This is a genomic window from Butyrivibrio proteoclasticus B316, from assembly GCF_000145035.1.
Classification (GTDB): Bacteria; Bacillota; Clostridia; order Lachnospirales; family Lachnospiraceae; genus Butyrivibrio; species Butyrivibrio proteoclasticus.
The window spans coordinates 2520414-2578084 of record NC_014387.1 but is presented as its reverse complement, the minus strand read 5'-3'; the positions used below and the strand labels follow the sequence as shown (position 1 = coordinate 2578084).

The window sequence follows — 57671 nt, the reverse complement described above, 5'->3', positions numbered from 1 at the left end:
AAATGGAGCAGGAGAGCTTGTAAATGGAGCAGGACAGCTTGCAGAAGGAACAGGAACACTCAAGAACGGAACAAGTCAGTTAAGCACAGGTGCTGGAAGTCTCTATGAAGGTATTGTTGCATATACAGATGGCGTTTCTAAGGTTAATTCAGGAGCAGGAGAGCTTTCTAAGGGCGCAGCTTCTGCAAAAGCCGGATCAGAAGCTCTTTCTACAGGAATAAAGAGTGCTATGGCAGGCGCAGATCAGCTTGCAGCTGGTACTGAGAAGCTTAGCGGCGGCGCAAATATGCTGCAGCAGAAGATTACAGCTATGTCAGAAGCATCAAAAGGAGCATTAGAAAGCTTACAGAATAATAGAGATGCTTATGCAGCAGCATATGCCTATCTTACTACTCCAGGCGTAGGATGTGATGCTACAACTCTTGCTATTTTAAGTAAGTGTTCAAAGGGTAATATAACAGCTGATAATGTAGAAGCTGTTAAGGCAGCAGGGCTTGCATATCTTGGAGGTCAGCAGTCAGGAGAAGTTCATCAGGAAGATAACGGTGCAGAACTTGATCAGGATATTGAGGGCGGCGATATTCCAGCTCCAAATACTGATGAAACAGTTCCTGCAGATAAAGAAAAGACAGATACTGTAGAAACACTTGATGAAAACAAAAAAGAAGAAGTACCTGTAAATACAATTGCTTCAATTCAGGATGATGAAACACCTAAGGCAGATGCTCCAGACAATGCAGATGACACAAACAATGGTGATAACAATAATAACAATGATAACGGTGGTAATCCTGCAACAGGCTATTCTGAGGAACAGGTTAAAGCTATGGTTGACGCTGCAGTAAATGAGGCTCTTGCAAAGGCAGCAGAGGAATATGCAAAACAGGCTGAAATTGCAAAAGAAGCTGCAGAAAAGGAATATGCAGAAAGAGCTGCAGCTGCAAAAGAGGACGCTGAAAAATTGTATGCAGAGAAAGCTGCCGCAGCTACTCAGACTGCAACATATATTACAATTTATATGTCCGCATTCTCAGCTACAAGTGCTGCCGTAGAGACAATGGATCAGGTTCTTGCAAATCTTTCAACAATGGGTATATCAGAGACAGATATGGAGTTGATCAAACAGCTTATTGACGGAGTCAGTGCTGTAGACGCAGGATCCAAGCAGTTACAGGCCGGACTTGGACAGCTTGACGAAGGAGCAACCAGGCTTGATACAGGACTTGGAACTCTTAAGGCAGGTACTGCACAGCTTGCAACTGGCATAGGTACACTGGCTGCAAGCAATGAGAAGTTAAGAAGTGGTGCTAGTCAGCTTAAGAGCGGAGCAGGCCAGCTTGATGATGGCGCAGGCAAGCTCAAAGATGGAGCTAATAAGCTTACTGATGGAACCAAGCAGCTCAAGAGCGGAGCAGATGAACTTAATAGCGGCGCAGGTGAACTTGACAATGGTGCAGGTGAACTTGATAACGGAGCTGGTGAACTCGACAATGGTGCATCAGAACTTATGGATGGTGCCAAGAAGTTAAATGATGGTGCAGGCGAACTTAATGATGGCGCCAAGAAGCTTGATGATGGTGTACAGGAGCTCCTTGATGGAATCTGCAAGTTTGATGAAGAAGGAATCAAGAAGCTCTACGAAGCATTCGATGGAGATCTCACAGAATTTGCTGACAAGATGACTGCAATCCAGGAAGCCGGCAGCAACTACACATCATTCGGCGGTGCCAGCACAGAAGAGAAGAGCAGCGTTAAATTCATCATCAAAACAGAAGGCGTCAAGGCTCAGGACATCTGAGCCTGAGCTAAGCCGATACTTGCTCATAAAGGTTTTTTCGCCACTCAAATCCGGGATTTCATGGCCTTTTAAAAGCACCATAAGAATTCTTCGTTTCAAAACTCGCACTTATGAAGCGCTCTGATGCAGCCAGCTTTCCATTGCGAGTCTGAGATGGCAAATGCGATTTTCTAATGTTTCCATAGCATTTTTTCACGATGCATGCGAAGCTCTGTTTGAAGCAGGACGGCTAGTTGTATTCATGATGAAAATGCCTTATAGCGCGTAGCGCTTACAAAAAGAGAGAACTCAACTTCTTCAAGTTAACTTGTAAGATTGAGTTCTCTCTTTTTGCTTACGCTCGCTGTGCGAGCTAAGGCATTTTCATTAAGCTAATTTACTGTCCGTCCTGCAAGTTTAGCTGAACATGCATCAATAAAAGAAAAAATGCGGAAACATCTAAGAAAATCTGCATTTGTCAGTGACGAGCAAAGGGAAGTGGTGCGAGGAAAGGGCTTCCTAAGTGCTCAGACAAGTTGAAACGAAGCAGAATTCTTATATAGCTTTTAAAGGGCTCATGAAATCTCCGGATTCTCACAAGGACGAAAAAATCCTTTATTGAGCGTCGTGAATGCTTGCTCAGGGATTGTGATGTGCTGAAATGCCCATTGGGTGCGGGCTTTGGGGTTCACAGTTATTTCACAAATTTTTGTGATTTTTCACATTGCTATTAGATGATTAATCAGTTACGATATTAAACGCTAACGTTGTTTGGAGTGAAATTCCTAAATCTATGATTTGGGAGTGTATGAAGTAATTGATGAATTTCTTACATCAGGTCTGAGGGGGACTATATGATGGAGGTAATGTGATATGGGCGAATGGAAACAGGCCTTTGATCGAATCATGGATCAATTATATAATCATCCAGAGGAAATGAGAGCAAGACTTCTTGCTAAATATGAAGTTCCTAATGTTAAGACTGAGGCTCGTCCTCAGACAGCAATTGAAATGCTGCGTAATATGAGATAAATATAACTATAATACAAGGGGCTGTCGCTCTAGATGATAAAATCATCTGGGCGAGGCCCCATTTTTATGCCTTAAATAGTGGATTTGAGAAGTCGGTATCTTTCCTGCTGTCAAAAATAGAGTACTTTAATAAGCCGATGTGCTAATCGGTGCATTGTTGCCTTTTCTGCTTTGAAGTTTCAAAAATTATGAAACCTTTTTTAATTCAAACAGATGCGTTCCTGTTCGCTCAGCAGCAATTTTATGATGCAGCTTATTTATGTCATAGCCGATTGCCAAAAGTATGCTCTGTGTAAGAACATTTTCTTTTCCACGGTACAGATATCTTCTGAAGTTCATGTCTTCTTTCACATTTGCGAAGGATCCTTCTGCCTGGATGCTTCGGTTCATCCTCAGCTGTGTTCCGTAATCACTGGTTATCCGTTCAAGACATTCTGCTCGTTTTTCTTCCATTTTTCTTGAGACAGAAAGCTTTTTATTTCTATCTTCTAATGCGGTCTTACAGTTATTCCCTTTAATGCAATCTTTCTTGTAGGGGCAGTTATTGCAACTACTGCATTCATATATCGTAACTTCACGCTGATATCCGGTTGCTGATTTTTGTGTTCTTTTGGATACTGCAGGGAGCTGTTGACCATTTCTGCATGTGTAGCAGTCTGACTCAGGATCATAGTCCATGTTTTCACGCCTGCTTATGTCATTCCTGAACTTCCTTGTTTTTGAAAGTTCGTAGTTTTGAGGCTTGATGTACGCGGCCTGCTCGTTGGACTCGATGAATATGTAGTTTTCTTCGCTTTCGTATCCTGCATCAGCAACGATGTTTTTATACTTGAATGTAAGATGTGACTCCATGTCTTTCAGAAATGGTATCAATGTAATGGTATCTGTTGGAGCCGGAAAGACATCCAGCCATGTGACATACTCTGAATCCACGCCATGCTGCAGATTGTATGCTGGCTTAAGCTGGCCATTGAGCATGGCATCTTCCTTCATTCTCATGAATGTTGCGTCGGTATCAGTCTTTGAATAACTATTTCTGGTGCCGCATACATAAAGCTTATGGTTGTATTCTTTGAGTTTTTCTATGTATTCTTCAAGAGCTTCCAACGAACGTTGCAACTGAGTTTTCCTTTTGCCAATTCCATGAACGAATTCAATACCTTCATCCTCCTTGAGCTTGTACAGTTTCTTTCTAAGACGCTTAAGGGTATGTAATGATATCTGATCGTTATAGACTACTTTTATTCCATAAAGTTCTTCACATCTGGCGCAGAAAACACATATCTTTTCAGTGAGCTTTATCATGTTTTTGGACACAGCTTTTTTCCATACAAAGGTATACTTGTTGGCTACTGACTCTATCTTTGTTCCATCGATAAAGATGTTTTCGCCTGATATTTCTCCCAGTTCGAGCAGTATGGTCCCTACCTGTGCCATGATCTGCTTAGCGCATTGTGAAAGATGCATTGATATAAATCTTGCTATTGTGGAATGGTCTGGAGCAGGTGCTCCATCCAGAAGGTACATGAAATTGATGTCTCTTTTGCAGGCGGACTCAATATCACGACTTGAATAGATTCTGTTCATTGCTGCATAGATAACAATCTTAAGCATCTGACGCGGTGAAGCCTGGCCTTTTCTGATTCTGTCATAAGTTTTATACAGATCAGAAAGATTCATTTCCTCCACAAATGCACTTAACAGGCGCACCGGATCATCGGATGGGATAGAAATTTCTATGTCGAGCGGAAGTTTGATTTGATGATACAAGGAAGAAACTGTATAATCTCCTTGTAAGATTTTGTTTAGTCGCATAAACATATTTTACAGTAAAAACCAGGCTTTTCGAAGTCTGGTTTTTGCTTTATGTGAAGATATTTACTAGCAGCCCAGCCCCTCAGACATCTGCATGGAAATGTGCAGTTCTCGGACGAGGATGATGATTTTCAAAACGAAGAAAGCATCAAATGCCGATTTCTCTGAGCAACGTCGAAATGAGGCATTTGATGCTTAATGAGTTTTAGAAAATCACACCGCAGACGAAAACAATCATTTCTGTGCGGATGCCTGAGGGGCTGGGCGTTAAAAAGGCTGTCACACTAAATTAGTGCGACAGCCCCTTTTTCAATGCCTTAATTATTCTTTAGATGCTTCTTTAAGTGCAGCTACGATTTCAGCCTCAGTAGTAAGGCTCATGATCTTATCTGCAAGTTCGTCTGCCTCTTTTTTACTCCATTTGGATATTATGCATCTGGCTGTTAATACCAGTACAGGGTTTACTGAGAACTCTGTAAGCCCAAAGGAGATGAGAAGAGGTATCATAAGAGGATCTGCAGCAGCTTCTCCGCACATGCCTACAGGGATACCGGCATTTCTGCCACATTCAATGATGTGCTTGATGGAGCGCAGTACTGATGGCTGGAATGTAGAATATAGATAAGCTACATCAGCATTTCCTCTGTCAACACTCATGGTGTACTGAGTAAGGTCGTTGGTACCGATAGAGAAGAAGTCTGCTTCCTTGGCAAGAATATCTGCTATAAGAGAAGCGGCAGGAGTCTCGATCATACATCCAACTTCTATATCTTTATCGTAATCAATACCGTTTGTATCAAAATCTTTTTTGATGTCAGAGATCATCTCTTTAACTGCGCGAAGCTCTTCCACACAGGTTACAAGAGGAAGCATGATCTTGATCTTACCAAAGGCACTTGCCCTTACTATAGCGCGAAGCTGTAGCATATAGGCCTCTTTATTACCCAGGCAATATCTTACGGCTCTGTAGCCCAAAAATGGGTTTTCTTCCTTCTTCATTCCAAGATATGGGATATCTTTGTCGCCACCGATATCAAGAGTTCTGATGATAACAGGCTTGCCATCCATTGTTACAGCAGCTTCCTTGTAAGCGTTAAACTGTTCTTCCTCTGTTGGAAGATGTCCGCTATCCATGAACAGGAATTCTGAACGGAAAAGACCTATGCCTTCGCCATCACATTCAAGAGCTTTTTTGGCATCCTTGGGAGTTCCGATATTGCAGAAGAGCTCAACGCTTTCACCGTCTGCTGTAAGTGTTTCTTTTCCAAGGAAACCTTTGAGTTCTGACTGCTTGCGGATGAAATCTTCGCGTTTGATCAGATACTTGGATAAAATGTCACCTTCAGGATTTATGTAGACAATGCCTTCAGTTCCGTCAACAATTGCCGTGTCTTTATCTTTGACAAGGGTTGTTACATCAGGAACAGAGAGTACAGCAGGAATTTCAAGTGCTCTTGCAAGTATTGCGGAGTGGGAAGTCTTACCTCCGACCTCTGTAATGATTCCTGCGACGTTCTTGTTGTTGATCTGAGATGTCATTGAAGGTGTGAGATCCTTGGCTACCAGAATAGTGCCGGGCTCAACCTTACTGATATCAATATCCTTTATTCCGAGGAGAATCTTTAACAGGCTGACTTTGATATCGCTGATATCTGAAGCACGCTGCTTCATCATTTCATCATCCATCTGTGAGAACATGCCGATGAACATATCACATACGGCTTCTACAGCGGCTTCTGCACACTGGCCGGCATCAATCATTTTGGTCATTTCACCGGACATTGAGGGATCTGATATCATAACAAGATGGCCTTCAAGGATTTCAGCTTCCTTGGGGCCAATTCTTTTTCTGATATCTTCAGCCTGCTTCATGGTCTCTTCTTTGAATTCATCAACTGCCTTGTTAAAACGTTCTTTTTCAGCAGCAGTATCTTCAATTTTCTTTTTTTCAAAACTAAGATCGTGTTCTGCTATAACGCAAATGCTTCCGATGCCAATACCGCGAGATGCGGCAATTCCTTTGTACATTCTCTTCCTCCAATATATAAAAGTTAACGAGGTGTTCTGTTAACAATCTGTGTAAGTATTAGTGAGAATATAAGTCAGATATAGATAAGACATATCAAATCGATTTGTTTTAAGGAAACATCAGAGATTTGAGATGTCTATCTATATCTGACTAACAGTTAATTAGTCACCAAGTCCGCTCTCTACAAGCTCAACAGCCTTCTTGAGTGCATCTGCTTCATCAGGACCGTCACATACGATTTCAATCTCTGCACCGCACTTAATGCATGCGCTCATGAGCATCATAACGCTCTTGGCATCGTATGTTGTGCCGTTGAATACTACCTTAACATCGCTTGCGAAAGGGGTTACTGTCTGGCAGAAGAGACTAGCCGGACGCATGTGCATACCCTGTTCGTTAGTTACTGTGATTTTCTGTGATACCATTATTGTTATTTCCTTTCTTAAATAAAAAACTTATATATTATCAATTCAAAGTAAAGAACTTCGAAAAGTAACCGAATTAATAACCAAGTGCACAGCCGCTGATAAAGCGGCTGTGCTATGATTAAATATCTTTATATGACTATATATCAGTCCTCAACCTTCTTTTTGAGAAGTCCGAGCATGAGGCAACCTACAACTGATCCAACGAGAAGTGCTACAAGATACATTCCTACGTTACCAACTACAGGGAATACGAAGATTCCGCCGTGAGGAGCCATAAGTGTGCACTTAAATACCATTGAAAGAGCGCCGGCAACACCTGAACCAACCATGAGAGATGGGATTACTCTAAGAGGATCAGCAGCTGCAAATGGGATTGCACCCTCAGTGATGAAGCAAAGACCCATGATAAAGTTAACAGGACCGGACTTTCTCTCAGCTGGAGTGAACTTGTTCTTGAATACAAGAGTTGCAAGTGCGATAGCGATAGGAGGTACCATTCCGCCTACCATAACTGCAGCCATGATCATGTAACCTGTCTCATTCTGGCTTGCAAGAGCAGCAGTACCGAATACGTATGCAGCCTTGTTAAGAGGACCACCCATATCTGTAGCCATCATAGCTCCAAGAAGAATACCAAGAACAACGATTGATCCAGTTCCCATTCCTTCAAGGATTCCTGTGATCCAGGCATTAAGAGCACCAACAACAGGGTTGATAGCACACATTACAAGACCGATCACCAGTATTCCGCAGAGAGGATAGATGAGAACCGGCTTGATTCCTTCAAGAGCCTGTGGAAGCTTGTCACAGATCTTTTCCAGGAAAAGAACTATGTAACCTGCTGCAAAACCTGCTACAAGAGCTCCAAGGAAAGCTGAAGGGATGTTTCCGCCGGGAGCTGCGAAAGTAGCACCTGTGCTGGCAAGGGCGCCGCCTACGAAACCAACTGCAAGACCTGGACGGTCAGCAATACTCTGTGCTATGAATCCGGCAAGGATTGGAAGCATAAATCCGAATGCTACGCCGCCGATTGTCTTAAACCATGCAGCAACAGGTGTGTTAGAACCAAAGTTGCTAGGATCGATTGAGTAATCATCAAGAAGGAAAGCAATAGCGATCAGGATACCACCACCAATAACGAATGGAAGCATATGTGAAACGCCATTCATGAGGTGCTTGTAAAACTGTCTTCCGATAGATTCATTAGAAGTATCAGCAGTCTTTGTAACTGCACCTGTGTGCTTGTAAACGGTTGTTTCTCCGTCTACAGCTTTCTTAATAAGGTTCTCAGGGTTGTGAATAGCTTCTTTTGTGGAAGTGATGATAACTTCTTTTCCGTCGAATCTGCCCATCTCGATGTTCTTGTCACATGCGATGATAATAGCGTCTGCATCAGCAATTTCTGCTGCTGTGAGAACGTCCTTGGCACCGGCTGAACCATCTTTTTCTACCTTGATTGCAAGACCCATTTCTTTGGCCTTGAGTTCAAGAGCTTCAGCAGCCATGAATGTATGAGCGATACCTGTAGGACATGCTGTAACGCCGAGAAGCTTTTTGGGAGCAGCACTTGGAGCTGCAGCAGCCTTCTTGGCAGCTTCTTCCTTGTCCTTCTCAGCCTCTTTGGCATCGATGATAGAAAGAAACTCATCAGGAGTCTTAGCATCAAGAAGCTTAGCAGCAAATGACTGATCCATTAAAAGTGTCATAAGCTTGGATAATACTTCAAGATGAGTATCTGCTGCTGTATCAGGAGCAGCAATCATGAATAAGAGTTTACTTGGATTGCCGTCAAGAGATTTGTAGTCGATGCCTGCAGGAATTGTAATAGCTGACAGGCCAGGATTTGCTACTGCAAATGACTTTGCATGTGGAACTGCTATACCCATTCCGATAGCTGTAGAACCTTTTTCTTCTCTTGCAAGGATTGCCTTCTTGAAGGCAGATACATTGTTCAGGTTACCAACCTTTTCATGCAGCTCGATAAGAGCATCGATAGCAGCATTCTGGTCAGCAGCTGAGACATTAAGGCTAATACTGTCTTTTTTTAGTAAATCTGTGATTTTCATAGTCCCTCCTTTGCGGGATTTCCCCATAGTACTTATACCTTTTGATTTTTATATAAAGAGTTTTCTGGAAATAAACTCATCTATATCTGAATATGATCTGGAATTCTTATGAATTCTACAGTTGGATGATCAAAGCTTGGAATAGAGTTCTCTGATCGCTTCACCTGTTGCAAGGTCATCTGAGAAAGCGGTAGCACTTCCTGCGGCTGTTCCCATCTTGAGAGCTTCAGCATAGTCGTGCTTTTGCATATAGCCTGCAACGAAACCTGCAACCATGGAGTCACCGGCACCAACTGAGTTTCTGACCTGTCCCTTTGGAACTCCGACTCTGTGCTTCTCACCGGTTTCTGTTATGAGCATTGCACCGTCGCCAGCCATAGAGATCAGAACGTTTCTGGCGCCCATTTCCTGAAGCTTCTTGGCATGAGCTTCGATTTCTTCATCAGTCTTAAGTACTGTTCCGAACATCTCACCAAGCTCATGATTGTTAGGCTTGATCAGGAATGGATGATATTTGAGCACGTTTTTGAGAAGGTCCTTGGTTGCGTCTACAACGGTATTGATTTGTCTGTCTGAGAGTTTCTCGAGAATCTTCTCATAAATGTCGCTTGGAAGTGAGTTTGGAATACTTCCTGCAAGGATGATCGTGTCGCCGTCCTGTAAAGCTTCCAGCTGTTTAAAGAGCTTGTCGATAGCATCCTGTGGAATCTTAGGCCCCTGAGCATTTATCTCAGTCTCAGCTGCGCCCTTGATCTTGACATTTATCCTGGAGATTCCTTCGGGCAGTTCGATAAAATCAGCCTTGATTCCTTTTTGGTTAACGCTTTCGGCAATGGCTTTTCCTGTAAATCCGGCTACAAAGCCGAGAGCAGTGTTCTCAATTCCCAGATTCTGAAGGATTGTGGAAACGTTAATTCCTTTTCCTCCAAAGTAGCATTCCTCTGAATCTGAGCGATTAGTCATTCCCGGGAGAAGTTCTGCTCCCATTCGAACAACGTAATCAATAGCAGGATTAAAGGTAATTGTGTAGATCATTTTTTCTCCTCATTGACATTCTTGATAATGGTTTTACTGCTGTAATTCTTGGAAACATCACTGTCAGTAATGATGCAGCAGTTAGGTATCTCGGCAAAGGTTACTGAACTCACCTTGCCAAATTTAGTGTGGTCAGCAAGTATGTAAGATACATAAGCGTGCTTGACTGCTTCCTGCTTGACCAGCGCTTCATCCACATCAGGAGTAGTGTAGCCTGCGTGGAGTGAAATCCCGTTTGTGCCCATGAAAGCTTTGGTGAAGTGATACTTGCTGATCCCTTCAATACAGTCGGGACCGATGATGGCTTCCGTTGTAGGTTTACATCTGCCACCGATGATCATTGTGTTAAGTCCCTTCTCTAAAAGCTTCTTGGCGTGAACGATTCCGTTTGTGATGTACTTGGCCTTGGTATTGGTGATGTACTTGATCATCTCAAGGGTAGTGGTACCGGAATCTATATATACGAAATCATCATCATGGATAAGAGATGCAGCGTACTTACTGATTGCTTCCTTTTCCTCTATGTTAAGTGAAGACTTGGCAGATACGCTTGGCTCGAAGGTATTCACATCCGTATCTGAAATAGATGTGGCGCCTCCAAATACCTTGATGATCCTCTTTTCGTCGTGCAGACTGGTAAGATCTCTTCTGATCGTGGCTGCCGAAGCTCCGAATTCTTCCATAAGTTCAGCAACTGTTACTGCGTTTTTTTCATTTATATATGAAACTATTAAGTCCTGACGTTCTTTTGTGAGCATCTTAATTCCCCCGTTGTCATAGAAAAAGATATATCTCTTTTACCAATCTAAGAGCATGATAACATTATATGAGCTCATAATCAATCAAAAATAATCACAAACAATCAGGAACCGAATTGTGAAAAATCACAAAACTTCACTAAATAATCAAAAGTAATCAGTAAGTAATCATAAAAGAATTAACGAAAGTATAAAAAAACAATAAAGCTTTATCTGTAAAGCGTAAACATTCTTTACAAGCAGGCGACTAAAATATTAAAATATGATTAGAGTTTTTCTACTATATAGCCTTAGGAGGTGCTGATTTGGAAGAATTAAATTTAACCCAGGAACAGATAGATATCATAGGTGAAATCGCTAATATCAGTATGGGTAATTCCGCAACCACTCTGAGTATGATGGTCAATAGGAAGGTTGATATCACGACTCCTAACGTTAAGATGATCAAGAGAAGTGAGGCGCTGGATGATTACGAGAAAACCTGTATTTTCGTTCAGATCCATTATGTAAAAGGCCTTCAGGGCAACAATGTGCTTGTCCTCAAAGAACATGATGTGAAAGTCATGACTGATCTTATGATGGGCGGAGACGGCACCAATACTTCAGGTGAGATTACGGAACTTCATTTATCGGCTGCTTCGGAAGCCATGAATCAGATGATGGGAACAAGTGCGACATCTCTTTCATCTATGCTTGGAGTGCCTACAGATATCAGCACACCTATAGTTAATCAGATTGATGTAGAGAGTATAAAAGTCTTTGAAAAAATGTTTGATACCACTTATGATAAGTTTGTTAAAATAGCTTTTAGGATGACGATAGGTGACCTAATCGATTCCGTCATGGTACAATTATATCCGGTGCAGTTCGCAGTGGATATGTGCCAAAAATTTATGGATAAAGGACAGTAATACTTAAAATGAATAAGGCAGAAACACTAGAAATCAAGAAACAGTTTACACCAGACAAATGCACTATCGATCACATTTGCGGATGCTATGTTGATCATGAAAAGAACAAGAGACTTACCTTTAGAAAGGCCTTCGGACAGATTCCGGAGGAGGAGATGTACAAATATCTGGATATTTTCCAGCATACACTTGCAGGTACCTTCGGCAAGAACCTTATTAGTCTTGAGTTCCCTCTGGACCAGGAACAGCCGGGAGGGACTCAAGATTTTCTTTTGACTCTCAGAAATTCAAGACTCGAAGATGACGAGCTCTTAGAAGAGTTTTACGACAAGATCATTGCAAATTATGTAAATGGCGAGAATTATTACATTATTGTAGTCCATGCAGTATATGATATTCCGGGCATCACAAGAGATGGAATAGAGATGGAGGATGCTTCAGAGAAAATATATGATTACATGCTCTGCAGTATCTGTCCTGTTAAACTTTCCAAGGCAGGCCTTGGATACAATGAGTCCAAGAATGTAATTGAGGACAGATTCCGTGACTGGATTGTAGAAGGCCCTACAAAGGGATTTCTTTTCCCCGCATTTATAGAAAGAGATATGGATATTCACAACATGCTCTATTTCACCAAGAAGCCTGATGATCTTCAGCCTGAGTTTGTTGAAGCTATGTTTGGTGGAAGAGCTCCTATTTCTGCTCCGGAACAGAAGGATCTTTTTGATGCGGTTGTTCAGAATACCATTGGCGATGATGCTGACTACGATATCATGAGAAATATCCATGATAATCTTAACGACATGATCGAGAACCATGAAGGTGATCCTGAACCACTTGAGCTTACCAAGAAGGATGTCAAGCAGCTTCTTATGGATAGTGGAGTAGCTCAGGAGAGACTTGATTATTTTGATGAGAACTATGAGAAGTGCGGTGGCGAAGAGACAGATTCTTTCCTGGCCAGCAACATTGCTAATACCAAGAAATTTGACATTGAAACACCTGATGTTGTGATCAAGGTTAATCCGGACAGGACTGATCTTGTTGAATCAAGGATCGTAGACGGAAGGCAGTGCCTCGTAATTGCGGTTGATGACCATATTGAGGTTAATGGCATAAATGTTCGTACCTTCATGAACAAATAATAGGAGAGAGTATGTTCCAGCTTGCAATTGTTGAGGACGAAGATTCTTACGCAGCTCAGCTAATAGAGTACATCGAACAGTATCAGGCTGAAAGTGGCAACTATTTTAAAGTAACCAGGTTTACTGATGGCGATGAGATCACAAATGGGTATAAGGGACAGTTTGATATTATTCTGATGGATATTGAGATGAAGCTTATGGACGGAATGACAGCTGCTGAAGAGATCAGAAAGCTTGACAGTGACGTGATCATTATGTTCATAACCAATATGACCAATTATGCCATCAGGGGGTATCAGGTGGATGCTCTTGACTATGTTCTTAAGCCTGTGAGCTATTTTGCTTTTTCACAGAAGCTTGGGCGGGCTATCAGCAGGATCAAAAAAACTCCCTCCAAGATCATTTCTGTGGATATGCCATCCGGAGTCAAGAAACTTGAGATTGATAATATCTTCTATATAGAAAGTGAAGGACATAACCTTAATTTCTATACTACAAGCGGAGAGTTTACTATACGGGCCAAGATGGGAGATTTTGAGGAACAGCTGTCACCCTATAACTTTTTCAGAAGTAACAAGGGCTATCTTGTAAACCTCAAGTATGTCGATGGTGTCGAGAATGGCTCCTGTATAATTGCAGGCAAGAATCTTCTTATCAGCAGAGCCAGGAAGAATGATTTCATGACTGCACTAACAGATTATATGGCTTCATTGCCATAAATGGGATGATTATGGAGAACATTTATCAGGATATTCCCAGAATATATACCGCACTTGCAGAGTGGCTTGCCTGTCTGACTTATTGTATGGTTATGAAGCGCAAGGTCAAAAATGAGGACTTTGTTCTTGTTACTATCTTAAGTCTCATAGTTCAGAGTATGTTTCTGGTTCTGACTAAGGGACTTCCGGTATTTTTCTGGATTCCATGTATGCTGATCGCTGTTGGACTGATGTATGCATATATGGCTTTTACCTGCGATGACAGCAGGAATGTTATTGGATATTATTGCGCCAGAGCTTTTCTTCTTGCCGAACTTGCAGCGTCTCTTGAATGGCAGCTGGCGTGCTTTTTTAAGAGAAAAACAGATTCCTTATGGGTTCAGCTTTTGATACTTGTGGGAGTTTATCTTCTTGTTTTTACATGGGCTCATTATATGGAAGTGGGCATTACAAGAGGTGTTTTTCAGCTGGAGATCAATAATCGTGAGCTGTGGGCAGCGGTTCTGATTGCTATTTTGGTATTTGCATTTAGTAATCTTAGCTTTGTATTTAGCAATACTCCCTTTTCAGGAGGACTTGCTGCTGATATCTTCTATATCAGAACACTGGTAGATATTGCGGGCATCATGATCCTGTATGTGTATCAGAGCAGGATCTGTGAGCTTCTTGCGGAAAAAGAGCTGCGAAATATCCATTCTATGCTCAAGGCTCAGTATGATAAATACAGAAACTATCAGTCTACCTTCGAAGTTATCAATATGAAGTATCATGATCTCAAGCATCAGATTGCAGGACTTCGGGCAGAGATGAGCGATGATGAGCGAAAAAAGTGGATTGATTCACTTGAACAGGAACTTGAATCCTATAGTCCTGAGCTTGAGACAGGCAACAGTGTTCTTGACACGCTCATTGCAGGTAAGATGATGAACTGCAGAGCCAATAATATCAAGATCACATGCGTTGCAGACGGGGATATCCTCGATTTCATGCATGTTGCGGATATCTGTACTATTTTTGGAAATGCTCTTGATAACGCTATAGAGAGTGTTACACTGATTGATGATCCTGAGAAGAGACTGATCCACTTATCTCTTTCACAGAAAAAGAACTTTGTTTTGATCCAGATCAATAACTACTGCGAGAATACCATAACCCTGAAAAACGGATATCCTGTTACAACCAAGGCTGATAAGGGTAACCACGGTTTTGGACTTAAGAGTATCAGGTATACTATCGAAAAGTATCATGGGACACTTAATTTTGATTTAAATGATAATTGGTTTGAGCTTAAAATGTTGATTCCAAAGGGGAATAATGCATGAATATGCTGGCCATTGCGATAGCTGATTTCGTGGGCTTTATAATGATAATTTCAATGCTTATCAGTAGCCACGTTCTCAGATCTACCAAAAGAGATGAATTTAAAGTATTTACACTGATTGCCACTATTTCGGCAATAGCGTGTATTGTGGACTTTTTGACGTTTTATTGTGATGGCATACCTGGGGCATTTACGAGGATGGTATCTCTTATTGGCAATACCTTCTGCTTTGCGGTAAATCCTATTTTTGCTGTGGGCTGGTGCATGTTTACAGAGTTTAAGCTGTATCAGTCAAGAGCCAGGATCAGGAAAAGATATAAGTATGTGGTAATCCCCGGCGACATCATGGTTTTGCTGACAATAGTCAACATGTTTTATCCTATCATTTTCTATATTGATGAAAATAATGTGTATCACAGGCTGCCCTTTAGCTATATGTTCTATGTAGTTGAAGCGGGTTATATGATCTACAGTTTGATCCAGATAAATCTTTATGAGAAAAGATACGGAAAAGTCAGGTTTTTCCCTGTATACCTGATGATGGGGCCTATCATAATGGGATGCTTACTACAGGTGTTCTTCTATGGAGTATCACTGTTGTGGGTATCTTTTGCATTAGGTATCACATCTTTGTATATGGCGATGCAGAATGAGTTTTCCTATCTTGATACGTTGACAGGCTTGTATAACAGAGCATATCTGGATTATCTGTTTGAGAGTTACGCCAAGGATCATAACAGCAGGCTTGGCGGAATAATGATCGATGTTGATTATTTTAAAAAAATAAATGATACATACGGTCATTCTGTTGGTGATGAGGCGCTTATAGATGTGGCCAGGGTCATCAGATTCAGTAAACCTGATAAGGCGCTTGCGGTAAGGTTTGCAGGTGATGAGTTCATTCTTTTGATGAAGGACTCTTCGGATGAATCTATGCAGAAGATTATCAGTAACATCAGGAACGAAGTAGATCTTTTTAATGACACAGAAGGAAGACAGTATAAGCTTTCTCTGTCTATTGGATATGCCTTATTTGATCCGGACAAGGATGATACTGATAGTTTCTTCAGACATATGGATGACAATATGTATGAAGAGAAGGTCAGAAAGCACTCCCAGAGGGATTAAGAAGGAATGACTTGAATATATATTTTTGCATTGTGTGCAATTCATGACAAAAAGCGTACCGTTTATGACAAAAACGGCACGCTTTATTTTTGCGTGTTAATCTCCTATTGTAAAGCGCTGCTACGAATAATTAATATGGCAGCCCAACAAAGGTAATGATCCTGACCAGATCATTTCCTATTACAAAAAGGGAGGTTAAATTATGTTATCTATCAACATGGACGACGTCATGAACGTCATCAATTCGATCAAGTCTTATTTGATTGCTATTGGTATCATAGTTGCGGTTGCTATCGTTATCATGATCGCAGTTATGAAACTCAAAAAGTCAACCAAGAAGCTTGTAAGAGGCACTGCACTTGTTGCAATGCTCACTGGTATTGTTGTTTGTGTGAATATGATCCTGACAGGACCTATGAGCACAATGATGGATCTTATCAGCGGAAGTGGAACAATTTCTCAGAAAACTTCTGACGAGACAACTGTTCTTGCTCAGGATATTGCAAGAGAAGGTATTGTTCTTCTTGAAAATGAAGGAAATACACTTCCTGTTGCTTCAGGCACTAAGCTTAATGTCTTTGGATGGGCTTCAACAAACCCAATTCTTGGTGGGGCAGGATCAGGTGCTCTTAACGATGCTTATGACACTATTGATCTTCTTACTTCACTTAAGAGTGCAGGAATTGAGACTAATGAAGAACTTACTAAGTTCTATACAGACTACAAGGCTGACAGACCTGTAGTTGGAATGTGGAATCAGGATTGGACACTTCCTGAACCAAATGTATCTCTTTACACTGATTCACTTATGTCTAATGCAAAGAGCTACTCAGATACAGCTATGATCGTTATCAGCCGTTCAGGCGGTGAGGGTGCTGACCTCCCAGCTAACATGACAGCTGTTGTAGATGGTTCATTCAAGGATGGAACTACATATACAGCAGGTACTTATGACGACGCTCTCAACGAGGGTAACGACTGGGATGCAGGTGATCACTATCTTCAGCTTACAAACAGAGAGGAAGAGATGATCGACCTTGTATGCGCTAACTTCGACAAAGTTATCCTTGTATATAACGGAGCTAATGCTTTTGAGCTTGGCTTTATCAAGGATCATCCTCAGATCAAGTCAGTTCTCTGGGCAGCAGGTATGGGACACGTTGGTATGAAGGCTCTTGGTGAGATCGTTGCCGGCGAAGTTAACCCATCAGGTAGAACTATTGATACTTATGTTTACAACATGAAGGAAACACCATGGTGGAACAACTTTGGTGACTTCAACTACACAAACATGGAAGATTTTGCCTATGTTTCAACAGGATTTACAGGGGTTGAGACCAAGGCAGAAGTAAGCTTTATCAACTATGTTGAAGGCATCTATGTTGGCTACAAGTTCTATGAGACAGCAGCAGTTGAAGGTCTCATTGATTATGACAGCGTTGTTCAGTATCCATTTGGATATGGACTTTCATACACATCCTTTGAACAGACAATGGGTGATATTACAGAGTCAAACGGAACAATTTCCTTTGATGTTACTGTAACAAATACAGGTTCAGTTGCAGGTAAGGACGTTGTAGAGGTTTACTACAATCCTCCTTATGAGAATGGCGGAATTGAGAAGGCTTCTGCAAACCTTGTAGAATTTGCCAAGACTTCCATGCTTGAGCCTGGAGCTTCTGAGACAATCACTATCTCTTTTGCAGCAGAAGATATGGCTTCTTATGATTACCAGAATGCTAAGGCATATGTTCTTGATGCAGGTGATTATGAGATCTCTATCAACAAGGATTCTCACAATGTGATCGATTCCAAAACATACTCAGTTGGAACAACTGTTACTTATGACGGAACAAACAAGAGAGAGAGCGACAAGGTTACAGCTACAAACGCATTTGATTTTGCAAATGGTGGTCTTGAATATCTTTCAAGAGCAGATGGCTTTGCTAATTATGCCAAGGCTACAGCAGCTCCTACAGATTACAATATGCCTGCAGATGCTAAGGCTACATTCTATAACATCAGCAACTACCTCACACCAGAGGCTACAGCAGCTGACGAGGATCCAAACGCAGCAGCAGTTACAACAGGCGCTACAACAAGCCTTACACTTAAGGACCTTCGTGGCGTAGCTAAGGATGATGCTAAGTGGGATGAGCTTCTTAACAGCATGTCACTTGATGATATGAACGCTCTTATTTCTCTTGGCGGATATCAGACAAACTCAGTTGATTCTATCGGCAAGGTTCGTACTAATGACTGTGACGGCCCTGCAAGTATCAACAATAACTTTACAGGTGTTGGATCTCTTGGATTCCCTGTAGGTGTAACAATTGCAGCAACATTTAATAAAGATCTTGCTTATTCATTCGGTGATTACATCGGCAAGATGGCAAATGAGATGGATGTATCCGGATGGTATGCACCAGCTATGAACATTCACAGAACAGCCTTTGCAGGACGTAACTTTGAGTACTACTCAGAGGATGGTGTTCTCTCAGGTAAGATTGCTTCTGAGGCTACTAAGGGCTCATGGGCAAACGGAGTATATGCTTACGTTAAGCACTTTGCATTCAACGACCAGGAAGGCAACAGATGCGACATGCTCTGCACATGGACTAATGAACAGGCAGCTCGTGAAATCTACTTAAAGCCTTTCGAAATCTCAGTTAAGAATGTTGAGATGACATCAGTTATGTCTTCCTTCAACTACATTGGTAACCGTTGGGCAGGTGGCTGCAGCGAACTTCTTAAGACAGTCCTCAGAGATGAGTGGGGCTTTAATGGCTTCGTTCTTACTGACTACTTCGGAGTATATGGCTACATGTCATCAGACCAGGCTATCAGAAATGGTACAGACTGCATGCTTGTTAACTATCCTACACAGACTAACAACGTACAGTTCAGAGATACAAACGGAGCTCAGCAGGCTATGCGTGAAGCTACCAAGAACATTCTCTACACTGTAGTTAACAGCCGTGCTTATGCACCTGAGAACCTCAAGACAGGTATGGCTTCATGGAAGGTTCTTATGATCGTTCTTGACGTAGTATTTGGAGCACTTATGCTTTGCCTTATGTTTATCTTCTGCAAGAACTTTAAGAAGAACAGAGAAAAAGAGGCAGCAGCAGAGGCTACTCAGCAGTAATACATAAATAAACAGATTTATAAATATGGAGTCTTGGGGAGCAAAAGAGGTCTTTTGCTTCCCCGGGATTCCAAATTTTGTGAATATAGGTTTCTTATAATTCACATATTAAAGATATAGGAATTGCGAGGGAGAAAATGAAATATCAAGATATCATTGAAAAGATGACAATCGAGGAAAAGGCAGCTTTCTTAAGCGGTAAGGGTGAATGGCAGACCAGGGATTTTGAGAGACTTGGAATTCCTTCAATATTCTGCTCTGATGGCCCTCACGGTATCAGAAAACAGGCCGGTGCAGGAGATCATCTTGGACTTAACGAATCAGTTCCTGCAACATGCTTCCCTACTGCAGCAACAATCGCTAACAGCTGGAATGAAGAACTGGGCGAAGAACTTGGTAAGACTTTGGGCGAAGAGGCAATGGCAGAAGGTGTCAACGTTTTACTTGGACCTGGCCTTAATATCAAAAGAAGCCCTCTTTGCGGAAGAAACTTTGAGTATTTTTCAGAAGATCCATATCTTGCAGGTAAAATGGCAGCATCCTATGTTAAGGGCATTCAGTCCCAGGGTGTATATGCATGCCCCAAGCACTTTGCGGTGAACTCTCAGGAGCTTCGTCGTATGGCTATGAATTCAGTTCTTGATGAACGTACCTTAAGAGAGATATATCTGACTGGTTTTGAAATTGCTGTAAAAGAAGGTAAAGCCAAGACTATCATGTCTGCATATAACGAGGTTAATGGCACATATGCCAATGAGAATAAGCATCTTTTGACTGATATCCTGAGAAAAGACTGGGGATTTGATGGCATTGTGATCACAGACTGGGGTGCATCCAATGATCATGCTCTTGGCGTGGCAGCAGGATCTAACCTTGAGATGCCTAATCCTGGACTTGATTCAGCTAGAGAACTGATCGCAGCTGTAGAGAGTGGCAAGATCAGCATCGAGGATGTTGATGCCAGAGTAGACGAGCTCTTGGATGCAGTAATGACTCTTTATGTCAATTCACAGAATAAAGCTAATGACTTTGACAAGCCTGCACATCATGCGGTTGCCAGAAAGGCTGCTACAGAGAGCACAGTACTTCTCAAGAATGAAGGAAGTATTCTTCCTCTTAAACCTGGTGCCAAGGTTGCAGTTATAGGAGATTTTGCCTTTGTACCAAGATATCAGGGCGCAGGATCATCACTTGTTAATCCGACCAAGGTCGAGACAATTTCAGAAGTTATCGGTAGTTATGACGTTCAGGTAATTGGCTCCAGCAGAGGATATTCACGAACAGGTGAGGAGGATGCTGCAACCAGAAAAGAGGCCCTTGATATAGCTTCAAGAGCAGATATAGTTCTTTTCTTCTTTGGACTTAATGAAGATAGCGAGTCTGAAGGTATGGACAGAACACACATGAGAATTCCTCAGAATCAGATCAATCTTTTGCAGGAACTTGGACAGGTTAATAAGAACCTTGTGGGCATTATCAGTGCCGGTTCTGCTATTGAGATGCCATGGCACCATTATTTCAAGGCTATTTTACACTGCTACCTCAATGGACAGGCAGGAGCAGGTGCGGTTATGGATATTCTTACAGGCAGAGTTAATCCTTCAGGAAAGCTTTCGGAGACAATCCCCAGGCGCCATGAAGACACACCTGCATATCGCTATTATCCAAGTTCACAGAGAACCTCTGAGTACAGAGAGAGTCTCTATGTAGGATACAGATATTACGATACAGCAGATATTCCTGTGCTTTATCCATTTGGATTTGGACTTTCTTATACCAAGTTTGAGTATGACAATCTTACTGTAAATGAAGACGGTGTTTCTTTTGACATTAAGAATGTAGGAGAGGTTGCAGGTAAAGAGGTAGCACAGCTCTACGTTTCACTTCCCGGAGCCAAGGTATTCAGACCAAAGAAGGAGCTTAAGGGCTTTGCCAAGGTTTCACTGGAGCCCGGAGAGAGTAAGAGAGTTGAGATTGCCTTTGATGACAAGACTTTCCGTTACTGGAATGTCAAGACTGATAAGTGGGAAGTTGAAGGCGGCGAGTATCAGATAAGAATCGGCGCAAGCAGCGCTGATATCAGACTTGAAGGTAAGATTTTGAAGAGTGCTACAACGGATGTTCTTCCATATAGCGAGGCAGAGCTTCCATCATACTATAGTGGCAAGATCCAGACTGTAGAAGATGCTGAGTTTGAAAAGCTCCTTGGACGATCTATTCCTGATGGAAGATGGAGCGGACAGCTTACAAGTAATGATGCCATCTGCCAGCTCTATTATGCTAAGAGCGGACTTGCAAGATTTGTTTATAAACGTCTCACAGCTATGAAGAAAAAGGCTGACGAGAGCGGTAAGCCTGATCTTAACATTCTGTTCATCTACAACATGCCGTTTAGAGCAATGGCGAAGATGACAGGTGGAGCAGTCAGCATGGATATGGTTGATGGAATAGTTGATCTTGTAAACGGCCATTTCTTTGGTGGCCTTGGTAAGATCATCAGCGGATATTTCCGCAACAGTAAGCTTAACAAGCAGTATGAAAGTCGCATCAAGAAATAATAGGACGCCATAATACATAGAATATACAACGTCGCTCGTAGTTCTGGACATTACGATGAGCCAATACAATGGTATTGTCTCATCTCCATAGAACTAAAATCGCTCCTATTTGTATATTCAATGTATTATGGCTGACTATGACTAACTAGATGTGATTTATATATTTGATTTTGATTGGAGGAAATGAAATAAAATGAAATTTTGGAATGATTTTGCAGAAAAACATCCCGCTGTGGCTAAATGGGTTCGTGAAGGAGGATTGTTTGTAATTGTCAGCAATCTTATCACAGTGTTTAAGTATTTGTTACTCACATTTTTGCCTGCAGCCTTTGCTTTTCTTGGAGACAGATCATTTGGATGGCCCGGAGTTCCTCTTACAATTGCAGGAGAGACCTTTGACTGGAACATTTTAGGATATGATCAGGCACATGGTGGCCTTGCTTATTTTACAGCTTACATGATCGCAATGGTAATTGGTGAGTGTATCAACTTCCCAATCCAGAAGCTCTTTGTATTCCGCAATCATGATAAGCCAGGCAAGCAGATTGCATGGTATGTTGTAGCATTTATCATCATCACATGTATCGTTAACTCAATCAACTGTATCTGGGTTGCTGTTGCGGGTAAGTTTGTACCTGCTTTTGTTTATAACATTGGTACAACAGTTCTAAACGGCGGTGTCAGCATGGTTGTATTCTTCTTTGTTAACAAGATCATTTTTCCTGAGACAGTCAAGGAAAAATGAGATTCTTTTTAGAGAAGGCATAATAGAAATATGTATTGGGGTTAGGGCTCTGTCGCTATGCGATGGAGCCCTGTTACATTCTGCGGGGGCAGTTGCATAGACGGTTTGAAATTAGTATAATTATCGCGTTTGTGATTGAAATGGACGCGTATTAAGAAAAGATATGAGTAAGAAGGTAAGTTGGGGAATATGAGTATGTGGAACTGGCTCGGAATAGAGCCGACAAGCAATATAAGTGAAATTAAGAAGGCCTATTCAGAGGCTGCCAAGAAGTATCATCCGGCTGAGCATCCGGAGGAGTTCAGACAGCTTCGTGACAGTTATAAGAAGGCCATGGAATATGCCAAAAGGTGTAACGAGGGTACAACTACCAGCCCATACATAGAAGAGCACCTGGCAAGACAAGCCGAATATCATGATCAAAAAGAAGAATTTGAGCAAAGAGAGATAAAAAGAAATCAAGAGCCTGGTAGATCATCTGATACAAACGATAAGCTGAGATTCGACAATATTTCAAATGCTCAAAATCCCCTTAAGAAGGCTGAAAAAGAAAGCCTGAGTTTTGATCAGATTCCAAATGCAACAAATCCTCTTAAAATGGATGAACAGAAAGAACAGGAGGAATTTGACTTTGAGCAGATAGGAAAAACTGTAGAGGAACCGGAAAAGCCGGGACTTGATTTTAGCAAAATTGATGGCATAGACAGATTGTCAGCAAGACAAAGCAGAATGCTTTATTTTGCGGGAGAGATGCTCCTTGCGGCTTCGACAAAACCTGAAAAATATGGTTGCAGGGAGATAGCAGAGGCTATTTTCTATAACTGGGATAAAGAGCCTTATGCAGGTGAAATAACGCCTTCCTTTATTGAACTGTTCATTGACATGCTGGGATCTGTAAGCGGATTTGACAAGCAGGCCATAGAGGTAATAGAGAATACATTATTTGGTAATAAAAGTGGAAGTGAATATGATGAGCTTCGTGCCAGATTCAAGGCTTCCCTGATAGAAAACCCTAATGTTAAGCGTTACAAAGACAAAGCGGAGCGGGATGATATAACAAACTTTTTGATAAAGTACACCGAAACTGCAACTCATTCGATCAGCTTTCAATATGTTATTCCTGAAGGAAAGATCAAGCCCTTATTAAAGGGAACAGTATATCCTGTCAGAAACATTTTATTGTTTGTGGGAATGCGGCATGAGTATTATTTCATTGAAGATCTGACAATGAGGGTTAATGAAAAGACAGATGAGCTCACTATTACAGATGCAGTTAACAAGGTAATCCTTAAAGCGCCTGCTACGCATAAAGATTATCAGTTCCTGTACAGCCATCTTGTTGAATACGGATGCAAGGTTATTAGCGAAGAGAGTATAAACATAAAAACGTTTATCAGTCCATTAAACAGTGCAGGCAAGCTATTTGAATATTTTACGAGCAGGTTCAAGATGTTTGCCATATCCCTTGTTACTGCTTTTTTGATCTTGAGTATTTTCTCTATAGTAATAAATGCCGATTTTGAAAACATAATACTTAATGCTATAAGGGTATTCGTGATATTCGTCTCCTTATTAACAGTTTGGATACCTGTTGCACTATGTGTGATTTCCGGATTATCATCAGCAGTATATCTGATAAGCATGATCTTTTTTGTTCCTGTGATCGGAGAAATGCTGCGGGATATTAAAAATGGAGATGCCGTGTATGAACGAGGCGCCGGAGTGTTTATTTTTAAAAGATATATAGTATCTGTAGCCGGTTCTCACTATCAGGTACTTCCTATAGAAAAGATCATGTCTTTTAATCTGACCAAACCTGAAAGCCCGGATAGACAAGCTACTATTACCTGCAATACTACAATCGGGATCAGCAAGAGCTTTTTTGCTGGATTATATACACCTGCCATGGCTGTGTATATGCTATTGGAGGAAAGACTGCACGCTATAAAAGAGCAGCTTTTGTCTCCTTCACTTGAGAGAAAGTATGAACGTCTTAAAGCCCGTAAAATAAGACCATTTCTTAGTCCCTTCTTACTTGACAGAAACATGAGGGACACCTACCAGATGGCTGCTGCTGTTATTCCTATAGCTATAGCTGCTACAACTTTTGCTGTACTAGATTATGCTAATGCTGGGTCACGCAGCTATCAAGGAATGTTGTTTTACAGAGAGGCAGCAGCTGCCGTACTATTTTGCCTGGTAGGACTTATCAGCCTTATTCCGATTTGGAGTTTTAGAAGATATTCATCCGAGCTTCTTATAAACATCGGAATACAGTGCAAGCATATGCCATCTTATTACAACAAAGTGTACGGAATATATGTACTCAAAGACTATTTTGTATCAATAGATAAGTGGATGCTTACAATCATTCCATATAACGATATTGTAGCAATAGGCAAAGAAGTTATTGGCGGGAAATCCGTGATCAGAATACAGACAACAGATAAAAAAGAGTACGTCTGGGGAAATAACAAAAACGTACAAGCCAGGATCAATGCTCAAAACATCAATGAGATACTGGGGCATTACGTTGAGCTTACTAAGAAGACTGCATAATTTAATTTATAATGAGGGAAGTGTGAAAAAAGATGATAGTTGGAATAGATTTAGGTACTACAAATTCACTTGTAAGCGCCTGGACAGATGAAGGAATTACACTAATTCCTAATGAATTCGGAGAATATCTTACCCCTTCAGTTGTTTCTTTTGATGGAAAAGAGGCCATTGTGGGTAAGACAGCCAAGGAAAGGCTTATTACTCATCCTGATAAGACAGCAAGTGAGTTCAAGAGACAGATGGGAAAAGATGTCAAATATAATCTTGGACTTGGACGCTCTTTTACCCCGGTTGAGTTGTCTGCGATAGTACTCAGAAAGCTTATCGCTGATGCAGAAAAGTATCTTGGGGAAAAGGTGGATTCTGCCGTAATAAGTGTTCCTGCCTACTTTGATGATCATCAGAGAGAGGCTACAAGAATGGCAGGAATCAAGGCAGGAATTAAGGTTACACAGCTTGTTAATGAGCCTTCAGCAGCGGCTTTATCCTATCACTATGACAACATGGATCAGGATGAGAAGTTTATAGTATTTGACTTTGGAGGCGGAACACTGGATGTTACGCTGGTTGAGGCCTTTGATAATATGGTCGAGATCTGCAATATCTCTGGTGACAATGCACTCGGAGGCAAGGATTTTAACGAGATCATAGCTCTGGATATCTGCAAGAGCCATGGCATAAACTGGGATAAACTTGATAACAGGAATAAAGCTGTTCTGATAAACTGCGGAGAGAGTATCAAGATCAGGCTTTCAGACAGCGATACTACCAAAACAGTTGTAAATGTAGCAGGGGATGAATTTGAGTACGAACTTGACCAGCAAAGGTTTATCGATATTTCTGCTTCTGTATTCAGAAGGCTTACTATTGTTCTGAAAAGGCTCATGAATGATGCCAGTCTATCGACTGACGATATTGACGGAGTTATCATGGTTGGCGGATCTTCCAAGATGCCAAGTGTCAGAGCCTATATGGAATCTCTTTTCCCGGGCAAGATCATGGTTGATCCTCAGGGGGATGTGGCTATCTGCAGAGGCGCAGGAATTGTGACAGGTATCAATTTGAGAAAAGAGTCGGTAAAAGACATAGTCATGACAGATATTTGTCCATTTTCCCTTGGAGTAGAAGTATTAGGCGATAAAATGGCAGTCATTATCCCTAAGAACCAGATTCTTCCCTACAGTAAGCAGAACAAGTTTTATACTGTCAGCAATATGCAAAAGAAAATTGAATTTAATGTCTATCAGGGAGAAAAGCTCAAGGCTTCAAGTAACCTTAAGCTTGATACTATCGTGCTGGATGTTCCACCAAGGCCCAAGGGAGAAGTCTTTGCAAATGTAAGATTTTCCTATGATCTTAATGGTATTTTTGATATTGACATTTATTGTCCTGCAAATGGAGCTGAGATTCACAGAAGCCGCGGTGCTCAGGATGGAATTGATCAGGATGAGTTGATGAATATCAAGCTCAGGATGGATGAGCTTAAGCAGGATCCAAGAGAAATTCCGGAGATCAAGTATCTTCTTGAGAAGGCGCAGAGACTGTACGAAGAGGGCAATCAGATGCAGAGACAGTTCCTCGAAGAGGAGATATACAGCTTTAATGACCTTTTGGACAGAGCTTCGATAATTGACTGCAAGAAGGCAGCAGCAGTCTTCTCTATTAGACTTGACAGGCTGGAAAAGAGTATGTTCAGTTTTGACAATGAGGCTGAAGATCTCTGGAAACAGTATATTGAGGAAAACATGGAAAATAAAGATCCGGATAAGGTTTGAGGTTTTAGAAATGAGTTTACATTATAACGCGTTTATTTCCTATAAGCATGCTGAACTTGATAATAAGGTGGCGGCAGCTATTGAGTGGGATCTTGAGCACTACCACATTCCTAAAAAGATACAGAAAAAGACAGGCTACAAGAAGATAGAGAGGATATTCAGAGATAAGGACGAACTTCCTATTACGAGTGACCTTAGTAATACTATTGAAGAGGCACTTTTTAATTCGGATTTCCTTATAGTTTTGTGCTCTACAAACACACATTTATCCACCTGGGTTGAGAGAGAGATAAAGCTCTTTTTACAAAATCATCCTCAGGAAAATGTGCTTACTGTGCTGGTTGATGGTGAGCCTCACGATGTAATCCCTGAAATACTGCAGAACAGGGAAGTACAAAGATATAACGATCATGGACAGCTTGAGACAGTGCTTGAGCCGGTAGAGCCTCTTTCCTGTGACTATCGTCTCCCAAGAAGAGAAGCCAAGAATGTTGAGCTTCCCAGGCTTGCGGCAACTCTTATAGGCTGCTCTTATAATGAACTTATGAACAGACAGCGTCAGTACAAGATGAAGAGACTGACAGCTGTTTTTTCAGGCGCAATGGCTCTTGCTGTGGGATTTGGCGCATACATGCTATATAGTAACGCAAGGATCAACGAGAACTACAGGCAGTCACTTATCAGTCAGTCCAAGTATTTATCAAATGCATCAATGCAGATGCTTGATGATGAGAAGAGAATCGATGCTCTTCACCTTGCGCTTGCGGCTCTTCCCAGCGAAGAGAATCCGAAAAGGCCGGTAATTCCTGAAGCGGTAAGTGCAATAACCAAAGCTACTCTTGCCTATACAACTGAGTCAGGTAGCAATATTACAGCGACCTGGAACTATACAATGCCTGATGTTGTCGAGAATTACTATGTGGACACAGACGGATGCTCTTTTGCAGCTATGGACCAGTCCAAGAACATCAGGGTATGGAATCGTGAGACACATGAACTTTTGTATGAATACAATTCAGTGGAAAACAAGGCCAAGTATTATGCGTATATAGCTCCTGACCGGCTCATGATATGCGGTGAGAAGTATATTCAGGTTGTGGATGTTGTTTCAGGATCAGTTAAATGGGAAAAAGAAGAGCTTAAGGAAGATGACATTTTTTCTGCAATGATCACTGAAAGACCTGTGACGATGAAGGATGGTAGTATTCTTATTGGAACCTACAGCAGCGGCCTCTACAGGCTCTCTCCTGAAGACGGATCCGTGTTAGATATATATAGAGTTGATGCAGCAGATGAATTTCATGATAGTGCTTCTTTTAAGAACTTTAAGCTTTCGCCTGATGAAAAGACTATCATGTTTAGCGGAAATGATGACAACAACCGCACTAACATCCTTTTCTTTTATGATATAGAGTCAGGAAATACCGGTTATTTTGATCTGGCTGAAAACGGAATTACTGCAGATGATATTTTTTTGGATAAGTTTATTTATCTGGATAATGACAGAATCATGATTTCTGCATCCAAGGAAACGGGATATGGCAGCTACGGTTTTTTTTCCATGGATGTTCTGACAACCAATTACAACACGGTGTATTGCCTGGATGCCCACGATCTTTCTTTGAAATGGAAGAATGATTTTAAGTATAATGCAATTCCCTATGGCTCAGATATATACGATCTTAAGGACATAAACGCCGTATGCTTCTATGAAGGAAATATAATTGATATCTGGAACAAGGACACCGGCGAGCTTATATCTGAGTACAATGTAAATGAGAGCATTGTAGGCGCGGTCAAAACTGAAGATGATACATATCCAAGTTTTATAACTGTAAGTGGAAAAATGGGAAACCCTTATGTTATAAATGGCGTGGAGAGTATGTCGATGATAGCTACTTTGACTGATGACATTGATAAGATAGTCTTTGGTAAGGGCGCTTATGTTAATACATATCGCAGTAGCAACATTATCTTCTATCAGTCAGGCGTTCATGATGAGAATTATAAGGATTTTGATAATACAGGAGAATACAATGCTGTTTTAAACGGTAATTACATTCTCTCTGATGATATTCTGGTTGTGCTGGGAGCAACTCCTGATAAAAGTAAGACTAAAGTTGGATTCTATGATGCAAATTCCAAACAGTGTCTGGGAGAAAAAGAAATCGGAGGAGATGATACCTATCAATATGATCTTACTGGCTTTGATGAAGGAATTGCAAGGGTTACATATAGTAATGACCATACATTAAAGCTTTTGGAAATAGATGCTCATACCTTGGAGGTAAAAGAGACAGTTATAGATGAAGACTACTCTGGAGCATTTGTTGATCCCATCTATGCAGAAGGAAAACTGATATATTACAGAAATCAGGATTATGAGCATTTGGGAGCAGTGGTAAAAGACCTTTCAAGTGGCGAAGAGGACTTTTATGAGACCGGTAACACCATCTATCTCTGGGAGTACGATCCCAAGCTCAAGGCACTTTATATTTCATGTAAAGAAGCTGATTATGTGATTGATATCGATAAGAATGAAAATTATGAAATCATTCATTCAGCAAACTGGAGTGAGACCGAAAAAGTTCATTTAGATGCAGAGAATGAGAGAATATTGGTTACAGATGATCAGTTTATTCAGCTCCTTGACCTTGAAGGAAATGAAATAACCAAAATAGCATGCCCTGACCTTGGCGTTTTCGGAATGACATTGTATACGCCGGGACAGAATAAGGAACAGACAGAAATTCTGGTTGTTTATGCGGACGGATTCCTTTACAGATATAACGCCGAGAACGGAGAGTATATAGGAAAAATCGAGCTTGCCTATAATAAGGCATATTCGGATGCAAGCTTTGTATTTGATGTGGACAATCAAAAGCTCTTTGTTCAGATGGGACCAATCCTGGATATCATGGATCTGGATACCTGGACTGTGACAGCGTATCTGACATCTGCGCTTGCTTATCATAAGGATACGGACACATTTTTGGTATATTCATATTCAGGTGGCGGTGATCCGAGAATTGGATATTTCAAGCAGTACACTGTGGATGAACTGATCCAAAAGGGCAAGGATATGCTAAAAGGGCAGGAAATTAGAGAAGAACTGAAAACTTCCTACGGCATTGGATGATAAATATACAGGTCATAACATGATAAAAGGGTGGATAGCGAAATGCTGTCCACCCTTTGTCGATTATTCTATTACCAGATATTCTCATGGATTGATCTTCTCGTCATGTATGATGTATAGAAAAGCAAAAGCAATCATGAATAGTTCCCCGAACATGCTTATGAAGAAGATCAGATCAAATCTTCCAATTGCCGGGCCGAGACCTGCAAATACGAACATGAGAAGACCTGACAGGAAAAGATAAGGAGTCTTTTGCCTGATCCATACTATGATGCCGCAGATGATCAGCGGAAATACAGTTCCAAAGGAAAGGGCACTTGAAACTATCCTTGCCCAGGCCGGTGATGATCCTGCCATAGTGTGGCGAAGAACACCTGAGTATTCAGTGACATCAAGATTAATTGCAAAGGCATGAGCAAGTCCCAAAGCCATCACTACTGCTGTAAATCCCCATAAAATCTTCATAGTAACAGGCTTAGCCTTAAGCCCGTAACCGCAAATTGGTAAAAGAAGCGGAATAAGAGCGCCATGTGCGATAAAACGGAGCCTGCTGACATTTTCAGACAATCCCCCTGCAGGAGCCCCGATGGCTATCAAAAAGGCATCGATGAACAGCCCAAGGCATATGAGCAGGACGCAAAGAGTAAGCGGCCTTTTGGTGCGAATATACCTTTTTAACAGAGCGGCTGCAAGTAGAAGTTCCAGAGTAGCGATTAAAGCAATCAAAGTTGTTAAGTGTAACATGTGTGTAAAAACCCCCTAATACATCATATAATTGAGATAAGAATTAATCGTGTATTTATCATTGTATCAGTTTATAGTTTTTTTATAAATATATTTAAAAATGATTTAAAAAAGTTGAAGACATTTTTCTTTCTGTCTCGTTATATAGAATGAAGAGGCAAGATAAGAACGAAAGAAATGAAGGAGAAGTAGTGGGGAATACAGATTCTAAAGACAAGTTAATACAGCTCATGAATTCATACAAGAATCTGGTTTTCTCTGTATGCCTTAAGCTTACGGGTGATTATTTTACCGCGGAGGATATAGCCCAGGAAACATTCATTTCTGCTTATGAACATCTTGATGAATTTGATGGAGCCTCAGAAAAAGCATGGCTATGCAGAATAGCTAGTAATAAGTGCATTGACTACCTCAAAGCTGCAGAAAGGCGCGCAGTTCCGGCTTCTACAGACGAAGAGCTCCAGATGGAGGATGCAAGGGAAGGCCCGCTTGAAGTATTTGCCACGAGAGATGTACTTGAAAAGGTTGAGGGCAAATGCATGGAACTTCCTGAGGGATATGCTGAAATAGCCAGAATGTACTTTATGGGAAGTATGACGGCGAGGGAAATATCTGACAAGACGGATATCCCTATCAAGACGGTTCAGACCAAGATCTACAGGGCCCGGGAAATGCTAAAGAAAACTGTGAGAAAGGAGGATCTTCTGGCATGAGTAAGGATTATGAATATTTATCAGATTCAGAACTGGATAAGCTCATAGAGAATGTAGAAAAAGAAGGACTTGTGAATGCGCCGGATGATTTTATGTCAGAAGTTCTGAATAATATTGAGGATTTTAGTGAGCATCAAAAGATAGCTTCTGTAGAAAATCACAGGCTCGCAAACAGGAATATTCTTGACTACAGTATCTATTGCATGAAGGTATTTGGTTCAATTGCCGCAGCTATTCTGATCATGGTAATGGTTCCGTTTATAAAAGGTGTTGAGAGGATTCCGGACAAAGAGGAAGTAGTCGCGCAGACTACAGTAACACCCAGGGAAGAAATTGTATCACGAAGATATGTCAGATCAAGAGAAGAAGTTTTAAACGAAACAGACAAAACAGACGGACCGGCTTTTATAGATGATATTGAAAACTGGTTTAGCAGCTTTATTAGTAAATAAGTGGAGGATTATATTATGAAACCTGTTAAGAAAAACAACTTTTTTACCTTTATATTCTCTTTTCTCCCGGGAGCAGCAGAAATGTATCTGGGATTTATGAAAAATGGCTTTAGTATCATGGCTATTTTCTTTGTGACATGTGCTCTGGGTATTTTTACAGAATTTGAATTCATCATGGCGATAGTTGCACTTGAGTGGTTCTATGGATTCTTCCATGCCAGAAATATTGCCAAACTTGATGATGCGGGCTTTGCTGGATTTCCAGATGTTTATGTCTGGGAAGAATTTGATTCTGCAAGAGCACTCCATATTCCAGCAGAGAAGGTACGTACAGTCTTTGCTGTAATACTTATGCTTGTTGGACTTGGAATGATATGGAATTATGTAACAGAGATAGTATTCAAGCTGATTCCTAACGAGTATTGGGATTTCCTTTATCCTATTATTAGTGATATTCCTTCTGTCCTTATTGCTATTGTTCTGGTTGCAGCAGGATTTATCCTTATTGCGGGCAAGAAAAAACAGCTTGTAATGCCGGAAAATGCAGCTGATGTTGTTGCAAAAGAGGTATTCACAGCGATAGAGGCTAAAGCTGAACCTGTTCAGGATGAGCAGAAGGCAAAAGAAGCCTGATATACGAACTCTTCACAGACTTTGCTATTCTTGCATTTTTTCAAATATTAGAAGGGAAAAGACATGGATAAAACAATAAGAGTACACAGAGTAGGATCTATTACCACGGGACTATTCATGATAGCCCTTGGAGTTTCATTTATACTTCATCTTTTTTTCGGGCTGATAAGCTATGAGATGATCTTCAGATTGTGGCCCTTTATGATAATAGGACTTGGAATTGAGCTTCTCATATCCAACTTCCTGACAGATAAGATCATCTATGATAAAGCTGCAATTTTTCTGATGATCGTCATCGCCTTTTTTGCCATGGGAATGGCCGGCGCCGACTGGTGCTTCACATACTTAAGTGGAACTGTCTGAACATCCGACGGCCCTTTTATCCGCGCAGTGTTATTGCCTGCTCGTCACTGACAAAGGCAGATTTTCTTAGATGTTTCCGCATTTTTTCTTTTATTGATGCATGCTCAGCTAAACTTGCAGGACGGACAAGATATCTACTAAATGAAAATGACAAAGCTCGCAAAAGCGAGCGTATTAAAAAGAGAAGAACTCAATCTTTCAAGTAAACTTGAAGAAGTTGAGTTCTTCTCTTTTTATAGATGCTACGCATCGTATGTCATTTTCATATTTTCAAAACTAAACGCTCCGTCCTGCTTCAGACAAAGCTTCGCATGCATCGTGAAAAAATGCCATGGAAACATTAGAAAATCGCATTTGCCATCTCAGACTCGCATGCAACAACATCTGCTTGAAACCGGGCCGAGGATGTGAGTACTTTGAGCCATAGAATAGACGGTTGAATTTTTAAGGCCTTGAAATCCCGGCAGGAGTGGCAAGAAAATACATCTTGCGTGAGTGAAAGGCCTGCAGGCGGATTGTGACGCGGGGAACTACGTTGTGAATAATAACCACTAGTCATTTTGAACCCCTAGCCTGATTCATGATATTCTATTTATAAGAAATGATATGCATTACTTTGTGGGGGAAAACTGTATATCATATATATGTGTCAAAAGTTAAATGGCTTGCAACGGTCATGATGCAGCCCCAAATGCGCAGACGAAAACAAGCATTTGGAGCTGCACATGGCCCCGCAATTCAACTAGAGGGAAAATCTATGACAAAGAAAAAGCTTGCCCTTGAAGTTATCAAGAGGCTCAAAAAAGAATATCCGGACGCCGTATGCACACTCGCTTATGATAAAGCATGGCAGCTTCTTGTGAGCGTTCGCCTTGCTGCGCAGTGTACTGATAAAAGAGTTGATATGATAACACCGCTTCTTTATGAGAAGTATCCAACCCTCGAAGCACTTGCAGATGCTCCTGTAGAAAGAATAGAAGAGATTGTAAGACCTTGCGGTCTTGGCAATTCCAAGGCAAGAGATATCTCCGCCTGCATGAAGATGCTAAGAGATGAGTATGGTGGAAAAGTTCCTGATTCCATGGAGGAATTACTAAAGCTTCCCGGAGTTGGAAGAAAAAGTGCCAATCTTGTTCTTGGTGATGTCTATGGCAAGCCTGCTATAGTGACTGATACTCACTGCATCAGGCTCTGTAATCTTATTGGGCTTGTGGATAATATCAAAGAGCCCGCCAAGGTGGAAAAAGAGCTTTGGAAACTTGTTCCTCCGGAAGAAGGAAATGCTCTTTGTCACCGCTTTGTAACCCATGGACGTGAGGTTTGCGTAGCAAGAAGGCCTGATTGTGACAGATGCTGTCTCAAAGATATATGTAAAACCGGGGTCAGCAAGGCCAAAGAGATCAAAAAGTAATCCGTCAGCATGATCAGAGACACAAAGATCAATCTTGAATTTGACAAAGGGGGACGAATGAGAGATATAGAGTATTTACGACTGCTTAGTAAAGAATTTCCAAACTCCAGGAAAGCAGGAGCAGAAATTATAAATCTAAGGGCTATTTGCGCACTTCCCAAGGGAACAGAGTATTTCTTTTCCGATATACATGGAGAATATGAGAGCTTTTCACATCTTCTCAGAAGTTCATCAGGTATCATAAGAGTCAAGATAGAAGAAACCTTTGGAAACATGATGTCTGAGTCTGAACAACTTGAACTTGCTAATCTGATCTATTATCCGCGTGAAGTGATCAGCAGATACAGGCATGATGAGACTGCATCCAGTAAGCTCCTCCATGAGCATCAGAAGATTGCGATCAACAGACTAATCGCGATCTGCAGAGTCGTAAGTTCCAAGTACACCAGATCCAAAGTACGTAAGAAGATGCCTCAGGACTATGCCTATGCTATTGACGAGCTTTTGCATCTTGATATGTCTGATGCCAACAAAAAGCTTTATTATAATGAGATCATAAGCGGTATTATCGAAATTGACTCTGCAGATGAGTTCATTATTGCCCTGTGCGAGCTCATACAGAATCTGACTATTGATTCACTTCACATTATAGGTGACATTTTTGACAGAGGTCCAAGACCTGATCTTGTTATGGAAGAGATCATGAATTTCCATGATGTGGATATCCAGTGGGGAAATCATGATATTGACTGGATGGGAGCAGCCTGCGGAAATACCGCTTGTATAGCTAATGTACTGAGGATTGGCACCAGCTATAACTGCTTTGATGCTCTTGAGGATGGATACGGCATTAACCTGCGCCCGCTCTCAATGTTTGCCGCAGAAGTTTATGGAGATGACCCTTGTGAGTGCTTTAGACCGCATCTGCTCGATGAGAACAAGTATGATTCAGTTAATCCTGATCTGGCGGCTAAAATGTGCAAGGCAATCAGTATCATACAGCTCAAATTGGAAGGCCAGCTCATCCAAAAGCACCCTGAATACAAGCTGGATAACAGGCTTTTGCTCGACAAGATCGATTATGGTAACGGAACAGTTACTATTGGTAAAAAGAGCTACAAATTAAATGACACTAACTTCCCAACTATAGACACAGCTGACCCCTACAAGCTTTCAGATGGTGAAAAAGAGCTGATGAGGACGCTTCGTCTTAGCTTTATCCATTCCCAGCTTCTGATAAGGCATGTACAGTTTCTATATTCTCACGGAGCTATGTACAGAGTGATAAACAATAATCTCCTTTACCATGGCTGTATTCCAATGGATGATAAGGGAAACTTCATATGCATGGAGACGAGGGATGGAAGCTTTAAGGGAAAAGAGCTGATGGATTATTTGAACGTCAAGATCCATGATGCATTTTTCCTTGATCCAAGAGATGATGCAGATAGAAAACAGGACGCAGTTGACCTCATGTGGTATCTGTGGTGTGGTCCAAGATCACCTCTTTTTGGCAAAGATAAGATAACAACCTTTGAGCATCTCTTCCTCAGGCATGAAAAAGAGTTATGCACAGAGAAGTTTAATCCATATTATAAATTTGCTGCCAAAGAGGAGTGTGCCGATAAAATAATTAAAGAGTTCGGACTTGATCCTGAGTGGGCACATATCATAAACGGTCATGTTCCTGTTAAAACCAAGAAGGGAGAGAGTCCTGTAAAGGCAGGAGGTAAACTCTATATTATTGATGGCGGTATTTCCAAGGCTTACCATGAACAGACGGGAATTGCAGGGTATACACTAATCTTCAATTCACACCACCTGGCACTTGCCGCCCATAAGCCCTTTGTCAAGGGAGCTGAGAACACACCTACTATACAGATAACAGAGAAAACCAAGAAGAGGATACTGGTCAAAGATACAGATGTTGGAAAGAGTCTGCAGAAGCAGATTGAAGATCTCAAAGATCTTATGAGTGCATATGAGAGTGGACTCATTAGAGAGAAATATTAAAAATAAGTGAAATAAAATATCAGAGCTGGAAATAGCATTTTTTCGCTATTTTCAGCTCTTTTTATGAAGAAACACAATATATAGTAGTTTTAATAACTGTATTTTCTAAATAAATACTAAATATTTTCAAACGTTTTCTTTATCTCTTTTTAATCTTTTTCATTTTCTTTTAAGCGGAATCCGCAAAAATACTGGGGTTGTATGATGTTTTTTATGATTGAAACCTTTGTAATATTATTTCAACAAAGGATATGAGAAAGGATATATTGCCATGAATAAAGAGAATTCAAAGTACAATTATCCAAATCCAGAACGTAACAAAGGAACCTTCATCGTGAAGGTTGACTACTGCCAGAGAAACACCTGGCAGGGGAGAGTTATCTGGGCCGAAGAGAACAAAATCCTCAGATTCAGAAGTGCGCTAGAGCTGATCAGACTAATGGACGAGGCATTGAGTGAAGGCCAGGATATTCAGATTCTTGCTGAGTGAGCAAAAAATACCAGTAACTATTAACCTAGTACCTACAAACTCCATACAAGCGAAAAACTTACGAGGAGGAAGATGTTATGTTAAGAAAATGGAACCGTATTTTAGCTTATCTTTTAGCAATGGCTCTTATAGCAAGCACTTTTCATAGTGACCTTGGTACTATAAGGGTTTACGCAGACGGTGACGAAAGTGTGGAAACCCCTGCAGATCCGGCTCCTACAGAAGAACCTGTAGTGGAACCGACATCGCAACCTGAGGAGATTCCACCTGAGACACCAACTGATCCGGGGAATGGAAATGAGGAAAATGGTGCGCCTGAAGATCCGCAGCCTAATCCTGAGAATACAGAACCCGAGAATCCGGAACCGGCACCTGAGAATCCAGATCCTGCACCGGCAAATCCGGAAGACGCAGATCCTCTAGATCCGGAAACACCTGCAGAACCTGTAGAGCCTGCAATTGAGGATCCGGAAGCCCCTGTAGATCCAGAGGCAATACCAGAGGAAAAGAAAGATCCCGAGATTCCTGAAGAAAAGGAAAAAGAGGGAGAATTCATCAGTATCAGCTACGTGGCTGGAGATGGCGGAAGCGTTGATCCTTCAAGTGAGAAGGTTGAAAAAGACGGTGAAGCTAAAGGTTCAACAGCCTCTGCAGCAGATGGTTATGAATTTGTTAACTGGACAATGGATGGAAATATCGTTTCTACATCCAATACATTTGTTCCGGGAAAAGACCAGATTGTAGAAGGAGCCTCTTTCACAGCTAACTTCAGATCACTTATACCTGAAGAAAAATTTGTGACAGTAAGCTACTCTGCACAGCTTGGCGGACGTGTAACAAAGACATCAGAAACTATAAATATTAATGATGAGGATGCTCGATTTGAAGGTTCAACAGCATCACCTGTTAATAAGTATTATCAGTTTACTGCATGGATAGATGGAAATGGAAATACTGTATCTACAGAATCAACATTTGTTCCATCTGATATCTATGCGGACGCTTCTTATACAGCTTGCTTTGAGAAGCTTTCAAATATGCCTGCACAGGACTTCACAGGAAGCGCAGGCGGAATGAATGTATCAGTATCTGCAGATGAAGGCATTTTCCCAGAGGGAACAACAATGACAGTTACTGCTATTGGCGACGATGAAGCTATGGCAGCAGCTACGGACGCCCTTGGAGAAAATGTTAAATCTGCAAAGGGTGTAGATATTACATTTAGAAACGCAGAAGGCGAAGAGGTTGAGCCAGCTAATGCTAAATACGTTCACGTATCAATTAGCATTGCAGATAGTCTTGAAGGTGAATCCTTTAGCGTAGTACATAAAGATGACAACGATAATGTATCAGTTGTAGGTTCTGCAAGTGAAAGTGGAGCAGAATTTGATGCAAACTCCTTCTCTGTTTATATCGTAGCAGGAGAAGGTCAGGAAGATCCTGAAGCTGTTGCAACACGTACCTATAACTTCTATGCTTCAAAATCAGACTCAACACCTTTAAATACACAGACTGTAAAAGAAGGTGAAACAATTTATACACCTGGTATTCCAAGTCTTACACAGGATCAGGAATTCTTTGGATGGTACCGCGAAGTAGGTACTAACAAGATTGCCATTGATTTTTCTCAACCTGCTACAGATGTTCAGCCACAGGAAGTATTTAACTGTTATGCAGATATTGAGACTACATATTATGTAACAATGGTAGGACCTGACGAAGAAATCGTTCAGGTTAAGAAAAAGACAGTTAAAGATGGTGGCGATACTAATGTAACACTCACAGACGTTTTTGTAACACCTGATAGTGCAGAAAAGGTATTTAAGGGCTGGACAACTGTTAAGAATAAGCCAACTCCTGATACCAGACCGATTGTTACTTCAGTTAATGCAGCAGTTGATAAGACTGTCTATGCAGTAATAGTTAGTGGACATTGGATTCGCTTTGATGAAAATGATGGCGGCTCTGGCGGTGGTGCAAGCTACACAGGACCTATAGCTGTCATGGAAGGTAATTACCCATCTCAATCCAAGCCTGCAGATCCTACAAGACCAGGATACGAGTTTAAGGGCTGGTACAAAGAGGCAAATGGAGAAGATGGCGGCGTAGTTGAATCATCAGCTTTCAACTGGAATGAGTATCTTAATGCAGATGTTACTCTCTATGCTAAGTGGACAGCAGCAACTACTACCAATTACACAGTAGTTATCTGGCAGCAGCAGATAGAGAATGCTTCAGCGTATGATTACGTTGAAAGCCATACTGTAACAGGTACTACCAATGCGACAATTACTGACAACATGCTGAGAACTTATACCAATAATCCTGCAACAGGATTCCAGTATAACAGCGACAAGAAGAGAATAGTTTATGGCTCAGATGAAAAGACAACTACTGTAATCAGAGCAAAAGGTGATACAGTTGTTAATCTGTATTTTGACAGAAAGACATATACACTGACCTTTAGAAACAAAAAAGACACTAGTAATATTGCTACTATCACGGCTAGATATGAAGAGAATATACTGGATAAATTCCCTATTAAAAGTAATAACGGAACAGTTTATCCAGGTTCCTGGACAGTACAGAGTGGATCAACATTTACACAAGGTACTCGTGTAGATTACATTGAAAAGATGCCTGGTGAGAATATAAAATTCACATACTATGGCAACAGTGGTAGTTACGATGCCGTATTTAATTATTATGTTGAAGCTCTTTCCACTGATTCGGTAACGACAACAGTTGATGGTATAAACTTTACACTCAGAAACACCAGAACCCTTAAGTTTGCATCATATACTTATTCGACTATAAATGAAGAGTTTGTGGAAATTGAAGGATTTACTCGGTTTAAGTCCGACCCGCCTTACGATAATAACGGTCATGCATTGTATGGCGGCGGTACCATGAATCTCTATTATAAGAGAAATAAGCATACTATAGACTTTAAGGATAACTATAACGGAATTACTTCCTCTGTGAGCGGTGTTGACAGCAGATTTAGCTCAGTGCCATTTGGTGAGAGCCTTTCTGGTTATAAGTCACTGGCACCAGCACTTCCTGATAGGGAAGGCTGCGAATTTAAAGGCTGGTACGAAGACCTGAATGGTAATGTACCATTTAACTGGAACAGCACAATGCCTAATGCCAATAAGGTATTGTATGCACATTATGAAAAAGTGCAGTACCACGTACACCTTAATCCAAACGGCGGCACTCTTACCGATGGTCAGATAGAAGATTTTGATCTGGATTATGGTGAGATTATCAGCAAATCATCACTTGATAAGACCACAAAGACAGGCGAAGAGCTAGTTGGATGGTTTGATGATTCAACAGGATTTGCATATGGCTACGGCGCTGTAACCAGCAATGTAAATCTTACAGCTAAGTGGAGAAGCCCTGGTACAGTAAATGTTAAGTACTATGCTGGCGACTTTGGATCAAATCCTCCGGTAGATAATTATGACTACTACAAGAATTCTACAGTAATAGTTAAAGGAGCGCCTGCAAGTATTGCGGAAGGATATACATTCATTTGCTGGAAGGTAAATGGAGTAGGAGATCCTCTTTATCCAAATAACAGCTTTGATATTGACACTACAATTATATCCGGCAATGAAGTTAAGCTGATTGCTATATATGAGAAGAAAGGCGCAGGTGGAACCTCCACTGAGAAGACTACTGTTACATATGTTCCAAATGGCGGAACAGGAGAAGCTAAGACTTTAACATATAGAAAGAACGAGGCATTTAACGCGCTTACACTTGCTGACTCCGGATTCTCACGCTCAGGATATACATTCCTTGGATGGGCAAAGAGTGCAGATGCAACAACAGCTTGGGTAACAGAAGGAACACGTATAGCAGCAGATAATCTTCCAGATCCTGACCACAATATCCTTTACGCAGTATGGAAACAGGATATTAAGGTTACAGTAACCATTACTGGTAATACAGATACAGTAACCTATAACGGATCAGAGCAGAGTGTTACAGGATACTCAGTTGCTATCGCTTACTCAGCAAATGGTAGCCCAATTGAGAGTAGCGGATATAGCGAATCAGATTTCACCTTCTCAGGCGAAGCAGTTGCTAAGGGCACAAATAAGGGCACATACCAGATGGGCCTTGCTCCTTCACAGTTTACAAACAATAATACAAACTTTGCGGAAGTAGAATTTGTAGTAAATGATGGATGGCTGAAAATCAATGCCAAGACAGCAGCTGTTACCATTACAGGTAATAAAGAGAGTGCAGATTATGATGGCACAGAGCATACAGCATCCGGATATACAGCTACAGGTGATGGCATAGACCAGTCCAAAGTTGTATATGCTGGAGATGCAGTTGCTAAGCAGACAGATGTTGGAACAAAAGCTATGGGACTTTCTGTAGAGAAATTCTCCTACAGTGACCCTAACATTACAGTAACCTTTACATTAGCATCTGATGGATCTATGACAATTAAGCCTATAAATGTAACAGTTGACATTGTAGGTCATCATAATTCAACTGCTTATGATGGACAGATGCATAGCGTATCAGGTTACGAAGTAGAAATACAGAATAGTCTCTACAAAGAAGCAGACTTTGAATTTTCAGGAACTGCATATGCGGAGAGAAAACTCCAGGGTACCACTAATATGGGCCTTGCAGCTTCTCAGTTTACTAATAAGAATAGCAACTTTGGAATAGTAACCTTTAATGTAACTGATGGTTATCAGGAGATCACTCGTAAGGGATCAGTAGTAGTTACCATTACTGGTCATCACGATACAAAGGTTTATGACGGACAATCCCACAGCGTATCAGGATATGATGTGGAAATCAGTAGTGACCTTTATAAAGAAACTGACTTTACATTCTCAGGAGATAAGGTTGCGGAAAGAACTGATGCTGGTAAAACATTCATGGGACTTAAGCCAGAACAGTTCACAAATACTAATGATAACTTTACAGATGTAATCTTTAACGTAGTAACTGATGGTTACATGGAAATTACACCAATTAACGTAACAGTAAATATCATAGGTAAAAAGGGAGAGAAGTCATATAACGGATCAGAGCAGAGCGTTACAGGATATACAGTTGGCGAAATCAGTAGTTCTCTTTACAAGGAAACATACTTTACATTTAGCGGAGATGCTACTGCAAAGGGAACCAACAAAGGAACATATCCTATGGGACTTTCTGCAACACAGTTTACTAATACCAATCCTAACTTTGGTACAGTTACATTCGCTATAGATGACGGTTCACTGGTAATCACAGCAGTTACAGCAACAGCCAAGATTATTGGCCACAATAATACTACTGACTATGATGGACAGCTGCATACAGTAACTGGTTATGATGTTGAACTTCCAGCAGGATCTCTTTTGAAAAAAGAAGACGTCAAGTTTGGCGGAACAGAGGCAAAGGCAGAGAGAACAGATGCTGGTACAACTAAGATGGGACTTATACCTGCGATGTTCAGCGTAGAAAACGCAAACTTCTCCAGTGTAACCTTCACAGTAGAAGATGGATATCAGACAGTTAATCCTATCGATGTAACAGTAACAATTGAAGGCAATAAGGACAGTGTAACCTACGACGGAAATCCTCATACGGTATCTGGATATGATGTTAAGTCCATAAGCAGTAGTCTCTATACAACAGCTGATTTCACATTTAATGGACCTGACAGTATAACACAGACTAATGCTGGAACATATCCAATGGGCCTTGCAGCAGCTCAGTTTACTAATACTAATAGCAACTTTAAAACAGTAACCTTTAGTGTAACTGATGGCGAACTTAAGATCAGTCCTATCGACGGTGTAACAGTTACTATTAAAGGTAATACAGCTAAGGTTGACTACAAAGGAACTGAGCAGTCCGTAACAGGATACGATGTATCAATCAGTAACAGTAAATATACCGAGGCAGACTTCACCTTTACAGGACTTGCTAAGGCATCCGGAACTGATGCTGGAACATATCCAATGGGCCTTGCAAAAGAGAAGTTTGCTAACACCAATAGCAACTTTACAAACGTTACCTTCGACGTAACAGACGGCTCACTGGTAATTGAACCTATATCAGTAACAGTAACTGTTGTCGGACGAAATGACACTAAGACCTATGATGGTAATAGCCATACAGTTTCTGGAATTGACTACGAATACAGTAACACCCTTTATAAGAGAGATGACTTCAACTACTCAGGTAATCAGCAAGCAACCAGAACAGATGAAGGCACAACTTATATGGGAATTGATGAGACAAAGTTCACAAACGTTAATAATAACTTTAAGGACGTAACATTTAACGTAACTGATGGCTTCATGAAGATCGTTCCTAAGGGTAAGGTAGTAGTAACCATTACAGGTAAAAAAGCTACAGTAGATTACAATGGAACAGAGCAGAAGGTAGAAGGCTACACAGTAGCAATAAGCGATCCTCTTTACAAAGAGGCAGACTTTAGCTACACCGGAGAAGCTGTTGCTAAGGGAACAGATGCAGGCACATACGACACTGCTATCGACAAGACTAAGTTCACTAACAACAACAGTAACTTTAAGGACGTAACCTTCAAGGTAGTGCAGGGCGCTCTGAAAATCAATCCTATAGCAATGAAGATTACCGTAACTGGTAATAATGACACACTTAAGTACACTGGAGCAGAGCAGAAGGCACAAGGCTTTGTAGCAACATCAGACAGCACCTTCTTTGACCAGACTAAGGTTAAGTACAGTGGAACTGCAGAAGCTAAGGGTACAGATGTTGGAACATATAATATGGAACTGGATGTAACCAAGTTCTCATATAATGATCCTAACTTTACAGGTGTAACCTTCGCAATCGACGCCGATGGATTCCTTATCATCGATCCAGCTGATGTTACAGTAACAATTACAGGTAACGAAGCAAGCTTCGACTACAACGGCAAAGAGCAGGTAGTAACAGGCTACAAGGCAACAACAGAGAGTACTATCTACGATGTAAGTAAAGTGGGTAATACAGGAGAAGCTAAGGCAGCAGGAACACTTGTAGGCGACTACAAGATGAATCTTACTGCAGGACAGTTCACAAATAGTGATGCTAACTTCAATGTAACCTTTAACATCAATGATGGTGTACTTCACATCAAAGATAGAGCTGACAAGTATATCATTATCGCTAAGACAGACAATGTAATAAAAGAATACACCGGCGAGACATACACAGGATTTGACTATGGCGTAGCTGGCGGCAAGAAAGTCAGCCAGGGCCAGAATACTGTAGCTCGTATAGTAGAGTTCATATCCGGAATCTTAAGTCCTATCAAGGCATCTGCTGATGATGGAACACCATCAGATAAGAGCGTAACAATCGACGGAGTTCAGTACTTTGTATCAGGACTTAGCGTAGATGGAAGCGGAAGAGAAGTTGGAACATATCCTCTTCATATCGTAGGAACAATGGTTGTAAAAGATGCAGCTGGAAACGACGTAAGTGGTCAGTTCACTCTTCAGCTTGATGAAGGCACACTTGAAATTACTAAGAGAAACATAGTAGTTACATCAGGCAGTGCGGAAAAGACCTATGACGGCACAGCACTTACCAGCAGCATAATCACAACTGACAGAGACTGGGCAACAGGCGATACAGTTGGATATAACATCACAGGTCAGCAGATTGAGGTTGGCAGCAGCAAGAATACATTTACAATCGTAGCCGGAGCAGGAACAGACCTTGATAAGAACTACAACATTACTAAGGTTGAAGGTGATCTTAAAGTTAACCAGAACGTAACGCCTCCTACACCAGGTGGTGGCGGCGATCCTACACCGGGCGGCGGTGGCGATCCTACACCAGGTGGTGGCGGAACTCCTACTACTACAGATCCTACACCTGCTACACCAACTACTCCTACAACTATTGTCGATGCAGCAACACCGCTGGCACCAACAGCACCTGTAGCACCGGTTGTTGACGCAGCAGTTCTTGGAGCAACAAGACAGAATGGAGCAGCAGTTCTCGGAGCAAGACGAGCAAAGACAGAGGATGCAACAAATACAATTCCTAGAGTATTTGCAATCATCGCAGCAGCTGCAATATTGGCAGCACTTCTCGCAAGCTTCAGAAGAAAAGAAGAGGAGCAGTAAAGATTTATATAAATAAAACTGAATAATTTCCACACGGGGCAGGCCACATGGCCTGCCCCATTTTCTGCTATAATTATATCTGTGGAATGGAGGATACATTATGGCAACAGGAAGTCAGACCAAAGAAAAAACGGGCAGCAGGATCAAAGAGCCCAGACAATACAATGTGATAATGCTAAATGATGATTTCACTACAATGGACTTTGTGGTGAGCATTCTTGTGGATATTTTTCATAAGGATCCCGTAAGTGCAGAGGCAATCATGCTAGGGGTTCATAAGAGCGGCCAGGCGGTTGTGGGTAAGTACCCTTATGACATTGCAGTTACAAGGGTCAATAATGCTCTTGCAAGGGCCAAAAAAGAGGGATTTCCCTTCAGGATGACAGTAGAGGAGGCTTAATATGGATCTTTCAAAAGAGGCATCTTTAGTATTTCAGAATGCCATAGCTTATGCCAATAAATACAAATATGAGTATGTGACTCCTGAGATGATCCTTCTCATGATCCTGGATGATGACGTGTTCGCAGAGGCTTTTGAGGAGTGTGGAGGAAATCTTACTATTCTGAGCAGTAACCTTCAGAAATATGTTTCTGAGTACGTGGATAAGATAGATAATAAGGAGATTTTATTGTCTACAGGTACTAATTTTGTCCTGAATTTCGCGGGCCAGAGTGCATATAGCAGTGGAAGTGATATGATTCATGTCCGCCACCTTGTTCACGCCATCTGGAATCTCGAGAACAGTTATGCTGTTTACTACATGGAACAGCAGGATATCACAGAGGCGGATGTACTCCAGCAGATGGCCATAATCGAGGATGAAAATGCGGCAGAAGCTATTTCTGAGGACATAGATGGCAGTATTAAGACCAAAGAGGATAAAGCTGGCCTTAGCCTTTATGCTCCGTGCCTTAACGATGTATTAACAGATGCTAATCCCCTTATTGGCAGGGAAAAAGAGCTGGAGAGAACTATTCAGATACTCTGTAGAAAAGATAAGAATAATCCGCTTCATATCGGCGAAACAGGCGTTGGTAAGACGGCTATAACCTACGGCCTTGTACAGCGCCTTAAAAGCGGCGATGTACCTGATGCTATAAAGGGCGCCAAAGTCTTTTCACTTGATCTTGGTGGAATGCTTGCTGGAACTCAGTACCGTGGTGATTTTGAAAAGAGATTTAAAAAGGTCTTAACAGAGATTGGCAAAGAGGAAAAGCCAATAATATACATAGATGAGATTCATAATCTGGCTGGCGCCGGGGCAGTAGGAGAAGGCTCTTTTGACGCTTCAAACATGCTTAAACCTTACCTTACAGACGGTCATATCAGATTTATTGGTGCAACAACCTTTGAAGAGTACAAGAAGTATTTTGAGAAGAATAAAGGCCTTGTAAGGCGTTTTCAGAACGTAGAGATAAAAGAACCTACCGAGGAAGAAACAGTTGAGATTTTAAACGGTTTAAAGGCCAAATACGAGAAGTATCACGGGGTTAAATATGCCAAGGGACTGATGGAATATGCAGCCCATATGAGCGCCAAATTTATTAACGAAAGATACCTTCCTGACAAAGCAATTGACCTTATCGATGAAGCTGGCTCCTATAGGAAACTCCATCCCCTTTCTCAGAAGACTCAGACAGTAGATAAAACAGTTATAAATGAGATTCTTACAGGCGTTTGCAGAGTTCCGATAGAGACAGTTGATACTGACGATGCAGCTGGACTTGAAACACTTGAAGAGCGCATTAAGACCAGAATATTTGGTCAGGACGAGGCTGTATCCCAGGTTGTAAATGCAGTTAAGTTCTCCAAGGCGGGACTTATCGAGGATGGTAAGCCTCTTGCAAGTCTATTGTTTGTAGGACCTACTGGTGTCGGCAAGACAGAGATAGCAAGAACTTTGGCAGATGAACTTGGAGTTAAACTCATTAGATTTGACATGAGTGAATATGGTGAAAAGCACGCTGTTGCCAAGCTGATTGGATCTCCAGCAGGATACGTCGGCTACGAAGAAGGTGGAATCCTTACAGAAGCCATCAGAAAGAACCCTTCATGTGTACTTCTTTTGGATGAGATAGAAAAAGCTCACGCTGACATTTATAACGTTCTTTTGCAGGTAATGGATTATGCAACTCTTACTGATAATCAGGGCAGAAAAGCAGATTTCAGAAACGTAGTAGTTATCATGACTTCTAACGCCGGCGCTAACAGACTTGGAAAGAGCGGAATAGGCTTTATCAGCGAGAGCATGGATGAGAGCGTACTCACAGAAGCTGTCAAGAATACTTTCCAGCCTGAATTCAGGAACAGACTTAACAAGATTGTTGTATTTAACAGCATGGACGATGACATGGCCTCTATGGTTGTTGAAAAGAAGCTAAAAGAGCTTTCTGAACAGCTACAGGCCAAGAAGATCACACTTTCAGCTGATAAAAAGGCCAAAACTCTTCTTAAGACCAAAGGTGTCAGCCAGGAGTTTGGGGCAAGAGAAATCGATCGTGTCATTAGAAATGATGTTAAGCCATTATTTGTTGATGAGATTTTATTTGGCAAGCTTAAAAATGGTGGAAAGATCAAGCTTACGACCAGAAATAAGGACTTTGTCATAGAAACCAGTAAGAAATAATACGAGATAAAAATATGCCAGTATTTGCACTTAATGAAAACGAAATATCTTTTCCACTTCCGCAGCTTGCTGAGGATGACGGACTTTTGGCTGTAGGAGGAGATTTATCCAGAGAAAGGCTTGTTCTGGCTTACTCCAACGGTATATTTCCCTGGTATAACGAAGGTCAGCCCATCATGTGGTGGTGTCCCAGGGAGCGCTATATCATACGACCAGGCAACGTTCATATATCACATTCCATGAAGAAATTCATGAGAAAGCATGATATTCGGGTTGAGGTTAACAGGGATTTTTCTGATACCATGCACAGATGCAGGATAAAGCGTGAGTTTGCGGAAGGCACCTGGATCACAACGGACATGGAGAATGCCTATGCAGACCTTGCGGCCAATAATCTGGCTCTGAGTGTTGATGCCTTTATCGATGGTGAACTTGCAGGCGGTTTATATGGCGTGAGCCTTGGAAGATGTTTTTTTGGTGAGAGCATGTTTTCAGATATGGAAAATGGCTCCAAGCTCGCATTAATAGGACTTTCGCAGATACTTGCAGAAAATGGATATGTCTTTATAGACTGCCAGTTTCATACAGATCATCTGGAAAGCATGGGCGGAGAGCGGATAACTTATCAGGAATATAAGGAATTACTGGATCAGGGGCTTTAAATAGTTTGCATTATGTATTATCATAATATTGAGAAAATATAGTCGATATATAATTATATAAATGATAATTATGATAAAGTGAAAGTGAGGTATTCTCTATGTATATAGCAATGCAGACAGCTGATAGTAATGGAACACTCAATACTGAGATCAGTACATTTTACGGTATCAGATATGACACAAGATATCGAGCAGCTATTCTTTCCACAGAGCATCTCAATCACGACTACGTAATTCCAATGGACCCTAATGATTATGAGGATGCGGTCAAACAGATACTTGCTGCAATGGCTTCCAATGCGCAGATGATCAATCTTGGCGAGAGCATAGTCAGCAGAGGCAGAAAGGGTGAAGCCAGACAGGTTAAACCTCAGAAGCTTACAATTAAAACTTGTTAAAAAGAAATCCGCTACAGATTATGTGGCGGATTTTTATGATTATGTGGTTTGAACCAATATTTCAGGTCATATCATCAATATCTGTGTTATCGTCAGCATCAAAGCCGATATTCTGCATGTTGACGGTTCTGCGGCGAAGTCTTGCAGATTCTGAAGCCTGGAAGAGGAAATCTTTGATCTCTCTGCCGTGCTTGATGTTCTTGAGAACTATAGTCTTGTCGGTTACATCTGAAGTGAACAGTGTTATAGTGCTAAGACCTGCCATTCTCTGAAGAAGAGTTCTGGTAATCTCGACGTCGCTGATCTTGTACATATAACAGTCGTCTTCTGTTACAGTAAAGAAACCTTTGATGATCGTAAGGATATTTTCTCTTATCTCGTATTTGGTAAAGGTCCATGGAAGGCCGAGAAATAATAGTCTTTTCCTCTCCTGGTAACATAACTCACCTTTGGCCTCTGTTGAATGAGCATACTGCTCAGGGTTTACTATCTTGGTCATATTCCCTCCTCAAAATATAGTATTTAGTTTTTGTGAATTATAATTAAATTTGCATAAACTATTAGTGACAGAATAGTGTCCTACATAATACTATAGCCCATAAAATGGGGAATTAAAAGGAGTGAATAGTCAAACAAGGCATTATTTGACGTAAATTGTCTACGTTATTAAAATATACATAAGCTAATTAGAACCCATATCTTGCCCTGGTGACTTAAGATTATTTCTTGAAACTACGATATATATTATAGAGGAAGGTACAAAGTATGGATGCAAACGGACTTAATGCTGAGCAGCAGGCATTGCTTGCCAGTATAATGGGTAAATCTTCACAGGCAGGTGGAGGCGGTGGTTTCTCTCCTTCACAGGTTCAGCCTGCAGCTTCAGGCGCACCGGCAGCAGCTCCCGCTGCATCAGATCCGGGCAAGATGCTGTCACAGGCTGAGATTGATGCGCTTATAGCTTCTATGGGCAATTGATGAGGTAACACAAATTGATTTCTACGGATCATTCTCTTTTTGGGAATGATCTTTTTTATTCAATTCGAGGATATTTCTCAGAAGTTCCTATATAGTATATAAAGAGGGTAAATAATTTGTGCGGAAGATATTTTTTTTCTGATAAAACTACACATGAAGTAGAAGACGACTTAGGTCTTGGGCATGGCCTTAAAAAAACCAGCGCCGGAGATATTACTCCTGGTATGGTTACTCCTGGGATCATTTGGAACAGAAATGCCAGCAAGGGGGTATCTATATCTGAGCTGTTTTGGGGGATCATGTCCAAAGACAGAAAGCTTATCATAAATGCCAGAGCTGAGTCTGTAATGGAGAAGGCCATGTTTTCAGACAGCATAAGTAAGAGAAGATGTATACTCCCTGCCACAGGCTTCTATGAATGGGATAAAGAAAAGACAAAATTCATATTTAAACGAGATGATGCTAAACCTATATATCTTGCCGGATTCTATGATCTTAGCGAGAACAGAGATTCTTTTGTGATATTGACTACTAAGGCTAATAAATCAATGGAGCCTGTCCATGACAGAATGCCGGTAATGATAGAGAAAAGCAATATTGCAGATTATATTAAAGATAGCCAGGCTGCTATGGAAATGATAAAAGAACCTATGCCTGAACTTTTAAGAAGCAGCGATTATGAGCAGCTGAGCTTGTTTATGTGAATAATGAGCTATTCTATGCTAGTGATTTTTATAGAGATAAGAGAACATGTGCAGTTCTTTTTTGGAGGAAGATATTGCTGATATGTTTTTTAAGAAAAAGAGTGAAACGAAAACATATGACAAGGAAAAACAGCGTCCTGTGATCAAGGCGAGCATATGCAATGGAGAGCAGGTCGCCGGCTTTCAGGATATCAGCACGGGAGCATTTGAGGAAGTGATGCTCATTAAGGATAATAATGATCTGGCAGAGTTTATGAATATGTATGGTATTACCTGGCATATAGAGAAGATATACTAAGTAAGACAAAAACAATGTTTTGTTATTATGGATCATTATCAAATAATACTAAGATATACTAAACCACAGCTTTGTTATTATGCTTAGTAAGTGATAATAAGCCCTGAAATTGAAAAAAATAAACACAACCAGAGATAATCTACAGCTTTGTTATTATTATTTTAGCAATTTTAAAGTCTAAAATGAATTTACCGTAATAACAAAGCCAGAATTATGAAGAAGTTGATATTATTCTATAATTAAGCATAATACCAACATAGATACCATGACAAGCTTGGTATTACATAAAAGCATACTCCCTTTTTACATTGGTGTTGCTCATGATAGAATAATTCAAATCAAAATTTGGTGATGGGGGTGGCAAAATGATCAGAGTTATGGAGAACACTGACTTAGCACAATGTGGCATGATTTATTCAAAAGCATTCCCTATGGAACATTGGGGAATAGATTGGACAGCAGAAAATGCAACAGAATATCTTCTGGATTTTTTTGAGCAGAAAAGATTTGTTGGGTATGTATATGAAGAAAATAGCGAAGTATTAGGATGTATATTTGCACTTTGTAAGATTTCCGGGAGCAAAGAAGAGATTTACATTAATGAGATGGCAGTACTTCCCGAACGACAAGGTCATGGAATAGGTAAACAGCTATTAAATGCGGTTAAAGATTATAGTAAGGAAAAAGGACTTGCGGGAATTGTTCTTTATACAAGCGAGTATGCGCCAGCGGCTAAGTTTTACGAAAAGAATGGATTTAAGTTATCAAATGGAACTATATGTATGTATTGCGAATAATTGAAAGGTAGTTTACAGAACCACTTTTAGCTTGCCATAGCGACAAATTCAAGTTGTACAACATATAGAAACACTTTTGTAAAAAGGGACAAAGCATATAATACCAACGCAGCACTGACAAATTTGAATATTTGTATTGACAACATGTAGTTAGCTACGTAATATATTTTATGTATCTAGCTACATGTTCTTTTTTGTTTACAGAATATGAGAGGTGATTATGACTTGCTATGACAAGGAAAGAGAGTTTGTAAGAGATAAGAGCCATGAACCCATAAGCTTCAAATTCAAGTTGATCCATGAGGCTTTTGCGAATATGATCAACAATCAGCTGAGGGAAGATGATATGACATTTTCTCAGATGATGGTCATGCTGATATTGTGGGAGAGGAGAGATCAGAGGGTTACACAGAAGGATATATCTGAGGCTCTTCATATCAAACATCCGACTACAATAGGGCTTCTTAAGAGACTTGAGGAAAAAGAGATGGTGAAGATTGTGGTAGACCCTGATAACAGGAAATATCGTAATATCGCCATTACTGATAAGGGCGAAGCCTTTATTGAAAAAAACAAAGAGCGAAGGCATAAAATGAACGCTGTTCTGACGGATGGGATGAGCGAAGAGAATGTCGAGAAACTCAGAACTCTTTTAGACCATGTGATTGATAACATGGCCCGTATGAATACAGGAGATGATAATTCCTGATAATTTGAGACACAAATATTTATTTTAGGAGCAGAGGTATATGATTAAGACATTATTTAAAGAATTAAAAGAATACAAGCTTCCGTCTGTGATCACTCCCTTATGCATGATCGGTGAGGTTGTGTGTGAAATGATCATTCCTATCATGATGGCCAGGATTGTCGATGAAGGCATTTATGGAGGCGATATGGGCGTTATTTTCAGAACAGGTGGAATAATGTTCATTATTGCTATTTTGGGCCTGATTTCAGGCATAGGAGGCGCATATTTTGGTGCTAATGCATCTGCAGGCTTTGCCAAAAATCTGAGGAAAGCAATGTTTGATAACATCCAGACATTTTCCTTTGCCAATATTGATAAATTCTCAACATCAGGTCTTGTAACAAGACTGACTACAGATGTTTCAAATATCCAGAATGCCTACATGATGATGCTGAGAATGGCTATGAGAGCGCCTGCTTCTCTTATCATTGCCATGATCGCGGCATTTACGATCAGCCCCAGAATTGCCAGGATTTATCTTATTGCGGTAATTTTCCTTTCGATCATTATGGTTCTGGTTATGGGCAGAACAACAAGATTTTTCAAACAGGTATTTGAGAAATATGACAGCCTCAATGAGAGCGTTCAGGAAAATGTTTCTGCTATCAGAGTTGTTAAGGCTTATGTCCGCGAAGAGCATGAGAACACCAAATTTCAGAAAGCTGCAGAGAACATCTATCGTCTGTTTGTAAGGGCAGAGATGAATATGGTTTATGTGAGTCCTCTTATGACAGCGACAGTTTATGTATGTATTCTTCTTGTCAGCTGGGTAGGTGCGCACATGGTAGTTGCAGGAGACATCTCAACAGGTAATCTGATGAGCCTTCTGACATATTGCATGTCTATTCTCATGAGCCTTATGTTCCTTGCTATGATCTTTGTCATGATGACAATGGCTTCAGCAAGCGGCAAGCGTATCGCAGAGGTAATTGAGGAAAAGAGCTCTATCACCAACAAGGCTGATCCGGTCATGAATGTAAGAGATGGCAGCATTTCTTTTGAACATGTAAGCTTTGCATATAATGAAGAATCCGAAGAACCTGTACTTAAGGACATAAATCTTGAGATAAATGCCGGCGAGACTATCGGTATTATCGGAGGAACAGGCTCGGCCAAGTCATCACTTGTTAACCTTATCAGCAGACTTTATGACGTTTCTAAGGGAACTGTCAGGGTTGGAGGAGTTGACGTTAGAGATTATGATCTTGAGACTCTTCGTGATCAGGTATCAGTAGTTCTGCAAAAAAATGTCCTGTTCTCAGGAACAATTATTGATAACCTTCGCTGGGGCGATAAGAATGCCACAGAGGAAGACTGCAAGCGCGTATGCAGAATGGCTTGTGCAGATGAGTTTATAGAGAAGATGCCGGATGGCTATAACACCGTTATAGAACAGGGCGGAGCAAATGTATCAGGTGGTCAGAGACAGAGACTGTGTATTGCAAGAGCCCTTCTCAAGAAACCCAAGATCCTCATCCTGGATGATTCAACAAGTGCGGTAGATACCAGCACAGATGCCAGGATCAGAAAGGCGTTTGCTGAAGAAATCCCAGGTACAACCAAGCTTATCATTGCCCAGAGGATCAGTTCAGTTCAGGATTGCGACCGTATCATTGTTATGGATGACGGTAAGATCAATGGTTTTGGAACTCACAAAGAGCTCCTTGAGAGTAACGATATTTACCGCGAAGTTTATGAGTCACAGACCGGCGCAAGCGGTGATGCGGATTTTGATAGTCCGGTAGCACAGTAAGGAGGCATATATGGCAGCAAAAGAGAAAAATGCTAAATTTAACAGACGTGGAAAGCCAATGCCCAAGGTTGAAAATCCGGGCAAATTGTTTAAGAGGATCATGGGATATGTTTTTAGATTCTATCCTCTTCAGATGATAACAATAGTTGTTTGTATTTTTGTAACAGTTTTTTCAAGTGTACAGGGAACTCTTTTTACGAGAACTCTTATTGACGGATATATTCAGCCAATGCTTGATAGTGGCAGCAATGATTACAGCGCACTTTTGGGAGCTATGGCAAGAGTAGCGGTATTCTATGGACTTGGTATTGGAGCTTCTTTCCTTCAGCAGGTAATAATGGTGTACGTCAATCAGGGTACACTTAGAAGACTCCGTGAGGAACTGTTTGAGCACATGGAAAGCCTTCCTATCAAATATTTTGATACTCATGCCCATGGCGATATCATGTCAGTTTACACCAATGATATTGATACTTTGAGACAGATGATCAGCCAGAGTATTCCTCAGCTCCTCAATTCAGCAATAACTATTGTGAGCGTATTTGTATCAATGCTGGTTCTGAGCATTCCGCTTACTATTGTTACTATATTTATGGTAGGAGTCATGCTGTTCTGTTCAGCCAAGGCAACAGCTTCTTCCGGTAAAAACTTCGTTGCCCAGCAGAAGAATATTGGTGCTCTTAACGGATTCATTGAAGAGATGATGACCGGACAGAAGGTTGTCAAAGTATTTAACCACGAGCAGGATAACATAGTTAAGTTTGACGAACTCAATGAGGAATTGTTCCAGAGTTCATTCAAGGCCAATGCTTATTCAGGCTCACTTGGACCGATCAACTCACAGCTCGGTAACACAAGTTATGTTCTGTGTGCCATGATAGGTGGTGCGATAGCACTTTCTGATAACATTGCTGTTGGCTTTACTGTTGGAGCACTTGCAAGTTTCCTTACATTTAACAAGAGCTTTTCAATGCCTATCAACCAGGTCAGCATGCAGTTCAACTCAATCATTATGGCTCTTGCAGGAGCTGAACGTATTTTCAAGATGATTGATGAGCAGCCTGAGACTGATGAAGGCTACGTAATGCTTGTTGATGCCAAGGAAGAGAACGGTCAGGTTGTTGAAGCTGACCATCACACTGGAAAGTGGGCCTGGAAGCATTATCATAAGGCTGACAACACTACAACTTATCAGCCTATGGAAGGTGACGTTACCTTTAATGGCGTAGATTTTGGATATACAGATGAAAAAATGGTCCTGCATGACATTGTACTTCATGCTCTGCCTGGTCAGAAGATTGCTTTTGTCGGCAGTACAGGTGCAGGTAAGACCACTATTACTAACCTGATCAACAGATTCTATGACATTCAGGATGGTAAGATCAGATATGACAATATCAATATCAATAAGATCAAGAAGGCAGACCTTAGACGTTCTCTTGGTATAGTTCTGCAGGATACACATCTTTTCACAGGAACTGTTATGGAGAACATCAGATATGGTAAGCTTGATGCCACAGATGATGAAGTAATTGCAGCAGCCAAGCTCGCAAATGCTCACAGCTTTATAAAAAGACTTCCTGAAGGCTACAACACTATGCTGACAGGAGACGGAGCCAACCTTTCACAGGGACAGAGACAGCTCCTTGCCATTGCAAGAGCAGCTATCGCGGATCCGCCTGTACTTATCCTTGATGAAGCTACATCTTCAATTGATACCAGAACAGAGAAGATTGTCCAGGATGGTATGGACAAGCTGATGAAGGGCAGAACTACTTTCGTGATCGCCCACAGACTTTCAACTGTCCGCAATAGCGATTGCATAATAGTTCTTGAACAGGGAAGAATTGTTGAGCAGGGAACTCATGATGAACTTATCGCCAAGAAACAGAGATACTATCATCTCTACACCGGCATGAAGGAAGAGAGCGTTACTGCGTAAATATAGCGGATCTCATGAGATTTTGTTCTCATGAGATCCGTTTTTCGTGATATAGGAAATTTCTCCGAAACTCCTATATCACAAAAAAACGCTCCGCTGTGGATGCGCACTCGCGCGATATGAATATGTTGCATAAATGCAACCGCGCTCGGCGCGAGAATGTCGCTCGCGACATTCTTTTTTATGATCATCTATAAGTGGTTTGCAGACTTCAATATGATTGTGTATCATGTTGATATAAAGAACATTTAAATGTTTCATAGGAGGAAACGTAGTATGAAAAAACTTTCAGTAAAAACAATTGTTGCTATCGGTATCGGTGCAGCTCTTTTCTTTGTACTTGGCAGATTTGTGGCTATTCCAAGTCCTGTACCTAACACAAATATCTCAATCCAGTATGGACTTCTCGCATTTATCGCTGCAGTATTTGGTCCTATAGCCGGAGCACTTGCAGGACTTATCGGACACTTCTTTATCGACTTTAGCTATGGCTGGGGCGTATGGTGGAGCTGGGTTATCGCTTCTGCAGTATTTGGCTGCCTTATGGGTATAGTAACTCTCAAGCTCAAGATTGATGAGGGCGAATTCGGTGTAAAGGGAATTATTACATTTAATATTGGACAAGCAATCGCACATGTGGTAGCATGGGTTGTCGTTGCACCTGTTCTTGATATCCTTATGTTCCAGGAGCCTGCTAATAAGGTATTTCTTCAGGGCGTTACCGGTGCGATCATCAACATTATTACAACAGCTATCGTTGGAACTTTAGTATGCCTTGCATACTCCAAAGCTATTCCCAAGAAGGGAAGCCTTAAAGAAGAGAACTAAGGATTGCAAATTCTACCTAGGCAATATAGTTGAGAAATATACAATCAACTACACTGGAAGTAACGGTAGGTAGTAAGATTAGAATTTCAGGAATAATATGAACGAAGTAATTATTGAATTTAATGATCTTGGATTTCAGTATAGAGCGCAGGCAAAACCTACGCTCTATAATATTAATTTGAAAATCAGAAAGGGCGAGAAGATACTTATCGCCGGTCCTTCCGGCTGTGGCAAATCAACTATGGCCAGTTTGATCAATGGCCTTATACCGTTTTCATATAAAGGTGAAATCTCAGGATCTCTTTTAATTAAGGGAAAAGAGTCAAGAGAGATGTCCATGTTTGATATCTCACATATCGTAGGAACGGTTCTGCAGGACAGTGATGCTCAGTTTGTTGGTATGACTGTTGCTGAAGATCTCGCTTTTGCGCTTGAAAATGACTGTATTCCTCAAGGAGAAATGAAGGACAGGGTAGAAGAGGTTGCAGAGATATTAAAGCTCAAGTCCGTTCTGAGGCATGCTCCTTCTGAACTTTCCGGCGGACAGAAGCAGAGAGTATCGGTTGGCGGAGTAATGGCCAGCGATGTTGATCTGTTTTTGTTTGATGAGCCACTTGCAAATCTTGATCCCAAGACCGGTAAGCAGGCGATAGAGCTTATAGACAAGCTTCAGAAGAGGACAGGGGCAGCCGTTGTCATAATTGAGCACAGACTTGAAGATGTTCTTCACAGGCCTGTTGATCGAATAGTCCTCATGAATGAGGGAAGGATAGTTTCAGATACGACACCTGATGAACTTCTTGCTTCCGAGAATCTTGCAAGTTGCGGCGTCAGAGAGCCTTTGTATCTGACAGCTCTTAAGTATTCCGGAGTAGATATTAAGGCAGAAAT

42 protein-coding genes (2 of these 42 cut by a window edge) are annotated in these 57671 nt (G+C 41.1%); 34 read left to right on the top strand and 8 right to left on the bottom strand.

The window, feature by feature from the left end:
• On the top strand, positions 1 to 1798 hold the 3' portion of the coding sequence (locus tag BPR_RS19855) for a hypothetical protein (protein ID WP_167531163.1). The gene continues 1148 nt to the left of window position 1, outside the view; the window shows 1798 of its 2946 coding nt (coding positions 1149-2946); the start codon falls outside the window, past its left edge; the stop codon is at positions 1796 to 1798.
• A gap of 852 nt (positions 1799 to 2650) precedes the next feature.
• Positions 2651 to 2809 carry a hypothetical protein gene (locus BPR_RS20745; protein ID WP_013281495.1) on the top strand — a complete coding sequence of 53 codons (159 nt, stop codon included), beginning with the start codon at positions 2651 to 2653 and terminating at the stop codon, positions 2807 to 2809.
• A gap of 186 nt (positions 2810 to 2995) precedes the next feature.
• On the opposite strand, the gene BPR_RS10670 is transcribed toward BPR_RS20745, so the two are convergent.
• The 6 genes from BPR_RS10670 to BPR_RS10645 form a co-directional block, all read right to left on the bottom strand.
• Positions 2996 to 4624 carry an IS1182 family transposase gene (locus BPR_RS10670; RefSeq protein ID WP_042257919.1) on the bottom strand — a complete coding sequence of 543 codons (1629 nt, stop codon included), beginning with the start codon at positions 4622 to 4624 and terminating at the stop codon, positions 2996 to 2998.
• A 321-nt stretch (positions 4625 to 4945) separates the two neighbouring features.
• Positions 4946 to 6652, bottom strand: a complete 1707-nt coding sequence (gene ptsP / locus BPR_RS10665) for a phosphoenolpyruvate--protein phosphotransferase (RefSeq protein ID WP_013281493.1) — start codon at positions 6650 to 6652, stop codon at positions 4946 to 4948.
• Positions 6653 to 6814: 162 nt separating this feature from the next.
• Positions 6815 to 7078: an HPr family phosphocarrier protein gene (locus BPR_RS10660; RefSeq protein WP_013281492.1), complete on the bottom strand. Its 264-nt coding sequence runs from the start codon at positions 7076 to 7078 to the stop codon at positions 6815 to 6817.
• A 146-nt stretch (positions 7079 to 7224) separates the two neighbouring features.
• Complete coding sequence (locus tag BPR_RS10655; protein ID WP_042256942.1) at positions 7225 to 9147, bottom strand: PTS fructose transporter subunit IIABC; 1923 nt, start codon at positions 9145 to 9147, stop codon at positions 7225 to 7227.
• A 129-nt stretch (positions 9148 to 9276) separates the two neighbouring features.
• Positions 9277 to 10182 (bottom strand): 1-phosphofructokinase, encoded by a 906-nt coding sequence (gene pfkB, locus BPR_RS10650; protein ID WP_013281490.1) that lies wholly within the window; start codon positions 10180 to 10182, stop codon positions 9277 to 9279.
• On the bottom strand, positions 10179 to 10940 hold the full coding sequence (locus BPR_RS10645; RefSeq protein WP_013281489.1) for a DeoR/GlpR family DNA-binding transcription regulator: 762 nt from the start codon (positions 10938 to 10940) through the stop codon (positions 10179 to 10181). Before BPR_RS10645 ends, pfkB begins: the two co-directional genes overlap by 4 nt.
• 305 nt (positions 10941 to 11245) lie before the next feature.
• On the opposite strand from BPR_RS10645, the gene fliY reads away from it, so the two are divergent.
• The 11 genes from fliY to BPR_RS10590 all read left to right on the top strand — a co-directional run bounded on the left by fliY (position 11246) and on the right by BPR_RS10590 (position 30088).
• Complete coding sequence (fliY, locus tag BPR_RS10640; protein WP_013281488.1) at positions 11246 to 11851, top strand: flagellar motor switch phosphatase FliY; 606 nt, start codon at positions 11246 to 11248, stop codon at positions 11849 to 11851.
• Between the two features lie 8 nt (positions 11852 to 11859).
• On the top strand, positions 11860 to 12996 hold the full coding sequence (locus tag BPR_RS10635; RefSeq protein WP_013281487.1) for a DUF4317 domain-containing protein: 1137 nt from the start codon (positions 11860 to 11862) through the stop codon (positions 12994 to 12996).
• 11 nt (positions 12997 to 13007) lie between these two features.
• Positions 13008 to 13715 carry a LytR/AlgR family response regulator transcription factor gene (locus BPR_RS10630; RefSeq protein ID WP_013281486.1) on the top strand — a complete coding sequence of 236 codons (708 nt, stop codon included), beginning with the start codon at positions 13008 to 13010 and terminating at the stop codon, positions 13713 to 13715.
• Between the two features lie 11 nt (positions 13716 to 13726).
• Entirely contained in the window at positions 13727 to 15037 is a 1311-nt protein-coding gene (locus BPR_RS10625) for an ATP-binding protein (RefSeq protein ID WP_013281485.1), read from the top strand.
• Entirely contained in the window at positions 15034 to 16164 is a 1131-nt protein-coding gene (locus BPR_RS10620; RefSeq protein WP_013281484.1) for a GGDEF domain-containing protein, read from the top strand. Before BPR_RS10625 ends, BPR_RS10620 begins: the two co-directional genes overlap by 4 nt.
• 202 nt (positions 16165 to 16366) lie before the next feature.
• Positions 16367 to 19312: a glycoside hydrolase family 3 N-terminal domain-containing protein gene (locus BPR_RS10615; RefSeq protein WP_042256938.1), complete on the top strand. Its 2946-nt coding sequence runs from the start codon at positions 16367 to 16369 to the stop codon at positions 19310 to 19312.
• A 137-nt stretch (positions 19313 to 19449) separates the two neighbouring features.
• On the top strand, positions 19450 to 21870 hold the full coding sequence (locus BPR_RS10610; protein WP_013281482.1) for a glycoside hydrolase family 3 C-terminal domain-containing protein: 2421 nt from the start codon (positions 19450 to 19452) through the stop codon (positions 21868 to 21870).
• A gap of 193 nt (positions 21871 to 22063) precedes the next feature.
• Positions 22064 to 22615, top strand: a complete 552-nt coding sequence (locus tag BPR_RS10605) for a GtrA family protein (RefSeq protein WP_013281481.1) — start codon at positions 22064 to 22066, stop codon at positions 22613 to 22615.
• A gap of 195 nt (positions 22616 to 22810) precedes the next feature.
• Positions 22811 to 25174, top strand: a complete 2364-nt coding sequence (locus tag BPR_RS10600) for a J domain-containing protein (RefSeq protein ID WP_042256936.1) — start codon at positions 22811 to 22813, stop codon at positions 25172 to 25174.
• Between the two features lie 32 nt (positions 25175 to 25206).
• Positions 25207 to 26949, top strand: coding sequence for an Hsp70 family protein (locus BPR_RS10595; protein WP_013281479.1), 1743 nt, complete (start codon positions 25207 to 25209; stop codon positions 26947 to 26949).
• Positions 26950 to 26959: 10 nt separating this feature from the next.
• Positions 26960 to 30088: a toll/interleukin-1 receptor domain-containing protein gene (locus BPR_RS10590; protein WP_013281478.1), complete on the top strand. Its 3129-nt coding sequence runs from the start codon at positions 26960 to 26962 to the stop codon at positions 30086 to 30088.
• A gap of 84 nt (positions 30089 to 30172) precedes the next feature.
• Here the strand turns inward: BPR_RS10590 and BPR_RS10585 are convergent, their stop codons facing one another.
• Positions 30173 to 30832, bottom strand: a complete 660-nt coding sequence (locus BPR_RS10585; protein WP_013281477.1) for a hypothetical protein — start codon at positions 30830 to 30832, stop codon at positions 30173 to 30175.
• Between the two features lie 149 nt (positions 30833 to 30981).
• Here BPR_RS10585 and BPR_RS10580 point away from each other — a divergent pair, with 149 nt between their 5' ends.
• From BPR_RS10580 to BPR_RS10525, 12 genes are all read left to right on the top strand, one after another.
• Complete coding sequence (locus tag BPR_RS10580) at positions 30982 to 31545, top strand: RNA polymerase sigma factor (protein ID WP_042256933.1); 564 nt, start codon at positions 30982 to 30984, stop codon at positions 31543 to 31545.
• Positions 31542 to 31997 carry a hypothetical protein gene (locus BPR_RS10575; RefSeq protein WP_013281475.1) on the top strand — a complete coding sequence of 152 codons (456 nt, stop codon included), beginning with the start codon at positions 31542 to 31544 and terminating at the stop codon, positions 31995 to 31997. Before BPR_RS10580 ends, BPR_RS10575 begins: the two co-directional genes overlap by 4 nt.
• Before the next feature lie 15 nt (positions 31998 to 32012).
• Complete coding sequence (locus BPR_RS19850) at positions 32013 to 32630, top strand: hypothetical protein (protein ID WP_013281474.1); 618 nt, start codon at positions 32013 to 32015, stop codon at positions 32628 to 32630.
• Positions 32631 to 32693: 63 nt separating this feature from the next.
• Positions 32694 to 32993, top strand: a complete 300-nt coding sequence (locus tag BPR_RS10565; RefSeq protein ID WP_013281473.1) for a hypothetical protein — start codon at positions 32694 to 32696, stop codon at positions 32991 to 32993.
• 757 nt (positions 32994 to 33750) lie between these two features.
• Positions 33751 to 34404 (top strand): endonuclease III domain-containing protein, encoded by a 654-nt coding sequence (locus BPR_RS10560; protein ID WP_013281472.1) that lies wholly within the window; start codon positions 33751 to 33753, stop codon positions 34402 to 34404.
• A gap of 57 nt (positions 34405 to 34461) precedes the next feature.
• Complete coding sequence (locus BPR_RS10555) at positions 34462 to 36417, top strand: fructose-bisphosphatase class III (RefSeq protein WP_013281471.1); 1956 nt, start codon at positions 34462 to 34464, stop codon at positions 36415 to 36417.
• Between the two features lie 271 nt (positions 36418 to 36688).
• Positions 36689 to 36907: a hypothetical protein gene (locus BPR_RS10550; RefSeq protein ID WP_013281470.1), complete on the top strand. Its 219-nt coding sequence runs from the start codon at positions 36689 to 36691 to the stop codon at positions 36905 to 36907.
• Positions 36908 to 36984: 77 nt separating this feature from the next.
• Positions 36985 to 45042 carry an InlB B-repeat-containing protein gene (locus BPR_RS10545; protein WP_013281469.1) on the top strand — a complete coding sequence of 2686 codons (8058 nt, stop codon included), beginning with the start codon at positions 36985 to 36987 and terminating at the stop codon, positions 45040 to 45042.
• 100 nt (positions 45043 to 45142) lie between these two features.
• Positions 45143 to 45442 (top strand): ATP-dependent Clp protease adaptor ClpS, encoded by a 300-nt coding sequence (locus tag BPR_RS10540; protein ID WP_013281468.1) that lies wholly within the window; start codon positions 45143 to 45145, stop codon positions 45440 to 45442.
• A gap of 1 nt (position 45443) precedes the next feature.
• Positions 45444 to 47669: an AAA family ATPase gene (locus BPR_RS10535; RefSeq protein WP_013281467.1), complete on the top strand. Its 2226-nt coding sequence runs from the start codon at positions 45444 to 45446 to the stop codon at positions 47667 to 47669.
• A gap of 14 nt (positions 47670 to 47683) precedes the next feature.
• On the top strand, positions 47684 to 48331 hold the full coding sequence (aat, locus tag BPR_RS10530; protein WP_013281466.1) for a leucyl/phenylalanyl-tRNA--protein transferase: 648 nt from the start codon (positions 47684 to 47686) through the stop codon (positions 48329 to 48331).
• Positions 48332 to 48429: 98 nt separating this feature from the next.
• Positions 48430 to 48729, top strand: a complete 300-nt coding sequence (locus tag BPR_RS10525; protein ID WP_013281465.1) for a hypothetical protein — start codon at positions 48430 to 48432, stop codon at positions 48727 to 48729.
• A gap of 61 nt (positions 48730 to 48790) precedes the next feature.
• Here the strand turns inward: BPR_RS10525 and BPR_RS10520 are convergent, their stop codons facing one another.
• Complete coding sequence (locus BPR_RS10520; protein ID WP_013281464.1) at positions 48791 to 49228, bottom strand: PH domain-containing protein; 438 nt, start codon at positions 49226 to 49228, stop codon at positions 48791 to 48793.
• Between the two features lie 266 nt (positions 49229 to 49494).
• On the opposite strand from BPR_RS10520, the gene BPR_RS10515 reads away from it, so the two are divergent.
• From BPR_RS10515 to BPR_RS10475, 9 genes are all read left to right on the top strand, one after another.
• A complete protein-coding gene (locus tag BPR_RS10515; RefSeq protein WP_013281463.1) occupies positions 49495 to 49707 on the top strand; it encodes a hypothetical protein in 213 nt (70 codons plus the stop codon).
• Positions 49708 to 49823: 116 nt separating this feature from the next.
• A complete protein-coding gene (locus BPR_RS10510) occupies positions 49824 to 50411 on the top strand; it encodes an SOS response-associated peptidase (protein ID WP_013281462.1) in 588 nt (195 codons plus the stop codon).
• 82 nt (positions 50412 to 50493) lie between these two features.
• Positions 50494 to 50709: a hypothetical protein gene (locus BPR_RS10505; RefSeq protein ID WP_013281461.1), complete on the top strand. Its 216-nt coding sequence runs from the start codon at positions 50494 to 50496 to the stop codon at positions 50707 to 50709.
• Between the two features lie 365 nt (positions 50710 to 51074).
• Positions 51075 to 51506, top strand: a complete 432-nt coding sequence (locus BPR_RS19845) for a GNAT family N-acetyltransferase (protein WP_013281460.1) — start codon at positions 51075 to 51077, stop codon at positions 51504 to 51506.
• 220 nt (positions 51507 to 51726) lie between these two features.
• Positions 51727 to 52215 (top strand): MarR family winged helix-turn-helix transcriptional regulator, encoded by a 489-nt coding sequence (locus BPR_RS10495; protein WP_013281459.1) that lies wholly within the window; start codon positions 51727 to 51729, stop codon positions 52213 to 52215.
• Between the two features lie 40 nt (positions 52216 to 52255).
• On the top strand, positions 52256 to 54010 hold the full coding sequence (locus BPR_RS10490; RefSeq protein ID WP_013281458.1) for an ABC transporter ATP-binding protein: 1755 nt from the start codon (positions 52256 to 52258) through the stop codon (positions 54008 to 54010).
• Positions 54011 to 54020: 10 nt separating this feature from the next.
• Positions 54021 to 55952 carry an ABC transporter ATP-binding protein gene (locus BPR_RS10485; RefSeq protein ID WP_013281457.1) on the top strand — a complete coding sequence of 644 codons (1932 nt, stop codon included), beginning with the start codon at positions 54021 to 54023 and terminating at the stop codon, positions 55950 to 55952.
• A gap of 276 nt (positions 55953 to 56228) precedes the next feature.
• On the top strand, positions 56229 to 56780 hold the full coding sequence (locus BPR_RS10480) for an ECF-type riboflavin transporter substrate-binding protein (protein WP_013281456.1): 552 nt from the start codon (positions 56229 to 56231) through the stop codon (positions 56778 to 56780).
• A gap of 97 nt (positions 56781 to 56877) precedes the next feature.
• On the top strand, positions 56878 to 57671 hold the 5' end (the start) of the coding sequence (locus tag BPR_RS10475) for an ABC transporter ATP-binding protein (RefSeq protein ID WP_013281455.1). It continues 919 nt past the right edge of the window; 794 of the gene's 1713 nt are visible here — the first part of the coding sequence; the start codon lies at positions 56878 to 56880; the stop codon falls past the right edge of the window.

Excerpts from the sequence above, each read along its gene's own strand:
- BPR_RS20745 (WP_013281495.1), top strand. The coding sequence starts at position 2,651 with ATGGGCGAATGGAAACAGGCCTTTGATCGAATCATGGATCAATTATAT.
- BPR_RS10495 (WP_013281459.1), top strand. The coding sequence starts at position 51,727 with ATGACTTGCTATGACAAGGAAAGAGAGTTTGTAAGAGATAAGAGCCAT.
- BPR_RS10655 (WP_042256942.1), bottom strand. The coding sequence starts at position 9,147 with ATGAAAATCACAGATTTACTAAAAAAAGACAGTATTAGCCTTAATGTC.
- BPR_RS19845 (WP_013281460.1), top strand. The coding sequence starts at position 51,075 with ATGATCAGAGTTATGGAGAACACTGACTTAGCACAATGTGGCATGATT.
- pfkB (WP_013281490.1), bottom strand. The coding sequence starts at position 10,182 with ATGATCTACACAATTACCTTTAATCCTGCTATTGATTACGTTGTTCGA.
- BPR_RS10520 (WP_013281464.1), bottom strand. The coding sequence starts at position 49,228 with ATGACCAAGATAGTAAACCCTGAGCAGTATGCTCATTCAACAGAGGCC.
- BPR_RS10555 (WP_013281471.1), top strand. The coding sequence starts at position 34,462 with ATGAGAGATATAGAGTATTTACGACTGCTTAGTAAAGAATTTCCAAAC.
- BPR_RS10605 (WP_013281481.1), top strand. The coding sequence starts at position 22,064 with ATGAAATTTTGGAATGATTTTGCAGAAAAACATCCCGCTGTGGCTAAA.
- ptsP (WP_013281493.1), bottom strand. The coding sequence starts at position 6,652 with ATGTACAAAGGAATTGCCGCATCTCGCGGTATTGGCATCGGAAGCATT.
- BPR_RS10585 (WP_013281477.1), bottom strand. The coding sequence starts at position 30,832 with ATGTTACACTTAACAACTTTGATTGCTTTAATCGCTACTCTGGAACTT.
- BPR_RS10535 (WP_013281467.1), top strand. The coding sequence starts at position 45,444 with ATGGATCTTTCAAAAGAGGCATCTTTAGTATTTCAGAATGCCATAGCT.
- BPR_RS10595 (WP_013281479.1), top strand. The coding sequence starts at position 25,207 with ATGATAGTTGGAATAGATTTAGGTACTACAAATTCACTTGTAAGCGCC.
- BPR_RS10625 (WP_013281485.1), top strand. The coding sequence starts at position 13,727 with ATGGAGAACATTTATCAGGATATTCCCAGAATATATACCGCACTTGCA.
- BPR_RS10480 (WP_013281456.1), top strand. The coding sequence starts at position 56,229 with ATGAAAAAACTTTCAGTAAAAACAATTGTTGCTATCGGTATCGGTGCA.
- BPR_RS10620 (WP_013281484.1), top strand. The coding sequence starts at position 15,034 with ATGAATATGCTGGCCATTGCGATAGCTGATTTCGTGGGCTTTATAATG.
- BPR_RS10590 (WP_013281478.1), top strand. The coding sequence starts at position 26,960 with ATGAGTTTACATTATAACGCGTTTATTTCCTATAAGCATGCTGAACTT.
- BPR_RS10580 (WP_042256933.1), top strand. The coding sequence starts at position 30,982 with ATGAAGAGGCAAGATAAGAACGAAAGAAATGAAGGAGAAGTAGTGGGG.
- BPR_RS10485 (WP_013281457.1), top strand. The coding sequence starts at position 54,021 with ATGGCAGCAAAAGAGAAAAATGCTAAATTTAACAGACGTGGAAAGCCA.
- BPR_RS10550 (WP_013281470.1), top strand. The coding sequence starts at position 36,689 with ATGAATAAAGAGAATTCAAAGTACAATTATCCAAATCCAGAACGTAAC.
- BPR_RS10565 (WP_013281473.1), top strand. The coding sequence starts at position 32,694 with ATGGATAAAACAATAAGAGTACACAGAGTAGGATCTATTACCACGGGA.
- BPR_RS10545 (WP_013281469.1), top strand. The coding sequence starts at position 36,985 with ATGTTAAGAAAATGGAACCGTATTTTAGCTTATCTTTTAGCAATGGCT.
- BPR_RS10560 (WP_013281472.1), top strand. The coding sequence starts at position 33,751 with ATGACAAAGAAAAAGCTTGCCCTTGAAGTTATCAAGAGGCTCAAAAAA.
- BPR_RS10630 (WP_013281486.1), top strand. The coding sequence starts at position 13,008 with ATGTTCCAGCTTGCAATTGTTGAGGACGAAGATTCTTACGCAGCTCAG.
- BPR_RS10490 (WP_013281458.1), top strand. The coding sequence starts at position 52,256 with ATGATTAAGACATTATTTAAAGAATTAAAAGAATACAAGCTTCCGTCT.
- BPR_RS19850 (WP_013281474.1), top strand. The coding sequence starts at position 32,013 with ATGAAACCTGTTAAGAAAAACAACTTTTTTACCTTTATATTCTCTTTT.
- BPR_RS10635 (WP_013281487.1), top strand. The coding sequence starts at position 11,860 with ATGAATAAGGCAGAAACACTAGAAATCAAGAAACAGTTTACACCAGAC.
- BPR_RS10660 (WP_013281492.1), bottom strand. The coding sequence starts at position 7,078 with ATGGTATCACAGAAAATCACAGTAACTAACGAACAGGGTATGCACATG.
- aat (WP_013281466.1), top strand. The coding sequence starts at position 47,684 with ATGCCAGTATTTGCACTTAATGAAAACGAAATATCTTTTCCACTTCCG.
- BPR_RS10600 (WP_042256936.1), top strand. The coding sequence starts at position 22,811 with ATGTGGAACTGGCTCGGAATAGAGCCGACAAGCAATATAAGTGAAATT.
- BPR_RS10575 (WP_013281475.1), top strand. The coding sequence starts at position 31,542 with ATGAGTAAGGATTATGAATATTTATCAGATTCAGAACTGGATAAGCTC.
- BPR_RS10525 (WP_013281465.1), top strand. The coding sequence starts at position 48,430 with ATGTATATAGCAATGCAGACAGCTGATAGTAATGGAACACTCAATACT.
- BPR_RS10515 (WP_013281463.1), top strand. The coding sequence starts at position 49,495 with ATGGATGCAAACGGACTTAATGCTGAGCAGCAGGCATTGCTTGCCAGT.
- BPR_RS10670 (WP_042257919.1), bottom strand. The coding sequence starts at position 4,624 with ATGCGACTAAACAAAATCTTACAAGGAGATTATACAGTTTCTTCCTTG.
- BPR_RS10610 (WP_013281482.1), top strand. The coding sequence starts at position 19,450 with ATGAAATATCAAGATATCATTGAAAAGATGACAATCGAGGAAAAGGCA.
- BPR_RS10505 (WP_013281461.1), top strand. The coding sequence starts at position 50,494 with ATGTTTTTTAAGAAAAAGAGTGAAACGAAAACATATGACAAGGAAAAA.
- BPR_RS10540 (WP_013281468.1), top strand. The coding sequence starts at position 45,143 with ATGGCAACAGGAAGTCAGACCAAAGAAAAAACGGGCAGCAGGATCAAA.
- BPR_RS10615 (WP_042256938.1), top strand. The coding sequence starts at position 16,367 with ATGTTATCTATCAACATGGACGACGTCATGAACGTCATCAATTCGATC.
- BPR_RS10645 (WP_013281489.1), bottom strand. The coding sequence starts at position 10,940 with ATGCTCACAAAAGAACGTCAGGACTTAATAGTTTCATATATAAATGAA.